Origin of the sequence: Bradyrhizobium cajani, assembly GCF_009759665.1 — a bacterium.
Taxonomy (GTDB): Bacteria; Pseudomonadota; Alphaproteobacteria; order Rhizobiales; family Xanthobacteraceae; genus Bradyrhizobium; species Bradyrhizobium cajani.
Genome location: NZ_WQNE01000002.1, coordinates 1 through 54441 on the forward strand (window position 1 = coordinate 1; position 54441 = coordinate 54441).

The following is a 54441-nucleotide window of genomic DNA, read 5'->3' on the forward strand; positions in this document are numbered from 1 at the left end:
GGCACCGCCGCCTCTACGCGCTCGGCCGAGCTCGGGCACTACTACGCCCATCCCGGCAACCGCTTCTGGCGCGCGATCCATGAGGCCGGCATCACGCCGCGGCGGTATCAGCCGGGCGAATTCGCCATGCTGCTCGAGCTCGGGATCGGCTTCACCGATCTCTCCAAGTCGGGCGCCGGGATGGATCGCCAGATCGCGGCGGAGACGATCGACGTTGCGGGGTTCAGGGCGAAGATCGAAAAGTACCGGCCGCGGACGATTGCGTTCACGAGCAAGAAGGCGGCGAGCTTGTTTTACGGCAGGCCGTCGCGCGGGATTGCGCTGGGGCGGCAGCCGCGCGGTGGAAGTCTGCCGGAGATATTCGTGCTGTCTTCGCCGTCCGGTGCTGCGTCCGGGCATTGGACGCTGGAGCCGTGGCGCGAGCTTGCGGCGTGGATTGGGCGTGAGGTGGGATGAGGACGGTCCACATACTCAGCCGTCGTCCCGGCGGAGGCCGGGACCCATAACCACAGGGAGAGGTTTGGCGCAGACTCGTCGTTCGGTACTTCGACCGGCCGCAACCGATAGATCACGCGGTATGGGTCCCGGCCTTCGCCGGGACGACACCGTGGGTTCGGCTACCTACGCCACCCCTCACCCCGCATACGCCTTGTCCAGATCCGCGATCACGATCTTCCGCATCCCCAGCATGGCCTGCATGACGCGGTTCGCCCTGGTGCGGTCGGGGTCGCCGAGGTAGCGGCCGAGCGCTGACGGGATCACCTGCCAGGACAGGCCGAACTTGTCCTTGAGCCAGCCGCAGCGGGATTCCTCGCCGCCGTCGGCGGTGAGCGCTTGCCAGAAATAGTCGACCTCGCCTTGCGTTTCCACGCTGATCAAGAACGACACCGCCTCGTTGAAGCGGTATTGCGGCCCGCCATTGAGCGCGTTGAAACGCTGCCCTTCCAGCTCGAACACCGCCATGAAATCGCTGACGGTCTCGACCCTGGCGTTGGGAAACACCGATTTGTAGAACGCGACGGCTTCCGGGACGTTGTTGTCGAACCAGAGAAACGGGGTGATGGAGGTCATGAACGGAGATCCTTTTGCCTCGGACCGGACGCGCGGCCGCACGCCGCCGCGTCCCAAGGACGAGGCCGGGAACGGCATTCCGACATGTGGGGAAGGATTTTTTCCACGCGTCGCAGTTGCGTAGCCCGGATGAGCGACAGCGATATCCGGGGCCGGCGGTTGCCCCGCATGTCGCTTTCGCTCATGCGGGCTACGGGCTCCGCGCGGAAAACGAGCTACCCTGTCGGAAACCGCCCCGACCATTCGTCCTTGGGGCGCAAAGCCTGATTACCCCGGAGGCCCCAGATGCTCCCCACCATCACCGCCTTTGAACGCTCGCCCGACCGCGGCAAGGGGCAGGCGCGCGACATGCGCGTGCGCTGGGCGCTCGAGGAGGTCGGCCAGCCCTATGACGTTCGCCTCGTTTCGTTCGGGGCGATGAAGGCGCCCGCGCACCGCACGCTGCATCCGTTCGGACAGATCCCGACCTATGAGGACGGCGATCTCGCGCTGTTCGAGTCCGGCGCGATCGTGCTCCACATCGCCGAGCGTCATCCCGGGCTGCTGCCAACCGAAGCGAACGCGAGGAGCCGCGCGATCGCGTGGATGTTCGCTGCACTCAGCACGCTGGAGCCGCCGATCGTCGAGCTCGGGATGGCCATGCTGTTCGAACGCGACAAGAGCTGGTACGCGGAGCGCCTGCCCATGCTCCAGGAGCGCGTCCGTATCAGGCTCGGCGAATTGTCCCGCCGTCTCGGCGGCGCCGACTGGCTCGACGGCGCGTTCAGCGCCGGCGATCTCATGATGGTGACGGTGCTGCGCAGGCTGAACACATCGGGCCTGCTGGACGAATACCCTGATATCGCCGCCTATGTCGCCCGCGGCGAGGCGCGGCCGGCGTTCAGGCGGGCGTTCGAGGCGCAACTGGCGGTGTTTCAGGCTGCATCGCGTTCGTAGTGCGTAGCCCGGATGAGCGAAAGCGATATCCGGGGAGACTGGTCCCGCATGTCGCTGACGCTGATGCGGGCTACGAGGCCACTATTGCGCCCGCCACAACGCCCCGGCATGCTGCCGCGCCAACACGGAGGAGCCCGCCCATGCTGACGCTCTACTCCTACCCAGAATTGTTCGGCGTCGCCGACAACAACGGTTACGGCCTCAAGGTCTACGCCTTCTTCAAGCTCGCGGGCGTCGCGTTCGTGCATGAGCACGTCTTCGATGCCTCCGCCGCGCCGCGCGGGCAGCTACCCTACATCGTCGACGACGGCGAGACCATCGGCGACAGCGAGACCATCATCGCGCATGTGACCGCAAAACATCGCCTCACCATCGATGCCTTGCTCTCACCGGAGCAGCGGCGCACCAATCACCTCGTCACGCGCATGCTCGACAATCTCTACTGGGTGATGTCGTATTCGCGCTGGAAGGACGAACGCTATTATCCCGCCTTCCGCGACGCCTTCATCGCGCAGCATCCGCAGCTCACCGCCGAAGGGCTGGACAAGGCCAAGGCCTATAACGCGCAGCGCTATCATTACCAGGGCATCGGCCGCTACACGCCCGAGCAGGCCTACGCGCGGGGGCTGGCCGATCTCGAGGTGCTGGCCGACATCGTGCCCGCCGCGGGCTTCGTGCATGGCGCGGCGCCGACCAGCTGTGACGCCGGCATCTACGGCTTCATCGCCAACATCTATTTTTTTCCGATTCCGACGCCGCTGAAAGCGTTCGTCGATGCGCACGCAAATCTCGTCGCGCATTGCGAGCGAGTTCATGCGGCGGTGACGGAAGCGTAGCCCGGATGAGCGAAGCGACATCCGGGGCCACTCTCCCCGCATATCGCTTCGCTCATGCGGGCTACAAGGTGGGGCGGGACCGCCCCCTATCGCATCGTGATCGCGAGACCGCTGAGATCCGCATTCGCCATCAGGCCGACCTGCGTTCCCGTCAGCTCCAGCACGGCGCCCTTCTGGTTGGTGAGCACGATGGCGCGGGCCCCGGCGCCGACGGCCAGGCCGGCACCGGCGGCGCCGTAGACGCCGGCAACGTCCGAGGGGCGATTGATGTTGGAGACGCGGCCGCGCAGCACGGTTTTCGAGCCGCCGAAGACGAGGCCGTAGTCGAGCCCGCCGGTGGAGAGTCCATAGGAGCGGCCACGGAAGTTCAGCACGCCCGAGCCGCCGGAACCGCCGATGATCCAGCCCGCCTTGTAGATCGTCAGCGTCACGAAACCGCTGTCGGCCTGGGCCGCGGTCGAGAGGCCGGCAAGGGCGGCGACGGCGACAAGCGCGGCACGGACGGTGGATGCGAGCTTCATGGGGGTCTCCGGGGGCTATTTTTCAAGGGAGGGATCGAATCAGACGCGACAAATCTATCCGATGGATCGCGGCGGCAAAATGATGGGGGCGGAGAGGCGGGAGGCCATCCTTCGAGACGCCCGCTTCATGCGGGCTCCTCAGGATGAGGACGGAGTGCGTGGCAGCAGTTTCAACGGGCACCGACGCCAATCGAGCCTCATCCTGAGGAGACCGCTGGAAGCGGTCGTCTCGAAGGACGAGGCGTGCGCTCAGGCCGCCGCCGGGAAGCCATCTGCGATGGCCCTGCCGCACGTGAGAGACGCGAAGCAGCGCGCCCGCCGACACCATCGCCATCATGCCATTCTGCCGGTGTTTTGCCCGACGAGTCAAATTCTTTTTCTGTATTTCCGAACGCGCTGACAACGTTGCTCTTTTCTACTGTGCATGGGGTTGTTTTCGCATTTCCTGTTGGAGCGCCCCTCGCCTGCCGCTACGCTGATGGGTCTCAGCCTTACCTTGCGAGGTGATCCCATGCCGATCCAGCATTTTGCGCCCCCGCCGCACGTCAAGGCGCCGCCGCTGTCCTTTGCCACGCGTGTCGGCGATCTCCTGTTCGTCTCCGGCATTCCCGGCTTCGACGCCGACGGCGCCCTGCCCGATGGCTTCGAGCCGCAGTTCAAGAACGTCGTCATCAACATCAGGCGCGTGCTGGACGAAACCGGCGCGACGTTCCGCGACCTCGTCAAGGTCAACGTGCTCCTGACCCGCGCCTCCGACGTCGCCGCCATGAACGCGCTCTATGCCGGCGCCTTCGGCCCGCCGCCCTATCCGGCGCGCACCACCTGCGTGGTGCACGCGCTGCCCGATCCGAAGATGCTGATCGAGATCGAGGCGGTGGCGGCGCTTTCGAAATGAGCCGCGCCGAGCGGGTGTGGCTTGTCGGGCACGCGGCCGGACCAAATGCCCGGCGGCGTCTGACATGTCCGTGAACGGCGGCTCCCCGGCTTGCAAAGGACCTGCTTTTCCCGCACGAATTTTTCGGATCCCACTTCCCCCACAAGGAGATACTTCATGCGTCGCGTTCTCGCGCTCTGTGCCGCTGCCGGCATCGCCACGTCCGTCCTTGCCGCGCCGGCCTCGGCGAAGGTCGGCTATTACGTGATCCGCTGGGACAACACCGGCATCTGCCAGGTCTGGAACGAGGACCTGAAGTACAAGCCGTTCGAGTGGGGCGTGTCGACTTACAAGGTCGTCAGCAAGCCGCTCCCGACCTTCCAGGAAGCCTCCGACCTTCAGATCAAGATGCGCTCGGAGCGCCGCTGCACGCTCTGAGCGCTGCACGACGGATCGGATGTGAGGGGCGGGTGGCGCGAGCCATCCGCCCTCTTCTTTTTTGCAGAGGCGCGCCGTTCTTCCGGCCGGGATCATGCGTTTTCCCGCGCGGGCGCTTTGAACCTGATCGCTGTGCGGAACTACTCACATCTTGTTCGGGGCGCATCCCCAAAAGCGCCCCGCCACCCCTCCCCATCATTGTCGGGAGGCGCATCACATCATTCATTTTGAGGAGCTGATCATGCGTCGTATTTCCGTGCTGTGCGCTGCCGCGGGTCTTGCCGTCACTGCGTTCGTCGCCGCGAGCCCTGCGGAAGCCAGCTATCATCTGATCCGTTGGCAGGACACCGGCTTCTGCCAGATCTGGGACGACAGCATCCCGACCACGCCGTGGCCGGCCGGCTATCATCGTGCCAGCGCCACGGTGCCGACGTTCATCGACGCGCTCGCGATGAAGGATGCCGCGCTCAAGAGCGGGCAGTGCGCCTGGTAAGATTTCGATCGGCGGACGAAGAGCCGGGCAAGGACGCCAGCGTCCTTGCCCGGTTGTTTTTATAGATGATGGTGGGCACGGCGCGTCGTGCCTTTGCCGACCCCTACGACATATCGCTTGTCGCTCTCACGCGTCCTTGTGTGCGCCGGGATGGATCAGGACGTCGCGCGCGGCGGCGAGGTCGATGAAGGCCTGCGCGCTGCCGCCACGGTCGGGATGCATGCCCTTGGCCGCGCGGCGATAGGCCTGGTTGATGTCCTCGCAAGTGAGCTGCACGGCGAGCGGCAGGCCGAGCACCTTGCGCGCCCGATCCTCGCTTGAAAGCTTCTTCGGCATGGCGTTGCGGCGACCGAAGCGCGGCGCGGTGAGCTCGTGAACGACATCGAGAACCACGCCGATGCGGCGCTGCGCCGCCAGCGTGACGCCGTGATCGTCGTTGTTCACGGCCTGGCGCAGCACGGGAAGCGCCTGCTCTGCCGCGTGGCGCAGCGTGACGTCACTGCTCATCCGCACGATCTCGGCAACGAGCCGGTCGGCCTCGGCCCAGTCGGCGGATTGCGCCGACCGCAGGCGTTCGAGACCGAGTTTCCAGGATTCAAGCCGTTCCATCATGCGCGCAACGTTTAGCAATGAAGATCAGTATGCCAAGGCCGCCGTTTCCGACCCCTTAATTTCGAGTTAGCCTTTCATGAAACTTCGAAACGAAAACGGGAGGAAATTGTCATGGCATTGCTTGCAAACCACATCGCCGTCGTCACCGGCGCCGGTTCCGGCATCGGCCGGGCCATCGCGGCCGGCTACGCGCGGGAAGGCGCGCAGGTCGTGCTGCTCGACGTCAATGCCGACACGGTCGCGGAAGCCGCCCAGGAGATCCGCAAGGCCGGCGCCAAGGCCGAGAGCTTTGCGCTCGACGTGACAAGGCGTGAAGACTGCTTTGCGCTGGCGAAGCAGGTCGCCGACAAGGTCGGGCAGGTCTCGATCCTCGTCAACAATGCCGGCATCACCCGCCGCAACGCCTTCACCGCGGAAACGGAGACCGTGGCGAAGGACTGGAACGACATCATCTCGCTCAATCTCAACGGCGTCTTCAACATGACGCAGGCCTTCCTCGCACCCTTACGCGCGAGCAAGGGCCGCATCGTCAATATCGGCTCGATCCAGTCCTTCGTGCATCTGCGCACGCCGAGCTCGGCGGCCTATACCACCTCCAAGCACGGCGTGCTCGGCTTCACAAAGGCGCTCGCGGTCGAGCTCGGCAAGGATGGCGTGCGCGTCAACGCGATCGGGCCGGGCTTCATCGAAACCAACATCAACGCCCATGTGCGCGCGACCAATCCGGCGCTGGTGCAGGCCTTCGTCGACCACACCCCGCTGGCGCGCACCGGCAAGCCCGAGGACATCGTCGGCCCCGCGATCTTCCTTGCATCGGACCTGTCGGCCTACGTCACCGGAACGATCGTGATGGTGGACGGCGGCTATCGAACGGTGTGAGGACACCGCTCGCCCGCGCCAATCGCGGCGGCTTCGCGGCAATCCCAAGGTCAATTGGTGCGAACGCCCGCGGTTAACCCTTCATTAACCAAACCGGACCACCGTGGATCTACGGCTTGGGGGTCGTTTGTTCTCGATCCGCTTCCATAGAGGGGGGCGGGCGTTGGTCGGGAGGTGTGTTGATGACCACTGTTCATGTCGCTGCGTCCGGACCGGACGCACAATTTCTTGCTCCAAACCAGATCGTTCCGCTTCTGATCGGCGCGACCGTCGACGAGGTCGAGCGCGAGCTCGTGCTCCAGACGCTCGCCCGCTGCGACGGCAACCGCACGCGCGCCGCACGTGTGCTCGGCCTTTCGGTCCGCACGCTGCGCAACAAGATCAGGCTCTACGCCGCCTCCGGCGCTGACGTGCCCGCTTATCAGGACTAGCGCGAGCGAATCATTCCGGCTGCGACACCTGGGGCGATTGCGCGCTTGGTGACGGGCGACGCAGTTCGTGCCGCATCAAGCTGCCGACGAGGAACGCCATCGAGAAGACCGCGACCGCGGCCGCGATCAGCTCGATGGCGCAGAGCATGAAGGCCGTCATAACAGCCCATAACGGCTGCGGCTCCTCGGCAAAGGCGATCGGCTCGATGTCTGGCACGAGCAGGTGGGCAAGGCCGAGCGCAGCGGCCAGGACGACTGCCGACAAGCAAAGGATCTTCCACGCTGCGCGCATCGGTCGCTCCTCGCGAGGATTGTGGCCGTGCGCGATCAATGACACGCCGCCTCGCGCCATCGATTGATGTTGATCAAGCCCGGCGCAATGGGCCGGCGGAATTGCTGCTGTCGTCAAACGCCGCTAAGTAGCTTGCTTCCGCTAGAGGGAGCAGTGGCGTGGCAGACGATCAGGGACGACGGCAGGGACCCCAGGGAGCGCGCGGGCGGCAAGGCGAGCCGGGACGGCCGGGACCGCAGGGTCATCCGGGTCGGCGCGGGCCGGACGGCGCACGCGGCAAGCCGGGGCCGCAGGGCAAGCCGGGCCCGCTCGGAAAGGCGGGACCGGCAGGCAAGCCCGGGCCGCAAGGCAAGCAGGGCGAGATCGGTCCGCGCGGAGCGGCCGGCGCGCAGGGGCCTGTCGGACCACAAGGCCCGCGCGGCGAGCCCGGGCCGGCCGGTCAGCTGCCCCCGATCGAACAGGTGCTGCCGTGGCTCGAGCAGCTCTTCGACGCCTGGGACGAGCGCCGCCGCCAGCGCGAGCGTGAAGCCGCCGAGCGCGAGGCGCTGGAGGCCGCTGTGCAGGAGACTGACGAGCCTCTCGACGACGACGAGAGCGGCGGCAGCGACGGCGACGATCGCAAGAAAAAGAAGAAAAAGAAGAAGCACGACCACTAGAGCATGATCCGGAAAAGTGTGAAGCGGTTTTCCGAAAAGATCATGCTCAAACAATAACCTAAAGCGCGATGACGATTCGTCCCAATCTCATCGCGCTTTAGCAGTCGCGGCGCGCCGCACCGCGTCAAGACACGCACAACGATCAGGATGCCCTCGAAGAATCATCCTTGCGCGGCAGCATGCCCATGCGCTCGAACTGCCAGCGCATGGCGCGATACCAGAGATAACCGACCACGGTGCCGAGCAGCGACAGGATGACGAGGTTGGCGCTGCTGTAAGGCGCGCTCCACCACATCATCCACGCGGTCCACAGCAGCGTGAAGGCGATGGCACCTGCTTTCAGGTGAAGAAGGGGGCGGCTCATGATCGTGCTCCGGGCTGTCATAACCCCGGCAGACATCGTCGCAGGCTGACGCGCCCGATACCGTGAGCCAGATCACGGAACGGTCCGCTGGAGCTGCTAAAGCGCGATGAGATTGGGATGAATCGTCATCGCGCTTTAGGTTGTTGCTTGAGCATGATCTTTTCGGAAAACCGCTGCGCACTTTTCCGGATCATGCTTTAGCCAAAGCGCAATCGCGAGCGCTCCTTCGCCTTTTCGGCCTCGACCTCGCGATCCCGCGCCGGCGCGTGGGTGTGCAGCGAGGCCAGCAACCGCCGCGCGGCGTCCGACACCTCCGCCACTGCGCGCTCGAACACCTCCTCATTGGCCTGCGACGGCTTGTTGAAGCCGGACAGCTTGCGCACGAACTGGAGCGCGCTGGCGTGGATCTCGTCCTCCGTCGCCGGCGGCTCGAAGTTGAACAGCGTCTTGATGTTACGGCACATGCACTCTCTCCGGATGTTTCCCTCAAGGACGATCGGCGACGTCCAAATCCTACATCCTCCCGCGCAGTTCTGCTAAGGTCCGCGGCAACGCGGCCACCCGAATACGAGCCGCTTGGGGAGAGGAACATGAGAGCTTTCTGCACGGCGCTGTCGGCCGTCCTGCTGTCCATTTCAACCGCGGCCGTCGCCGCCGACTATCCATCACCCAAGCAAGGCGACTGGATCGCCAAAGACTTCAAGTTCCACACCGGCGAGGTGATGCCGGAACTGCGGCTGCACTACACGACAATCGGCGATCCGATCGGCCAGCCCGTGCTGGTGCTGCACGGCACCGGCGGCTCCGGCGCGAGCATGCTGTCGCCTTCCTTTGCCGGCGAGCTGTTCGGCGCGGGGCAGCCGCTCGATGCCGCCAAATACTACATCATCATTCCAGACAGCATCGGCCACGGCAAATCGTCAAAGCCGTCCGACGGGATGAAGACGAGCTTCCCGAAATACGATTACGACGACATGGTCGAGGCGCAGTATCGCCTGGTGACTGAAGGCCTCGGCGTCAAGCATCTGCGCCTCGTCATCGGCAATTCGATGGGCGGCATGCACACCTGGCTGTGGGGCGAGAAATATCCGAAGGTGATGGACGCGCTGATCCCGATGGCCTCGCAGCCCACTGAGATGGCGTCCCGCAACTGGATGCTGCGACGGATCATGCTCGACACCATCCGCAACGATCCCGACTACAATGGCGGCAACTACACCAGCCAGCCGCGCATGATGAAATACGCGATCACCGCCTACGGTATCGCCAGCATCGGCGGCACGCTGGCCTATCAATCGCAGGCGCCGACTGCGGCGAAGGCCGACAAGATCGTCGACGATCGGCTGGCGACGCCGATCACGGCGGATGCCAATGACTTCGTCTATCAGTGGGAATCCTCGCACGACTACAATGCCGGCGAGAAGCTGGAACAGATCGAGGCCGCGCTGCTGCTGATCAATTCCGCCGACGACGAGCGCAACCCGCCCGAGACCGGCATCACGGACGCGGCGATGAAGCGGGTCAAGAACGGCAAGCTGTATCTCATCCCCGCAAGCACGGAGACGCGCGGCCACGGCACCACCGGCAACGCGAAATTCTACAGCGAGCAGGTCCGGCAATTGCTGCAAACCGCGCCGCAGCGGACGAGGTAAACCGGCGGACCATTCATATCGCAGCGCATCATATGCGGCGCCCCTCGCGCCGCATATTATTTGAGCATGCATTGCGCGGACAGCTCGGGCTTAATCGGGTCGACGAGGCGAATCGAGGCGCGAGACAATCGCGTGCAGATGGCAAACGCGCGATGAGGAGGAATCGCATGCACAGGCTCGCACTGTGCGTTTGGCTGGCCGCGACGACGGCGCTGACGAGCGCTGCGTTCGCGTTCGACAACGGGCAATATGATCACGTCTCGCCCGACATCCGCGCCTGGTTCAAGAGCGTGATCGCGCCGAACGGCGTGCCCTGCTGTGACATCTCCGACGGCCATCGCACCGACTACGACGTGCGCGGCGGAACCTATTGGGTGCCGATCGAGGGACAATGGATGGAGGTGCCCGAGCGCGCCATCATCCGCGACCGCGGCAATCCGGTCGGCCAGGCCGTGGTGTGGTACGTCCACCATCGCGGCGCCATCATCATCAGCTGCTTCGTGCCGGCGGATGCGGTCTAGCGCATCGTGACGGATTTCGTTGGCTGGAGGCACCTGATCGGATAGCTTCAGGCCAATCTGATGCGGAGGCACGCCGTTGACCGATCTTTGCGCCGAAGACCTCGCCACCATCTATGCCAAGCCGAGCCCGCGCGTGATCGCGAAAGCGCGACCGGCGATCGATGCGCATGCGAAGAAGTTCATCGAAATGTCGCCGTTCTGCGTGCTCGCGACGTCGGGCGCTGACGGCAGCGTCGACGCCTCGCCGCGCGGCGGCAGCATCGGCTTCGTCCATGTCGCCGGCCCCAACCAGTTGTTGATGCCCGACCGCTCGGGCAACAACCGGATCGACAGTTTCCGGAACGTCGTCGAAGGCTCGGGCTTCGTGCATCTGTTGTTCTTCGTGCCCGGCATCGACGAGACGCTGCGCGTCGGCGGGCGCGGCACGCTGTCGGCCGATCCGGATCTGCTCGCCGCGATGGTGGAATTCGGCAAGCCGCCGCGCGCGGTGCTGAACGTCGCGGTCAGCGAAGTCTATTTCCACTGCGGCAAGGCGCTGATGCGCTCGAAGCTATGGTCGTCGGAGAAGGTGCAACGCTCGGTGATGCCGAGCATCACCGAAATCATCCACGAGCAGACCAGCCTCGGTGAGCCGGACAGTCAGGCGGTCGTGGAAGAGCGCTACAAGGAGCAATTGTAGGCGGCGTTCGTTCCGCAAACAGACCGTCATGCCCGGGCTTGACCCGGGCATCCACGCCTTCGTCGTGCGGCAACACGTGGATGCCCGGGACAAGCCCGGCCATGACGAATGGAGAGAGCGGAGCCTTAAGCCTAATGCCCCTCGCCCTCGAGCCCGCCGACATGCTTCTGGGTGTAGAGCTCGAGGCCGATACGGCCGATCAGGTCGAGCTGGGTTTCGAGGAAGTCGATGTGATGCTCCTCATCACTCATCAGCTTCTCGAACAGGTCGCGCGTGACGTAGTCCTTGGCGCTGTGGCAGTAGGTCGCCGCTTCCTGATAGAGCGCGCGCGCGCTCATCTCGGCGGCGAGATCGCACTCGATGATCTCCTTGACGTTCTGGCCGATGCGCAGGGGATCGAGCACCTGCATGTTCGGAAAGCCGTCGAAGAACAGGATGCGCTCGGTGAGCTTGTCGGCGTGCTCCATCTCCTCGATCGATTCCTTGCGCCAGACCTTGGCCATGTCCAGGAGGCCCCAATTGTCGAGGAAGCGGTAATGCAGCCAGTACTGGTTGATCGCAGTCAGCTCGTGACGCAGCGCCTTGTTGAGATAGTCGATGACTTTCGGGTCGCCCTGCATGGTTCACTCCAGCTCTTGCAGACCAAATCGGCCCTAAACCGATTTAGAATGCTTCTAAATGAGTTTGCGAACGGGGGCAACCGGCTACGGCGACGCGGCCGGGGAAAAGCTCAGCCGAACGTGCGGAAGATTTCAGCAGGCCGCCAAGGCGAACTGGGCGGGTTGGGCCATCTCGTCATTGGCCGCAACGGTGTGGCTGTGCGGGCAGCCGGCACAGCAGGACTTGGCGCAGGGGCCAAGCGCTTCGTCGATGATGGTCTTGATCGTCCGGGCACAGCGGCCGCATTCGGCGCTGCAGCCGAGGCATCCATAGACCTGCTTGGCATGGCGCACGGCGTCGTCGGACTCGGCGACGGCAGCGCGGATATCGTCATCGCTCAGCACGTTACAGGAACAAACGATCATGGAAGCGGCAGGCCCTTCGGTGATGCGCCATCATCGATATTTAACGGCCCGTCCGGATGCAAAGGGAAAAACCGGTATTTGAAGCTATTCCAAACTGGCCCGGAAACAGCCTAGAACGGCTCTAAAACAAGCCGTTGCGCTGGATCAAGATTGCGGCGAACCTAGTCGCCACCACCGCCTCCTCCGCCACCATCGCCGCCGCCTCCGCAGTCCCCGCCACTGCTGCCGCTATCGCTGCTGGAACAGCTGCTGCCGTCAGTTGAGCTTCCCGAACTGTCGCTCGAAAACCAGCTTCCCAGCGAGAAGCCGTCGCTCGTCCCCGAATAGCTGTCGCCGCCACTACCGCCGTCGCTGCCGGCCGCTGCGCGGGAGCGGCGCCGGCCGCGGTTCTGGAGATGGGTGAACCAGCCATAGCCGATCGCGAAAATGACCCCGGCAGCGATCAAGGTGTTCATCATCGCGTTGCCCATCGTTCGCCTTCCCAGTGAAGCCACGGTCCATATTAATTGGTCGCCCCCGGCAAAGGTGCCGTTCATTGATCATTCAAACGAAGTATGGAACCTTACGCCCCAAAGAGTTCCCGCGTGTTTGTGTGAAAGGTTGAAGCCAATGAAGAAGTCGCTCCTGGCGGTCGCTGCCGTCGCCACCCTGGCCCTGACGGCCGGCACACCGGCCCATGCGCAGCGCGGAGTCGCGGCCGGCGTTGCGGCCGGGATCATCGGCGGCGCCATTGTCGGCGGCGCGCTGGCCTCTCCGTATTATTACGGACCGGGACCCGGCTATGGGTATTACGAACGGGGCTACTATCCGCCCCGCTACTACGCGCCGGGACCGGGCTACGTCGCCGACGACTATTATGGCGATGGCTGTGTCTGGCAGAAGCAGCGCTTCTGGGACGGCTATGCCTGGCGCGTCCGCCGCGTCAGAGTCTGCGGCTAAAGTCGCCCTGAACCGGTTCTCTGCGGATGCGCCGTTCATCTCAGGGCCTGAAAAAGACCGCTTTTTCTCGTCACAGCTCCGTGTGCGTTTACCGTGGATTGACCATTTGCGCGCTTCCTAGCCCAACGGCCAATTTCATCAGAGTGTGCGTGAACCTTTGAAACCCGGATGCTCCTAACAAGGGACGTCCATCTCCCAGGAGAGCCAAGAGCATGAAGAAGACTTTAGTTGCCGCCCTCACGGTTGCGACGGTCGCCGGTTCGCTGGTGACCGCCACTCCGCCCGCGAAAGCTGGCGACAACATTGGCGCCGGTATCGCAGCGGGCCTGATCGGCGGCGCCATCGTCGGCGGCGCCATCGCGTCGAGCCGTCCGGCCTATGGCGGTCCCGTTTACGTCGCCGAGCCGGGCCCGCCGCCCCCGCCCTGCTACTGGCAGCGCCAGCGCTATTGGGACGGTTACGGCTGGGTCGTCCGCCCGGTTCGCGTCTGCTACTGATCTGATCGCAGGGCGCGTCCGCGCCGCGATCGAAGCCCGGCCGAGACCATCGGCCGGGCTTTTTTCTTTTGATCTCGTGCAAGAGCGCGATGCGGATGCCTTGGACTACCTTTTGAGCATGATCTTGTCGGAAAACCGCTTCGCACTTTTCCGGATCATGCTCATCGCGCCGCCTGGATCGAGCGCAGCACCTCCTCGCTCGGCCAGCAATCGACCTTTAGCCCGGCCGACTTCTGATAGGCGCCGAGCGCAGCGCGCGTCTGCATGCCGGCCTTGCCGTCGATCTTGTCCTTGTAGAGCCCGACGCGCGTCAGCCCGCGCTGCATCGTCTCGACGTCACTGGTGCGCAACTGCTTGGACGCCGACCAGGGCGTGGCGAACGGCTGCGGGCTGGTCATGCGGTCGCTGAGATGGCCGACGAACAGCACGTAGAGGTCGGAGAAATTGTATTCCTTGATGACGAAGTAGTTCTTCGTGGTCAGGAACGCCGGGCCATAAATGCCCTCCGGCTGGAGCAGCGATGCCGGCTGCGCCTGCTCGGCGGCACTGAGCCTTTGTCCACGTACCGGCACAAAGCCCTCGCGCAGCCACTGGCCGATCGGCTTCGTCACCTCGGGCACGCCGGTGGTGCAATCCACCTTGGCCGGCGCCTGCACCTCATAGGCCCAACGCAGGCCGCTCTGCCAGCCCTTGTTGACGAGCTGCTGCGCCGCCGAGGCCAGCGCATCCGGCACCGAATGCCAGATGTCGATGCGGCCGTCGCCGTCGAAATCGACGCCATGCTTGTAATATTCGGACGGCAGGAACTGCGTGAGGCCGGTCGCACCGGCCCAGGACGAGCGCATGTCCTTGCGCGTCACCACGCCCTCGCCGAGGAGCTTCAGCGAGAGGATGAACTCGCCCCGATAGGTGTCCTTGCGACGGCCGACATAGGCCTGCGTCGCCAGCACGCGGACGAGATCGTAAGGCAGCGTGTAGCGGCCATAATCGGTCTCGCGGCCCCAGATCGCGAGCATGACGGTCGCCGGTACACCGGAGCTCTTCTCGATCTCGCTCAGCGCCGGCCGATACTTTTGCAGCAGCCGCTGCCCTTCGCCCGCAAGCCGCGCGATCGAGGCCTCCCTGACGTAGTCCGCCGGCACCTGCACGAACTCGGCCTGCGACGGCGCGCCGGTCGCGGGCCGTCCCGGCAGAATCAGGTCGGGCAGCTTGTAGTCGGGCTCGAGCCCGCGCGTCTGCTCGTCGAACGTCTTGCGCGACACACCGGCAGCCTGCGCCTCCGGCCAGAGCGAAGCGATGAACTGCGTGAAGGCGGCATCGGCGGCGCGGGCGGGCGACCAGCCGCAGGTGACCGCGATCACCGCAGCGATGAGTGCCCGCCGCATCATGCCGAAATCACCGCGTCAGCTTCTTGTACTTCACGCGGTGCGGGATGATGCTGTCCTGGCCGAGCCGGCGCATCTTGTCCTTCTCGTAGTCCTGGAAGTTGCCCTCGAACCATTCGACGTGGCTGTCGCCCTCGAAGGCGAGGATGTGGGTCGCGATGCGGTCGAGGAACCAGCGATCATGGCTGATGATGACGGCGCAGCCGGCGAAATCCTCCAGCGCCTCTTCGAGCGCACGCAGCGTATCGACGTCGAGATCGTTGGTCGGCTCGTCGAGCAGCAGCACGTTGGCGCCGGACTTCAGCATCTTGGCGAGATGCACGCGGTTGCGTTCACCGCCTGAGAGCGCACCGACCTTCTTCTGCTGGTCGGCGCCCTTGAAGTTGAACGACGAGCAATAGCCGCGCGAGTTCACTTCCTTCTTGCCGAGCAGGATCAGCTCGTTGCCGCCGGAGATCTCCTCCCACACGGTCTTCTTGCCGTCGAGCGCATCACGCGACTGGTCGACATAGCCGAGATGCACGGTTTCGCCGACCGTGATCGTGCCCTTGTCCGGCGTTTCCTGCTTGGTGATCATCTTGAACAGCGTGGTCTTGCCGGCGCCGTTGGCACCGATCACACCGACGATGCCGCCGGGCGGCAGCTTGAAGGTGAGATCGTCGATCAGAAGGCGATCGCCATAGCCTTTGCTGAGGGTTTCGAAATCGACCACGTTGGCGCCGAGGCGCTCGGCGACGGGAATGATGATCTGTGCAGTCTGGGTCTGCTTCTCGCTGGCCTGCTTGAGCAGTTCCTCATAGCGCTGGTAGCGCGCCTTGGACTTGGCCTGGCGCGCCTTCGGCGAGGACGCCACCCATTCCTGCTCGCGGGCCAGCGTCTTCTGGTGCGCGGCGTCCTCACGCCCCTCCTGCTCCAGGCGCTTCTGCTTCTGCACCAGCCAGGACGAGTAGTTGCCCTCGTAGGGAATACCGCGGCCGCGATCGAGCTCGAGGATCCAGCCCGTGACGTTGTCGAGGAAGTAGCGGTCGTGGGTGACGATCAGGATCGCGCCGGGATAGTTGCGCAGGTGTCCTTCCAGCCACGACACCGACTCGGCGTCGAGATGGTTGGTCGGCTCGTCCAGCAGCAAGAGCTCGGGCTGGTCGAGCAGCAAGCGGCACAGCGCGACGCGGCGCCGCTCGCCGCCCGAGAGCTTCGTCACATCGGCATCGTCGGGCGGGCAGCGCAGCGCGTCCATGGCCTGATCGACCTTGCTGTCGAGATCCCAGAGGCCCTGGGCCTCGATCTCGTCCTGGAGCTTGGTCATCTCGTCGGCGGTCTCGTCGGAATAGTTGACCGCAAGCTCGTTGTAGCGGTCGAGGATCGCCTTCTGCTTGGCGACGCCCTGCATCACGTTCTCACGCACGGACAGCGCGGGGTCGAGATGGGGCTCCTGCTCGAGATAGCCGACGCGGGCACCCTCGGCGACCCAGGCCTCGCCGGTGTATTCCTTGTCGAGGCCGGCCATGATCTTGAGCAGGGTCGACTTGCCCGAGCCGTTGACGCCGAGCACGCCGATCTTGGCGTCCGGGTAGAAGCTCAAATGGATGTTATCGAGCACCTTCCGGGTCGGGTAGCTCTTGGTCAGGCCCTGCATGAAATAGATGAACTGGCGCGCCATCGGTCCCGAATACCTTCGATTTGAGGAGATTTGCTTGCCGCCGATGTAGCGATCCCGCCCCCAAAGGGCAACGTTTTCCGTCCGTTCACCACGGATGAATACGGGACGGTCACCATCCTGACGCCAATCCGGACAATTGAAACCATTTTTTAATAAAGCAGGCCAAAGCTCGCCTCGGCGCTGAAAAAAGTGTCACCCGCGCAGAACGAGCGGGGAGAACAGCGAGGCCGCATCATGGCTCTGATCGAGACCAATTCTCTTCCTGTTCCGGCAGAAGGCGGACACGTCTCCGGGTTCGTCTCGGACATCAAGAGCTTCTGGAAGCGCTTCTTCGTCACCGCCTTCAACCCGTACCGGCCCGAGCTGCACTACATGCGCGGCCCCGGCCCGGCCTGGCGCGCCAAGCACGGCATGGATGCGCCGTTCCGCCTGAAGCAACGCGACCTCTGAACCGTCTCTCCTATCGGATTTTTGAAGATGCGAACGGCTTGCGCGCCGGCGTGATTGCGCGCAACCATGGCCCGGTTCCGACGAGGGCGCCCTCGCCTGGCGTCGTCACCTCTCGCCATGGATGAATGCTGATGACGCGGCTGCGCTGTGCAATTCTCGACGACTATTTCAACATCGCCCTCGACGTCGCCGACTGGCCGAAACTGTCGGACCGCATCGACGTCACCGTGTTCAGCCATCCCTTCGCCTCCGAGCAGGCCGCGGCCGCCGCGCTGGCCGACTTCGATATCGTCTGCGCGATGCGCGAGCGGACCGCGTTTCCCAAGAGCCTGTTCGACAAGCTGCCGAAGCTGAAGCTGCTCCTGACCTCCGGCATGCGCAACGCCTCGATCGACATGGAGGCCGCCAAGGCGCGCGGCATCGCCGTTGGCGGCACGCAATATTCGCGCGATCCGACCGCCCCGCTGGCCATGGGCCTGATCCTCGAGCTGACCCGCGGCATCGGCCGCGAGAATGCGCGCATGCATGCGGGCGAGCCGTGGCAGACCTTTGCCGGCGTCGAGATCGAGGGGCTGACGCTCGGCATCGTCGGGCTCGGCAAGCTCGGCAGCAAGATGGCGGGCATCGCCAAAGCATTCGGCATGAACGTGATCGCCTGGAGCCCGAACCTCACGCCGGAGAAGTGCAAGGACGCCGGCGTCGGCTATGCCACCAAGGAGGAGCTGTTCGCCAGGGCCGACATCGTCACCATCCACGTGGTGCTGAGCGAGCGCTCGCGTGGGCTGGTGGGCCGCGCCGATCTCGCGCGGATGAAGCCGACCGCCTTCCTCGTCAACACAGCACGCGGGCCGATCGTGGACGAGCAGGCGCTGCTGGAGACCTTGCAGAAAAGGAAGATCGCAGGCGCCGGCATCGACGTCTATTCGGTCGAGCCGCTGCCGGTCGACCATCCCTTCCGCAAGCTCGACAATCTCGTGCTGACGCCGCATCTCGGCTACGCGACCGAGGACGGCTTGCGCATCCATTACGGCCAGATGGTCGAGGCGATCGACGCCTTCACCAGGGGCAGCGAGCTGCCGCGCAAGCTGGCCTGAGGGAGCCGCCTCACGCCGCAGAGCGGTGGGCTCCTGACATCTTTGCGAGTTCGGCGAATCCCTGGCGCCACGACGGGTGCGCCGGCTGCCATCCGAGCTCGCGCCTCGCCTTGGCATTGGACGCGCCGCGCACTTGCGTCATCATCGCCACCATGTGTTCGCCGGCGAGCAGCCTGCCGAGCCAGGCCGGAACATGAAACGGCGGCCCGGCACCCAGCAGCTCCGCCAGCGCCGGCAGCCACTCCCGGACTGGCGCCGGATCGTCGTCGACGATGTTATAGACGCTGCCCGGAAGGCCGCGCTCGATCGCCGCCACCGTGGCGGAGGCAGCATCCTCGGTGTTGATGAACGACCAGACGCCGCCACCGTCGCCGATGAGCGGCACCCGTCGGCGCCAGAGCTGATCGAGCATCGCGGGCGACAAGGTGCCGGTCTCGGCGCCATAAAAGAACCCGTAGCGCAGGACGATCCCCTCCGGGGCTGCCGACGCCTTGACCGTCCGCTCGAGATACTGGATCGCCTCGAGCGTGCGGCGCAGCTCCTCAGGCGGATGCGGATCGAGCTCATCCGTCTCGGTCTTGTCCGCTCCTCCGGAGCGGCTGAACGTCCAGCCACAGAAGCTTTGCGCAACGAAGCGCCGCGCGCCGGCTTCGCGCGCGGCCGCCAGCAGGATGTCGGTGCCGCGCGTGCGCAGCTCGTTGGTCCTGGCAAATGCGCGATCAAAATGCCGAAGGTCGGTCGCTGTCGCGAGGTCGGTCATCTCGTGGATCACCACCTCGGGACGTGCCGACATCACGGCTGCGCGCAGACCTGTCGCATCCAAACCATCGGCGACGATCGGTTCCGCGCCCATCCGCCTGAGGATATCGGCTTTCGCTGGATTTCGCGTGGAACCGACAACTTCGTGCCCTTTGCCGACCAACATGGGAACGAGGTGACGTCCCACGGCACCGGTCGCGCCCGCAACAAAGATCCGCATCGCGCGCTCCTCGAATTCGTTGCAACCACCCCGGCAGGTAGTCGACGCAGGCGAGGATTCAACGGGGCGAATGCAGACTCGCCGGACAGGCAGGGACCAAACGAAAGCGGCGCGTGGGCCGAAGCACACGCGCCGCTCGTCAGTCGGATAATTGTCGGCCGGTTCAGCGCACGGTGACCGGCGCGGGCAGCGGCGGCACCACGGTCGGCTGGGTGCCCGGCACCGGACCCGCCTGGGCGGACATTGGAGCCGGCGCGGCGGCACCGGTCGTCGGCGCGGCGGAAGCGGTCGCCGTTCCCGGCGCAGGGCCACCCGGCAACACCACCACACGGGTGCCGACCTTGACGCGATCGAACAGGTCGGAGACGTCCTCGTTCAGCATGCCGATGCAGCCCGACGAGACGAACTTGCCGATCGTCGAGGGCTGGTTGGTGCCGTGGATGCGGTAGACGGTCGAGCCGAGATACATCGCGCGGGCGCCGAGCGGATTGCCGGGGCCGCCGGCCATGAAGCGCGGCAGATAGGGCTGACGCTCGATCATCTCGGTCGGCGGATGCCAATCCGGCCATTCGGCCTTGCGGGTGATCTTCTGCACGCCGGTCCAGGTGAAGCCGTCGCGGCCGACGCGGACGCCGTAGCGGATCGCGCGGCCATTGCCGAGCACGTAATAGAGGTAGGTGTTCGGGGTATCGACCACGAGGGTGCCGGCGGGCTCCTTGGTCTGGAACGAGACCTCCTGGCGGCGCAGGTTCTGCGGCAACTGCGCCGGGGCAGCGTCGGGCTGCTCCTCGGGCGGCAGCGAAGCAATCGTCATCGGCCGGCCATCGGCGCCGACGGGCGGCTGGCCGGACTGGACCGTTCCGGTCGCGGGGGGACCACCGACCGCCTCCGGCGGACGCAAGCCGTCATTGGCGGGCGCCTGGGCCGGACGGTCGGCATAGATCACCGGCGGCGGGCCGGCGGGCCGGCCATAGCGGGGATCGTCGGGCGACATCACGGGACCCTGCGGCGCAGCCGAATAAACGGGGCTGCCAGCGGGACGCCCGTAGCGGGGATCATCCGGCGACATCACCGGGCCCTGCGGCGGGGCGGCCGAATAGACCGGGGGAGCGCCGGCCGGGCGGCCATAGCGCGGATCGTCGGCCGGGCCGGGCGGCGGCAACGCAGCTTGCGGCATCGCGTCGTCGTCATCTTCCAGCGCGTCGAAATTCGGCGTGCGGTCGCCGGGCCGATATTCAGCCGGGGCGCCATAGCCCGGCGCCTGCTGGACCGGATAGCTCTGAGCGTGTGCGAGCGAGGTTCCCGCCGCAGCGACTGTCGCGGCAGCGCATATCGTCAGAAAATGTTTGATCATCATCGCTCTTTTATAGACCCCGGGCCCGTCCGGACCGTTAACGGCCAGATGACCGAAGATAGCGGCACATTCAAGACATATCGGGCCTATTTGCGCCGGATTTGCCGATTTGTGATCCGCAAGACTACCGTTGCTCCGTTGCATCACGGGTTGGAAATCGCATGGCGCCGTCAATTGCCGGACTTATCGGCCCGAATTTGGCGGAACGGCGTGGAAGCGTTGGGCTATGGTCGAATCAGCCTGATTCGCCACCGCTTTGAGCTCCGATTCCCGCGTGGCGAACGCGGCAACAGTACCGTCACCGCGTTCAGATGGCTCTTGGGCCCTGGCTACCAGGCCGGGGCGGAAATTCGTAACCCGTCCGATGCTTCCCGGCTTTCGCTTCCTGTTTGCCGCGATCCTGCTGTCAGCCTCCATCCTGGTGTTCGGCCTAGGGGCCGCCGCGCTGCTGCGGGCGACCCACGAGCAGTATGTCACCAACCCGTCCTGGCGGAACGGCCCGCAGGAAAAGGTGTTCGCGCAGGCTCCCGAGCCGGCTCAGCCGGTGCTCGCGGTTTTGCGCGCCGAGCCGGAGGCGGTCGCCGCGCCCGCACCGTCGCTGCGCGACCAGGTGCCGACCATCGGATTGCCGGCGAACGAGCCCGAGCAGGTGGCCGCGCTCTCGACCGAAACCGACCTGCAGCCACAGGACGCCACGCCCCCGGCTGAAGCCTCGGCCACTGAGCCGGCGGCAACCGAGACGACCACGGCAGCCGCAGCGCCAGCGCCCACCGACACGCTCACCCCGGCCGACACCACGGCCTCGATCGTCGAGGCGAAGCCCGTTGCGACCACCAGCGAGCCGGCGCCGGTTGATCCCAGTGCCGCCCTCGCCTCCTCGGCGCTCGATGCCGCCGCGGCCAAGCTGGCCGCGCTGAACGATCCCGCGACCACGGCCACGAAGGATCCGCCGGCGAAGGCCAAGACGGACATCAAGGCTGAGATCAAGACGGACACCAAGGCTGACGGCAGCGCCTCGGACAGCAAGGCGACGAAGCGCAAGGCCATGGCGAAGAAGCGGCACCGCGTGGCGCGACGTCCGCCGCCTCAGCAGTTGCAGCAGCAGCTCGATCCATTCGGGCAACAGCAGCAGATGCTCACCGCCACGACGCGCACGCGTTGATCCTACTTCGCCTCGCCCCGCTTGCCGCAGGGCAATCGCATATGGGCATTTTGCGCGACCTGAGCGCGCGCCTCGTCCTTCGAGACGACCGCTTCGCGGTCTCCTCAGGATGAGGCTAAGCAGCATCGGTGCTCGTTGAAACGACAGCCGCGCACTCAATCCTCATCCTGAGGGCCCGCCAACGGCGGGCGTCTCGAAGGATGGCCACAGGCGAAATCGCTCCCATATGCGATTGCTCTGCCCGCAGGCGGGAGAGGGAGCGCACCGTCACCGTGGCGAAGGGCTTACGCCGGCCCGGTCGCGATCGGCGGGCCTTTTTCCTGGCCCCATTCCGACCATGAGCCGTCATAGAGCGCGGTGTCGGTGATGCCGAGGCGATAGAGTGCGAGCGTCAGCACGCCGGCCGACACGCCCGAGCCGCAGCTCGTCACGATCGGCGCATCGAGCTTGACGCCGGCGCCGGTGAAGGCAGCGCGCAGATCATCGAGCGGCTTCATGGTGCCGGTCGCCGCATCGAACAAGAGATTGTAGGGCACGTTGCGCGCGCCGGGGATGTGGCCGGAACGGATGCCCGGCCGCGGCTCCGGCGCGCGGCCCTCGAAGCGGTCGGCGGCGCGTGCGTCGATCACCTGCTCGGCCCGGCTTTCGACATTGGCGATCAGCTGCTGCATGCTGCGCACGCGCTTTGGATCGTAGCTCGCCTTGAACGTTGCAGGCTTCGGCTTCGCTTCGCCGGTCTCGACCGGTCGCCCTTCGGCGCGCCACTTCTTCAGGCCGCCATTGAGGATGCGCACATTGCTGTGGCCGTAGGACAGGAACATCCACCATGCGCGCGGCGCGGCGACCCAGCCGCCGGCGTCATAGATCACGACGGTGTCGGCATTGGAGATGCCGAGATTGCCGACGTCGCGGCCGAACTGCTCGGCGCTCGGAAACATGTGCGGCAGCGGATTGGAATGGTCCGACACCGCATCGACGTCGAAGAACACGGCGCCGGGCAGATGCGCGGCGAGATAATCGTCCTTCGGCAGCGGCAGCACGCCGGGGAGCTTGAAGCTGGCGTCGAGGATCTTGACGTTGGCGTCATTGATGTGGGCGGCGAGCCATTCGGTGGAGACGAGGGGGTCGGTGGCGGAGGTCATGCGATTTCTTTCTTGTCATTCCGGGGCACACGTAGCGCGGGCGAGATTGAGGGGGCGCGCGTCAAACTTCACTGTCATCGCCCGGCTTGACCGGGCGATCCAGTACTCCGAGGCGGTTGTGATTCAACCGAGAGGCCGCGGCGTACTGGATTCCCCGCCTTCGCGGGGAATGACACCGGAGATTGGCGCGACAGTGAAGCCCCTTACCCCTTCTTCTTCGGCTCCCACTGCTCCGTCGGTCCACCGGCATCGCGCCAGGCGGCGTAGCCGCCGGCGATGTGGGCGACGGGCTTGAGGCCCATGTCCTGCGCGGTCTTGGCCGCGAGCGCGGAGCGCAGGCCGCCGGCGCAGTGGAAGACGAACTTCTTGTCCTCCTGGAAGATCGGTTTTGCGTAGGGGCTCTGCGGATCGATCCAGAATTCGAGCATGCCGCGCGTGCAGGCGAACGCGCCGGGGATGCGGCCGTCACGCTCGATCTCGCGGGGGTCGCGGATGTCGACGATGACGACGTCGCCATTCTTGGAGATCTCGATGGCCTCCTTGGCGTTGAGCGTCTCGATCTCGGCATTGGCCTCGTCGATCAGCGCCTTGATGCCGCGGGTGATGGTCTGGGGCATATGGTTCTCCCTTCTCGTTGTCATTCCGGGGCACGCGCAGCGCGAGCTATGATGCGCAATTGCGCATCTGAGAATCCATTTGTCTAGACGCGCTGCCGCCCGATGGATTCCGGGTTCGCGCTATGCGCGCCCCGGAATGACAACAAAGCTAGTGCGTCAATTCCTTCATCGCACCTTCCAGCCCCTCGATCGTGATCGGGTACATGCGGTTGGCGAAGATGCGTTTGATGATCGTGGTCGATTCCGAATAGTCCCAGTGCTTCTGCTGCACCGGGTTCAGCCACACCGTGTGCGGATAGGTGCGGATGATGCGGTCGAGCCAGACCGAGCCGGGCTCCTCGTTGACGTGCTCGACCGAGCCGCCCGGCACCATGATCTCGTAAGGCGACATCGAGGCGTCGCCGACGAACACGACCTTGTAGTCGTGCGGATATTTGTGCAGCACGTCCCAGGTCGGCGTGCGGTCGGTGAAGCGGCGCTTGTTCTGCTTCCACACGCCTTCATAGAGGCAGTTGTGGAAGTAGAAATACTCCATGTGCTTGAACTCGCTCTTCGCCGCCGAGAACAGCTCCTCGACCTGCTCGATATGCGCGTCCATCGAGCCGCCGATGTCGAAGAACACCAGCAGCTTCACCGCATTGCGCCGCTCCGGGCGCATGTGGACGTCGAGATAGCCGTGATTGGCGGTCTCGCGGATCGTGGTGTCGAGATCGAGCTCATCCGGCGCGCCGGTGCGCGCGAACTTGCGCAGGCGCCGCAGCGCCACCTTGATGTTGCGGATGCCGAGCTCGACATTGCCGTCGAGATCCTTGAACTCACGCTTGTCCCACACCTTCACGGCGCGGTTGTTGCGGTTCTTCTCCTGGCCGATGCGGACGCCTTCGGGATTGTAGCCGTGGGCGCCGAACGGCGAGGTGCCGGCGGTGCCGATCCACTTGCTGCCGCCCTGATGCCGGCCCTTCTGCTCCTCGAGGCGCTTCTTCAGCGTCTCCATGAGCTTGTCCCAGCCCATGGCCTCGATCTGCTTCTTCTCTTCTTCCGTCAGGTATTTTTCGGCGAGCTTCTTCAGCCATTCCTCGGGGATCTCCGCCGTCTCCATGGCGTCGAGCAGGCTCTCGAGCCCCTTGAACACCGTGCCGAAGACGCGATCGAACTTGTCGAGGTTGCGCTCGTCCTTCACCAGCGAGGCGCGCGACAGATAGTAGAAATTCTCGACCGTGTAGTCCGCGAGGTCGGCGTCGAGCGCCTCCATCAGCGTGAGGTATTCGCGCAGCGTCACGGGGACCTGCGCGTCGCGCAGAGAGGTGAAGAATTGCAGGAACATGGGTGACAGATTGCCCGTCGGGGGACGAACGTCAAGGGGCGGAGGCCACTGCTCTGCGCTGGACCGGGAGGCTTTTTGCTCTAGAATTGATGGCCTCAAGGGGTTGTATTGGGGACGTTTGCAATGGGAATTCTCGCAGCGCTCATCATCGGAGCGATCGCCGGCTGGCTCGCGGGCAAGATTGTCCATGGGGCGGGATTTGGGCTGATCGGCAACATCGTCGTCGGCATCATCGGCGCATTGGTGGCGAGCTGGGTGCTGCCCCAGCTGCACATCGCGCTCGCCACCGGCACGCTCGGCGCCATCGTGGACGCCACGATCGGCGCGGTGATTGTGCTGGTCATCCTTTCGCTGATAAAACGGGTCTGAAAGCCTGACCGAACCAGGAACGGCCGCCGCGAGCGGCCGTTCCCTTGTCGCGACCGGGGCGAAAGCCTCGCGCCGACGATACCTCAAGGACCCGCAATGAAATTTACCGGCACCAAGGACTATGTTGCGACCGACGATCTCAAGGTCGCCGTCAATGCCTCGATCGTGCTGGAGCGTCCGCTCCTGGTGAAGGGCGAGCCCGGCACCGGCAAGACGGTGCTGGCGGAGGAAGTGGCGAAGGCGCTGAACGCGCCGCTGCTGACCTGGCACATCAAGTCCACCACCAAGGCGCAGCAGGGCCTCTACGAATACGACGCGGTGTCGCGCCTGCGCGACAGCCAGCTCGGCGATGCGCGCGTGTCCGACATCAGGAACTACATCAAGCGCGGCAAGCTGTGGGAGGCCTTCACCAGCGAGCAGCGCCCTGTGCTCTTGATCGACGAGATCGACAAGGCCGACATCGAATTCCCGAACGACCTCCTGCTCGAGCTCGACCGCATGGAATTCCATGTCTACGAGACCGGCGAGACGATCAAGGCCAAGCAGCGCCCGATCATGATGATCACCTCCAACAACGAGAAGGAGCTGCCGGACGCCTTCCTGCGCCGCTGCTTCTTCCACTACATCAAGTTCCCCGACGCCGACACGATGGTCCGCATCGTCGACGTCCACTTTCCCGGCATCAAGAAGCGCCTCGTCGAGGAAGCCTTGCGCATCTTCTTCGAGGTGCGCGAGGTGCCCGGCCTGAAGAAGAAGCCGTCGACGTCGGAGCTTCTGGACTGGCTCAAGCTGCTGCTCAACGAGGACATGAGCGCCGAGCAGCTGCGCGAGCGCGACCCGCGAAAACTGATCCCCCCGCTGCACGGCGCGCTGCTCAAGAACGAGCAGGACGTGCACCTGTTCGAGCGGCTGGCGTTTTTGAGCCGAAGGGAAGTGTAAGGGCGCACTGCAAGCTCCGTCATCCTGAGGTGCGAGTGGCGCGATGCACAGCATCGCGCCGGGAGCCTCGAAGGATGAACGGCCGAGATGCAGCCGGGCCGTCGCCCTTCGAGGGCCGCTGAAGAAGCGGCCGCCTCAAGGTGACGGGGAAAGATAGGTGCTCGCTGTCTCAACAGCGTCATTGCGAGCGCAGCGAAGCAATCCAGAGTCTTTTCGCGGAGGAATTCTGGATTGCTTCGCTGCGCTCGCAATGACGGAGCAAGGAGCGTCGGCGTCGCTTTCTGACTCACATTTTGTCTTGGAGACATGGCTTCGCATCCTCGCGGCGCATCTCGCCCGAGCGGAGCGCAGCGCAGCGAAATCCAGGGAGTGGCGTGCCGACTGATCCAATCATGCCGGATCACGCTGCGCTCCATCCGGCTACGGGGCTGCCCCCATCCCGGCCGCGCGGCATTGGAGCAGTTCAATTCGATCGCGCGAAGATCAGTACTTCGCGACGAGTGGGCCACCCCAACGGTAGTTCAGGCGTACCAGGCCGATGTCGACGTCCTGGCCAATACGGGCGCTTCCTGCAAAGGTGCCCGCCGGACCGCCCACGATTCCGGTTGAGAAGAAGTCCACGTCCCGATGGCCCATGAACAGGTGGTCGTATTCGACACCGACAGACCAGTTCGGAGCGAAACCAAATTCAAGGCCCGCCCCTACGGTGCCGCCCCAGCGGGTTTCGCGGCCATCATTGAGCGTCGACCCCGTCGCAAAATCGAAAACCCGGTATTTGTCGCGGACGACCGCAGCGCCGCCCTTCACGTAGAGCAGCACGTTATTCCAGGCATAGCCAACCTGGCCCGTGAACAGGCCGAACGCATCGATCTTGGTTTCATCCTGGACGCCGTCGAAGGCGAGGTTGGCGTTGGAGCCCTTGAAATCGGCCCAGTTGCCCTGTGCCTCGACGCCGAACACCCAGTTCGCCGTCTGCCAGCGATAGCCGATCTGGCCGCCGACCGTGCCCCCAGTCGCGTTGTGGCACCCCATGGGAACGGGCGGAGCGACGACCGCGCCACCGAGATTGACCGCGTCCCAGCACTTGTGGGCGGAGCCTCCGCCACCATTGATGCCGATGTAGACGCCGCTCCAATCATAGATCGGGGCGACCATCGGAGGCGGCGCCTTGGTGTAAGGGCGAGCCGCCAGATCAGCAGCGGAGGCAGGTGCAGCGAGCCCGATGAGGGCAGCGGCCCCCAGCAATATCTTCTTCATTGTGTCGACCCCGAATCAATCTACTGCGGAGCCCCCACATGCAACCTATCATTGTTTTCTGAATAATATGTCACCTGAGCGCCACACTCCGCTGAAACCAGAGAGTTCTTCAGCCTGACGTTTATTACAGGGAGCGGCACGGGTCGGGGGAAACCCGTGGGGTGGGTTCAGCGTCAGCGTAGCTCACCACTGCAAAGAGGTGAGTTACGCTTCCGCCCCACTCTTCGAGCTACGGCGGGCAAGTCGCGGCTAACGCACCCTACTCGTCCTCACGCCACCGCCGCATCCGGAATGCGCGCGGCTTCCATCGGCTGCTTGCCGCGGATCAGATCCGAGGCGCGGTCGGCGATCATCATGGTGGAGGCGTTGAGGTTTGCCGAGATCATGCGCGGCATGACCGAGGCGTCGATGACGCGCAGGCCTTCGAGGCCGTGGACGCGGAGCTGGTCGTCGACCACCGCCCAGGTGCTATCCGCCGGGCCCATGCGGCAGGTGCAGCCGGGGTGGAAGGTGGTGGTGCCGCGCTCGGTGGCGGCGTGCAGGAATTCGTCGTCGGTGTTGACGTTGGGGCCGGGGAAATCCTCGTAGGCGTAATAGGGCGACAGCGGCGCGGACTTCAAAAGGCGGCGCGCGAGCTTCATGCCGCCGACGATGACACGGCGGTCGAGCTCGGCGTCGAGATAGTTGGTCTGGATGATCGGCGGTGCGAAGGGATCGCTTGAGCGGATGTGGACATAGCCACGGCTCTCCGGGCGCTGCTGCCAGGAGGCAACGGTCATGCCGGGCTCGTCCTCGAGCTGGCCCTGCACGCCTTCCTTGTAGCTCGCCGGGGTGAAGGTGAGTTGCAGGTCGGAGCTCTCCGCGCTTTCGCCGGAGTGCCAGAAGCAATAGACCATGGTCGGCGACAGCGAGAGCAGGCCGCGGCGCGCGGTCGCCCATTTCAGCGCCTCGATCCACAACGAGAAGCCGCGGCGAAGCTCGTTGATGGTCTTGATGTCCTTGACGCGCGCCACGGTACGCGGGGCGTAGTGGTCCTGAAGACCCTCGCCGACCGGCAACGCGTGACGCACCGTGATGCCGTGCTGCTGCAACAGGTCTGGCGAGCCGACGCCCGAGAGCTGCAAGAGCTGCGGCGAATTATAGGTGCCGCCGGACAGAATCACTTCCTTGTTGGCACGCACCTCCACCGGCGTACCGCCACGGCCGCCCTTGGTGTAGCGCACGCCGACGGCGCGCTTGCCCTCGAAAATGATCTCGGTCGCGTGCGCATGCGTGTGCACATGCACGTTCGGCCGCTTCATCGCCGGCTTGAGGAAGGCGGTCGAACCGGAGACGCGCAGGCCGTTGTTGATGGTGCGCTGGCAGTAGGAGACGCCTTCCTGAGTCTTGCCGTTGTAATCGGGGTTGCGGGGAATGCCGAGCGAGACCGCGCCTTCCATGAAGGCCTCGCAGAGCGGATCGCGCCAGTCCATCGTCGTCACGATGAGGTTGCCCTCGCGGCCACGATAGGTGTCCTCACCCTCGCCGACCCGCTTCTCCAGCCGCCGGAAGTAGGGCAGCACGTCGGCATAGCCCCAGCCGCGATTGCCCATCTGCGCCCAGGTGTCGAAATCCATGCGCTGGCCGCGATTGTAGATGTGGCCGTTGATCGAGGACGAGCCGCCGAGCGTCTTGCCGCGCGGCGCATAGATGCTGCGCCCACCGGTCCAGGGCCCCGGCTCCTGCTGATAGGCCCAGTTGATGCTCTTCATGTGGAAGGTCTTGATGAAGCCCGCCGGCAGATGGATGTAGGGATGCCAATCACTGGGCCCGGCCTCGAGCACGCAGACGCTGGTGTTGGGATCTTCGCTCAGCCGGCTGGCGAGCACGCAACCGGCGGAGCCCGCGCCGACGATCACATAATCAAATCTGTCCATGTTGCCTCGGCCGCCCTCAGCGCGGCTTGTCGTTGAGTTGAAATTCGAGATGCGCCTGCACCGTCGGCCATTCGGCGGCGGTGATGCTGTAGACCACGGTGTCGCGCAGCGTGCCGTTCGGCGCGACCTGGTGGCTGCGCAAAATGCCGTCCTGCTTGGCCCCGAGGCGCTCGATGGCGCGGCGGCTCTGGTGATTGAAGAAATGCGTGCGGAATTCGACCGCGATGCAGTTCAGCGTCTCGAAGGCATGCCGGAGCAGCAGCAGCTTGCACTGCGTGTTGAGTGGGCCGCGCTGCGCGCTCTTGCCATACCAGGTCGAGCCGATCTCGACGCGGCGGTTGGCGGCATCGATGTTCATGTAGGTCGTCATGCCGACGATGTTGCCGCCGGCATCGAACACCGTGAACGGCAGCATCGAGCCTGCGGCTTGCAAGGCCAGGCGGCGGTCGATCTCCTTGCCCATGTTCTCCGGCAGCGGGATTGCGGTGTACCAGAGCTTCGACAGCTCGCCGTCCTTCACGGCCTCCACCAGCCCCTCGCGATGCTGAGGCGACAGCGGCTCGAGACGGGCGTGCTGTCCGCGCAGGGTGATGGGATCGGGCCAGGGCATTGAAGGTCTCTCCTTACGTCATTCCGGGATGGTCCGAAGGACCAGACCCGGAATCTCGAGATTCCGGGTTCGATGCTTCGCATCGCCCCGGAATGACGATCGCGCAAGCGCAATCGTCACTTGTTCAAAAAGTTCAACGGCAAACCGCCGCGCGGCCAGTCCATGGCGATCAGCTCGCCCTTGCCGGACAGCGTGATGTAGGCGGTCTTCAGTTCTGGGCCGCCGAAGGCGATGTTGGTGGTGACGCGGTCGCCGGTCGGCACCTGCTCGACCAGGGTGCCGTCGGGCGCGATCACCGAGATGCAGCCGGAGACGAGCGTGGCGACGCAGACATTGCCGTTCGCCTCCACCGCGAGCGAATCGAACATCTGGTAGCCGCCAAGCCCGCAGATCGGGTTGCCCCGCTCGCCGCGATAGATCACCTCGCGCGGCTTGAGCGTGCCGGGCGCGGAGAGTTCATAGGCCCACAGCCGTCCCGTCGGGGTCTCCGCGATGTAGACCGTGTTCTCGTCCGGTGAAAGGCCGATGCCGTTCGCCGGCAGCACGCCGTGCACGATCTCGACGATCTCCTTCATGCCGGGCTTGAGATAGTACATGCCGCCGACGTCCATCTCCCGCGCGCGGCGCTTGCCGAGATCGGAGAACCAGAGGCCGCCGTGCCTGTCGAAGACGAGGTCGTTCGGCCCGCGCAGATCGTGCTCGCCGCATTTGGTCACGACGGTCTCGACCTTGCCGGATTGCAGATCGACGCGCTGGATCGAGCCGCCCAGATAACCGTCCGGCTGCGGGCCCGGCATGATCATCTTGCCGGTCGGAATCCAGGAGAAGCCGCCATTGTTGCAGATGTAGATCTTGCCGTCGGGTCCGAGGGCGGCGCCATTCGGCCCGCCCGGAATTTTGGCGACGACCTCCTTGCGGCCATCGGGATGAACGCGGGTCAGGCGCTGGCCGCGGATTTCCACCAGCACCACCGAGCCGTCCGGCATCACAACCGGCCCTTCGGGAAATTCGAGGTCGGTGGCGATAACGCGGACGTTGGACATTTTGGGACCCTCCCGGCTGCTTGTTATGGCTTGCACGGGATGTCCGGCGCGGGCCCCGCAGGCAAGATTGCCAGCGGTTATGACAAAGTCGCCTCCGCTTGCCAAGCAAGCGGGATGGTATGCCAGCCTTGCGCGCTACTCCTTCACCGGCACCCAGATCTCGAAGCCGCCATTGCCGGTAGAGGGATCAAAGTTCTGATCGTAGCGCTCGAAGTTCGGCGCATCCGCGGCTTTCAGGCCGGAGGCCGGCAACCACTGATTCCAGATCGTGTTGACGGTGCGGCGGATCGAGGCGACGTGCTCGGTGTGGGTGAACACCGCGTAGCGCTGCTCCGGGATGCGGATGCGACCGAGGCGCCGCGGCAGGTCGGAGAAATCGGCGACCTCGACGCCGGCGATGTAGTCGAAATTGCCGGCATCGTCACCGTTGCAGCAGACGCCGTAAGCGACTTGAGATTTTCCCTGGCCGACGCGCGCGGGAATGTCGGCGACTTCCTGGTGGAAGCGCTGCCACAGCCCCGGAATGGCGGCGCCGTTGTCGCAGGAGACGCGCTCGGCGGGACCGGCGACGAGGAAGGCCTTTGCGGTTTCGAAACGCGGGGGCTTGAGGTTGTCGAGCATGGTGGAATCCATGAGGATCGGTTCCTGTAGCCTGAGATGACCAGTGCATGTCGCGGCCCGGACCGCTTCGGGCGTGGTGCCGAACTGGTCGCGGAACGCGCGGGTGAATGCTTCGTGCGAGCCGTAATCCGCCTCCAGCGCCAGCGACAGAATATCCGGCGCGCCCTTCGCCAGACTGCGCGCCGCCTCCGTCAGCCGCCGCGCGCGCACGTAGCGCATCACCGGAAGTCCGGTAGCCGCGGCGAACGCGCGCACGAGGTGGAACCGCGACACGCCCGAGATCGCGGCGATCTCGTCGAGCGTCATCGGCTCGGCCAGATGGCTCTCGATATACCAAAGCGCGCGCTGGGCTGGGTTCATGACGGTTCGAGCTCTCGTTCGAAGCCTGGCGATGATGCGCCGATGACCGCCGCTTCGCTTGATCGGCATTGCTGTCCTCGCATGAGGATAGTCCGGGAATAGCCGCTGGCAACGCCCTCGCCTTCGTGGCTACACTCGCCGAAACCGCTCACGAGAAGGCAGGAGGAACCGCGTCATGAAGATCACCGATGTGCGGGCACACCATATCCGCATCCCCTATGATGCCGGTGTTGCGAGCTTCCGCCAGGGCGCCTCCGCGATCACCGCGCTCGACATGGTGCTGGTCGAGGTCACGACCGATGCCGGGCTGACCGGCTGGGGCGATGCCTTCGCCTATGTCTGCCCGCGCACCACGCGCAGCGCCGTCGAGGAGATGATCGCGCCGCAGGCCCGCGGACTTCAGGTTCCCGGCGCGGACGGCATTCCAGCGGTCATGGAGCAGATCCAGCGCAATCTGCATCTGTTCGGCCGATACGGCATCACCATGTTCGCGATCTCCGGGCTCGACATCGCGCTGTGGGATCTTGCCGCGAAGGTCGAAGGCGTGCCGGTGCATCGCCTGCTCGGCGAGGTCAGGCGCATGGCCATCCCCGCCTATGCGAGCCTGCTGCGGATCGGCTCGCCCGACAACATCGCCGCCGAATGCAAGAAGGCGCTCGCGCTCGGCTACGGCGCGATCAAGCTGCACGAGACCACGGCGCCGGCGGTGTTTGCCGCGCGCGGGGCGATCGGCCCCGGCATTCCGCTGATGGTCGACATGAACTGCCCGCTGACCGGCGAGCAGGCGATCGCGTTCGCGAAGACATGTCAGGATGCGCAGCCGATGTTCCTGGAGGAGCCGGTCTGGCCGCCGGAGGATTTTGCCGCGCTCGCCGACGTCCGCAGCAACGGCGGGCTGAATGTCGCCGCCGGCGAGAATGCCTGCACGGAATATCAATTCCGCCAGATGATGAACGCAGGCGCGGTGAGCCACGCCCAGCCGTCGGTGATCAAGGTCGGCGGCATCACGGAGTTTCTGAAGGTCGCGGCGCTCGCCGATCGGCTCGGCGTCAAGATCGTGCCGCACTCCCCCTATTTCGGCCCCGGCCTGCTGGCGACGCTGCATCTGCTGGCGCTGCGCGACGACGGGCTGGTCGAGATGTTCTACCTGAAGCGCGACGCATGCCTCTGGGGCGGCCGTGCCGATGTCGACGCCACCGGCCATGTCGCGGTGCCAACGGGCGAAGGGCTCGGCTATGAGCCGGATCGCGGCGTGATGGAGCGATACCGCGTCACGTGACCGCTGCGCCTATTTCGTATCCTTCGGCGGCGGTGCGTCCTGCTTCTTCTTCAGATCGTCAGCCATCTTCGCCTGCGCGGCCTGGAGATCGCCGAGCGCCTTCTGCAAGCCGGCCACGCCGGTCCTCAGCGCGTCGATCTGACGATTGGCGGCGTCCAGCTTCTGCTGATGATCGAGCGTGAGCTTGGTGATGGTCTTCTGAAGGAAATCGATATTGCTCTGAAGACAGCTCGTGCGCCGCTCCATCGTCTTCTCGACAGTGCAGATCTCGATGCCGGGCACGTCCTGCGCGTGGACCGGCGCAATCGCCAGTGTGGCGAGCAGCAACATCGCGAAACAAACGCCGGCGCTTCGAAGCGGCATGCAGGTTCCTCGTCGATTGATCACGGCAATGTGCGCTGTTTGGGCGGAGCCGCGTGAAGCTACCACACTCGTACCGCATTCTGGCGTTGAGCTTGCGCCGTTCCCTGGACGGGGAACGATGATCTGCACGCGAGGGGAAAGTGGGCGCTCCTTCCGCGGCTTTGTTTAGGGGAGATTTTTGGAATGGCAACGCGCGAAAGACGACTGGCAGAATTCGATGGCGCCGGAGAACCACCGCCTGGCCTGCCACTCGAAGTGCTGTGCGAGGATCACAGCGGAACGTATCAGCTGCCATTCGCCTGCCGCTACGTCGAGGGACGCTGGCAAAACCACGAAGCCGGCATTGCGGTTGAAGCGACCGTCATTGGCTGGCGCCTGCCGCGGGTGAAGCACTCGGGCGTGGCCTGAAGGCAGCTTCTGTTCCAAAATGCAACGGGGCCGCGCTCCGCCTTAACCTTCGGAACGCGGCCCGAACGAATCGCGTCCGAATCAGCCGTGAGGCCTCGTACGCACCTGTTCACGGCTAGATGTCGGTGCGAGCCTGCTATCGCGCACAATATCTGTGCGGCACGCGGTTCGGCGTCCGCCCGTCGGGGTCGCCAAAGGTTAATTGCGGCAATGGCATAGAGGTCGGCCAGGACACGGACGACCTTCGCCCCCGAAACAGGCAGGGCAACGCGGGGCCTGCCTAATATTCGACCTCGAGCTCCTCGATCTCGGCCGGCTCGTCCTTCGCCGCCGCGATCCATTCCTGCATCTCGGGCATGGCCATGATGGTATCGGCGTAGGTCTTCAGGCGGGGCTCGAGCTTGACGTCGTAGGTCACGAAGCGCGTCACCACGGGGGCGTACATTGCATCCGCCATGGTGCGCCGCTCGCCGAACAGGAAGGGGCCGCCGGATTTCTCCAGGCAGTCGCGCCAGATGAACCAGACGCGATCGATGTCGGCCTGCGCGCGCGACCAGATCTTGAAGCCGGGGAAATGTCCCTTGAGGTTGACCGGCAGCGAGGCGCGCAGCGTGGTGAAGCCGGAATGGATTTCGCCGCAGATCGAGCGGCAATGGGCGCGCTGGATGCGGTCAGTCGGCAACAGCCCGGCGTCCGGCATCACCTCGTTGAGATATTCGGCGATCGCCAGCGTATCCCAGACCACGGCACCGTCGTGGCGCAGGCACGGCACCAGGATCGAGGACGACAGCAGCAGGATCTCCGCGCGCGCGGAAGGATCGTCCGGTGCGGTCACGATCTCCTCGAAATCGAGCCCGGAAAATTTCGTCAGCAGCCAGCCACGCAGCGACCAGGACGAGTAGTTCTTGCTGCTGATGGTCAGTGTCGCCTTCGCCATGTGGCCCTTCCCTCGCGCCCACTACCGACACCCCGCCCGGCCTGCGGGCGTGCCCGTCACCCGTGCTTCCCGCGAGATTAGCAGCAAGCGACGTGCCAATCTTGCGCGCGTTCGACTCCCGTCTGGCTTCGATATTGCATGGCCGTGCGAGACGGGTGGGCATTTCAGTATGATGTCAATGTATTATCAGGCCTTTCAGAACCATATGGACCTGACGGCGCCGTGGCGGGCGGGCGCTTCGTCCGCGCTCAAATTCCTCCACTTGGTGCCGCAGGGCGTCTCGCACCAGGTCGTCGGCCGGCTGTCGGCGGCGCTGGAGCTGATCTCGCGTTCCACCCTCACTTACGACCGCCCAGCCTATGGCATCGACAGCGTCATGGTGGGCAACCGCGAGGTCGCCGTTCGTGAGGAGATCGCCTACGCGACGCCGTTCGGCTCGCTGCTGCACTTTCGGAAAGACAATGCGGGCGAGCAACCGCGCATGCTGCTGGTGGCGCCGATGTCCGGCCACTTCGCCACGCTTCTGCGCGGCACCGTGAAGACACTGCTCCAGGACCACGACGTCTACATCACCGACTGGCACAATCCGCGCGACATTCCCCGCAGCGAGGGCCGCTTCGGCCTGGACGACTACACCGAGCACCTCATCGACTTCCTCGGCCAGCTCGGCCCGCGCCCGCACATGGTCGCGATCTGCCAGCCGTCGGTGTCGGCGCTCGCGGCCGCCGCGATCATGTGCGAAGGCAATCATCCCTCGCGGCCGGCGACGTTGACGCTGATGGCCGGCCCGATCGACACGCGGATCCAGCCGACCAGGGTCAACGAGTTCGCCAAGAGCAGGCCGATCGACTGGTTCGAGAAGAACCTGATCAACTACGTGCCGGTGCAGTGCCGCGGCGCGCTGCGGAAGGTGTATCCCGGTTTCGTGCAGCTCACCGCGTTCGTCTCGATGAATCTCGAACGCCACATCAAGCAGCATCTCGACCTCGCCAACCACATCGCCAAGGGCGAGAAGGACAAGGCCGCGACGATCAAGACCTTCTACGACGAATATTTCGCGGTGATGGACCTGCCCGCGGAGTTCTACATCGAGACCGTGCGCGACGTGTTCCAGGAGCATCTCTTGCCGCAGGGCAAGCTGATGCATCGCGGCCGCCCCGTGAACACCAAAGCCATCAGCCGCATGGGGCTGATGACGGTCGAGGGCGAGAAGGACGACATCTGCTCGATCGGCCAGACCCTCGCGGCGCAGGACCTCTGCACCGGCGTGCGCGCCTATCGCCGCGTCCACCACATGCAGGCCGGCGTCGGCCATTACGGCGTGTTCTCGGGCAAGCGCTGGAACAACGAGATCTATCCGCTGCTGCGCGATTTCGTGCACGTCAATTCGTGACCTCCCGAACGTCGCGCTGGAGAAGCGGCACGTGACTACCCCACTCTCCTGAGCAGCTCCTTCGCTTCTTCGAATTCGGGAAGATTTCGCTCGGCACCGAATTCAGTGAGGAGAGGCGCGAGCAAATCAGATACCGCGCCTGCCCGGCCATTTTTCTTTCGCAGGCGTGCAAGTCCAAGGGCGCTGCGCAGCTCGAACGTCTTCGTCTGCTGGTGTCGCGCGATTTCCAGGCCCCTGTTGAGAGTCTCTTCAGCCCTCGAATCGTCCGAAGGGGCACGACGCAACAGGAGTTCCCCCTGGGCACGATGCAGTTCGGCATCGAGCCAATGCTGGCCGGATTGCCCAGCCCATGCGATCAATTCACTCAGGATTTCCAATCCGGTCTCGAGCTGGCCCGCCTCTGCATCCGCCACGGCGACATGCATCCCCCAAAACGGTTCACAGAGGTAACAGTCATTCTCATGCAACAAGGTCCAGCCGCGACGCATTTCCATCAGTCCGTCCATTTGGACCCCGGCACGCCACCTGGCGAGGCCATTCAGATAGGTGCCGGCGGCCACATACAGCGGCATCGTATGGTCGCGCGCGAGGCCGAGCGCCAGGATGGTCTCCGTCTGCTGCAACATGCCCCCGCATAACCCGTCGAACACGGCGCGATGAACGAGCGCGTTCGCCTGGGAAAGCGCCCGTTTTTCTCCCGAGGTACTCACCGCTTCGGCGGCGAGCCGGCGCGCGCGCGCAGTCTCACCGAGCGGCCAAAGCACCAGGGCAAGAAATCTCATGATCACGAACGGGAGGTCCAGCGCGGATGCCCGGAACGTTGCGGGATCCGGCTCGGCACCGTAGATCGCGAGTGCCTGCTCAAGATGCGTTCTCGCGTTCAAGTAATCGCCACCAAACCAGCAGGTCACCCCGCCCGTCCAATGTGCGACGACGGCGGCCACCGGTGAGAGCGGTTGCCGGTCAGCGGCGCCCATGATGGCATCCGCGAGCTCGCGCATCGGAGCGAGCTCGCCGTGCGTCAGGCAGGCGTTGAAGAGGCCCGAATGGACCGGCGCAAGTTCGACCGGATCATTGATGTCGGCCGCAAGCTGTCGGGCGCGCGTCCAGGCGGCCACCGTTTCGGGGGCACTGTGTCCGAGGCTGCCGCGCAGCGCGCGGCCATATGCGATTTGAAGATGAAGCCGGCTCATCGTTCGGCCGGGCTGATCGAGCAGCTCATCGGCCATGGCAACCGCCTTGCCGAAATGAGCGATCGCCTCGGAATAGGCCGAGCGTTTCAGTGCCTGCTGGCCCGCCTTGCGCCACCAGTCGAGGGCGACCTCTTTCAGCCCGGCCTCGGTGAAGTGATGCGCCAGAATTTCCGGCTCAGTCTCGGCGACGGCCGCAAACTTTTCGCGCAGGACATCGCCGATGCGCGTGTGAAGCACCTGCCGCTTGCTCTTAAGCAGGCTCTCATAGGCCGCTTCCTGAACCAGAGCGTGCTTGAAGCTATAGTTTGCTTCGGGCGGTGTCCCACGACACAACAGCAGTCCGGCCTCTTCGAGCTGCCCGAGCGCAGCGCTCAGCGTCCGGTCATCGCGTCCCGCCACATATCTCAGCAGCGCATATGAGAAGTCGCGGCCGATGGCGGCCCCTATCTGCGCCACCTCCTTGACCGGGGCCAGCCGGTCGAGCCGCGCCATCAGCGAATCCTGCAGTGTCGCGGGAATCGCGAGCGGCGGCAGCGGACTATCGAGGCGATAGCGCCCGGAATCTTCGACGAGCAGCCCGGACTCCAGCACCATTTTGGTCAGTTCCTCGACGAATAGCGGGACGCCGTCCGTCTTGTCGATGATCTGCTGCATCATCTGGCGCGGCAGCTGGCGACCAACGGTCACCTGCTCGACCAGCGCGCGCGTGTCCTGCCGGTCGAGCCGGTCAAGCCGCAACAGGCTGACGTTGGCAAGCCCCAACCAGGATGGCTCAAACTCCGGCCGGGATGTCAGGAGCACGAGAATTGGCAGTCCCCTGATCCGGTCGATCCCGAGATCGAACAGTTCAAGTGTCGTGGCGTCGGCCCAATGCATATCTTCGCAGACAATCAGCAGGGGCTGCTCTCGCGCCAGCCCCTCGAGCTGATCGAGCAGGGCGGCGAATGTCTGTCGCCGCTGCTGCGCCGGACTCAAACCGAGCGGCGGACAATGGTCGCCGGCTGGAATCGAAAGGAGAGCCGCAATGAGCGGCGTCGCTTGGGCGACCTGCTGTGTTCCGAGAGCCAGCATCGCCTCGAGCTTCTCGAACTTTTGCCCCGGCGTGTCGTGCGAGCAGATGCCGGCGGCGCGCTCGAGCTGCGCGACAAAGGGATGAAGCGCACTGTTCGTATGGTAGGGCGAACACTGATACCGCACCCGGCGGTGCGTCCCCAGAGCAGGGCTTTCCGACAGCGTTGCGACCATGCGCGACTTGCCGATACCCGCCTCGCCGGAAATCAACACCATCTGGCCTCGCCCCTGCCATGCCAGCTGCTGGCGCGACAGCACGAATTCAATCTCGTCCTTGCGGCCAACAAAACCGATCGAGCGTGCCGCGCGGACCGCCTCGAAGCGACTCTCCGATGCGATTGCCCCCTCGACCGCCCAGACCGCGATGGGTTCGGAGATCCCCTTGACCTCGCGGCGGCCGAGATTGCGAAAAGTGAAAAGGTCGCCCAGCAACCGGCGCGTCGAGGAGGCAACGACGACCACTCCGGGTTCGGCGAGGCTCTGGAGCCGGGCCGCAAGGTTGAGCGTGTCGCCGACGGTTGCGTGCTCCTCCAAAGCATTTCCACTGATGAGGTCGCCGACCACCACGAGCCCGGTCGCGATTGCGATCCGCAGTTCAAAGCTTTCGTCGGTGCCTGTCTTAAGCCGCCTGATCGCGGAGATACTGTCGAGGCCCGCTCGCACTGCGCGCTCCGCGTCATCTTCGTGGGCGCGCGGATAGCCGAAATAGACGAGTATTCCGTCACCGACGAATCTGGCTATGCTGCCGTCATATGCAGCAACCACGCTCGCGCAAGCGGCGCGGTAGGCCCGGATCACCTCCCACATTTCCTCGGGATCGAGACGCGCCGAGAGCGCGGTCGAGCCGACCAGATCGCAAAACATGACGGTGAGGTGGCGCCGCTCGGCATCGTGAGGAGGAGCCGGCGACGCGATCAACGCGGCTGGATCCAGTTCGGCAATGGCCCGCAGCATCTTACGGCGATGGCCGAGCAGGACGCCGAGCTTATCGAAATCCTCGTCCATCAATTCGGGAAGGACGCCAAGGTCGATCCCATTTTGAGCAAAACGCTCCGCGTATTGCCCAAGCTCTAGCTTCTCGAGCCATTCCGCGATCTGCATTGGCTCCACCGGTCGTGTGGTTGGCGGTTAGCAGAATTGGACCACGGCGTGTAAACGATATCCCAACATGACCACGATGGCACGTCTTGTTTGGTCCGCGATGATTTCGGTTGCTCAATACCTACAGCGATTCCAAGCGGAAATGTCGCTCGGTGCGAACGGCCCGTTGCCAAAAGCTCCAGCGCGCATGACCCTGGACGACAACAAGTTGCGATGAACCGTCAGCCACTCGTTTTCGGACTGAAGACGAATCCAAAACTGCGGATTGTGCTCGCGTCACTGCGCCATGCGGACGTGTTTCGGCGAGCACCGCTCGCTTCATTCCTTGTCCACGGGTACCTGGCAGTTGCGAGCGATCGTTCCCGCAGCAACCTGAAGCGAAGAACCAACCACCCAACAGCCGGCAACAAAGCCTATCAGCCCATTGGGCAGGTTCTGATCAAGGACAAGGATACTGACAGACAGAGTTGCAGCCATCGCAGCGACGAACGTCCCGGCCGCACTCATGAGCTCAGCCGCATCGAGACCATTCCATTCCTCCGAGACGCCCAAGATCGACTTTCGAGCAACACTGCGAGACAAATCAATTCCGACATAGTAGCTCACAGCTCCGTAGAGCACCGTGAGCAGCACGATCCAGCCGCTTTCAAACAGCCCTCTCTGACGCACTAACGTCGCGCCTACATAGAGGCCGCAGGAGGCCCCAACGGCCGCGAGCCCAATTCTTTCAAGAAGATGGGCCGATTTGATCAGGCTGGAACGAGCGATCCGGAAATTGCCGGTGCGCTTCGTTACGGAAATTGCGGTGGAGACTGCATTATTGATCTTCATTGGAGGACTCCTCCTAAACAAAGTCTACCGGTCGACCCCGAATAGAGGCTGCGTCGCTGGCGCGACTTCCCGCTGTCCAAAATTCCAATTTCTGAAGGATCTGTTGATGGCGCTGGCCCGCTCGTGAGCAAGACGAGAGCCAATCCAAAACTGCGAGCACTCTGCTTCGCAGGTACTGCATCTCACCCGTCTCTGCGCGTTAGCTGCGGGTGGGGGCAATTTCTTGCTGGGAGTGGTAACTCGAAAAGAGACCGAGGGACTATGAGACGGTTCACATACCGCAGTTCCATGTCACTTCGGCAGTCACAACATCCGGAGGACGATTCTGCGTTGCCGCGATACGCGAGCGCAGCGGGGAGTTGCCGCGTCAGGCCGACCACTCCTCGCCCCAGACCTGCACGACGTGGCCGGGCGATACCTCGCGATATTGGCGGGCCGGCGGCTGGTAGTCCGGCGCGCGCACGGGACTTCTGATCTCGTCGTTCGACGCTTCGCGACGCGTGCCGCGCCGTGATGGATCAGGCACCGGCACGGCGGCCATCAGCTTCTTCGTGTAGGGATGCTGCGGATTGCCGAACAGTGCCGCGCGCGGGCCGATCTCGACGATCTCGCCGAGATACATCACCGCGACGCGGTGACTCATGCGCTCGACGACCGCGATGTCGTGGGAAATGAAGAGGTAGGCAAGGCCCATGCTGGCCTGAAGGTCGAGCATCAGATTGACGACCTGGGCCTTGACCGAGACGTCGAGCGCCGAGACGGCTTCGTCCGCGACGATGAGCTTCGGCCCAAGCGCGAGCGCGCGGGCGATGCAGATGCGCTGGCGCTGCCCGCCGGAGAATTCATGCGGAAAGCGCGCGGCCATGTCGGCGGCAAGACCGACGCGCACGAGCAGATCGGCGACCTCGTCGCGCGCCTGCGTCGCCGACGCGAGTCCGTTGGCGAGCAAGGGTGCTGCGATCGCCGTTCCCACCGACATGCGCGGATTGAGGCTCGCGAACGGATCCTGGAACACGATCTGCATCTGCTTGCGGAAATCGCGCAAGCTGCGGCCATTCATGGCGAGGACGTCCTGGCCGTCGATCAGGACGGTGCCGCTGTCCGGCTCGAGCAACCTCAGGATCGAGCGGCCCGAGGTCGACTTGCCGCAACCGGACTCGCCAACCAGCGCTAGCGTCTCGCCCGCGCGCAAGGTGAAGGAGACATTCTCGACGGCGTGGACGCGGCCCGAGACCTTGCCGAACAGGCCTGAGCGGATCGGAAAGCGCGTGGTGAGGCCGGCGACTTCGAGCAGCGGACGCTCGGCGGCCGAGACCGTGTCGGGCGTCTCCGCGGGCTCATCCGAGGCGCCCGTTGCCTTGTCGACGATCGGAAAGCGCATCGGCCGCGCGCGCCCGTCCATCGAGCCGAGGCGCGGCACGGCGGCAAGCAGTGCGCGGGTGTAGGGATGCGCGGGGGCTGCGAAGATGCGCGCGGTCGCGTCCGTCTCCACCGCCTGCCCGCCATACATCACCACGGTGCGGTCTGCGATCTCGGCGACCACGCCCATGTCGTGGGTGATGAAGAGGATCGACATCCCCTCCTCCTGCTGAAGCTCCTTCAACAGCTCCAGGATCTGGGCCTGGATCGTGACGTCGAGTGCGGTGGTCGGCTCGTCCGCGATCAGGAGCTTCGGCTTGCAGGCCAGCGCCATCGCGATCATCACGCGCTGGCGCATGCCGCCGGAGAAGCGATGCGGATGCTCGTGGAAGCGCGATCTCGCCGCGGGAATGCGGACGCGATCGAGCAGGCGGATGGTCTCGGCCTCCGCCGCCGCACGGGACAGGCCGCGGTGCTGGATCAGCGCCTCCGCGATCTGGAAGCCGATGGTGAGCACCGGATTGAGGCTCGTCATCGGTTCCTGGAAGATCATGGCGACGTCGTTGCCACGGATATCCTTCATGCTTGCTTCAGGCAGCGCCAGCAGATCTCGGCCCGCGAGCGTGACACGCCCCTCGATGCGGCCAATCTCTTTCGGAACGAGCCGCATGATCGACAGCGCGGTAACGCTCTTGCCCGAGCCTGACTCGCCGACGATTGCCACGGTTTCGCGAGGCGCGATCTCGAACGACACATTGCGAACGACGGGGATCCATTGCCGCTCGAGCATGAACGACGTGGTGAGGCCCGAGACCGACAGCACCGGGGCAGCCGCGATTTGGTCGGACCTGATTGCGCGGGTGCTCATGCGGAGCTCCTAACGCCTGCTGCGGAGAAAGTGCGCCCCCTCCCCCGCGTGCGGGGGAGGGTTGGGGAGAGGGTGTCTCCGCAATGAAGAACCCCCAAGAGGAAAGAGCCCTCACCCGCGCCTTTGGCGCGACCTCTCCCGCAAGCGGGAGAGGTGAAGCACGCCCGTGGCTGCACCGATATTCCCATCGCCATCACACCCTCAATAGCCACGCGTACGGTCGACGCGCCCCGGCAGCTCTTCGCCGCGACGGTGGCGTGCAATGACGTCGAGCACGAAATCGACGGCCGTGTCCGGCGTCGTCATGCTGGCATTGTGCGGCGTCAGCAGGATGCGCGGGTGGCTCCAGAACGGATGGCCGGCCGGAAGCGGCTCGGGATCGGTGACGTCGAGCACCGCACCCGAGAGCGCGCCGCTGTCGAGGGCCGCGAGAAAATCGGCTTCGACGAGATGCGGGCCACGCCCCACATTGACGAGCCCGGCGCCCCGCGGCAGTCGCGCGAACAGGTCGGCATTGAGAATGCCGCGGGTCTCGTCGGTCAGCGGCAGCAGGCAGACAAGAACGTCGGTCTGCGACAGGAAATCCGGCAGCGACTCCACACCCGAATAGCAGGTGACGCCCGCGATCGCGCGCGGCGAACGGTTCCAGCCGAGCAGCGGAAAGCCGAACGCCTTGAGGCGTTCGACCACGGCCTGGCCGAGCTGGCCGAGCCCCATCACACCGACACGCCGCCGCTTCGCCGGCGTGATCCGGATCTCGCGCCAGACCTGCTCCCTCTGCTGGGCGATGAAGTGCAGGAGATCGCGATGCAGCGCGAGCACAGCCGTGGTGACATATTCGACCATGGTCTCGGCGATGCCGGGCTCCAGCATGCGAACGAGCGGAATGTGCGCCGGGAGTTTGGTCGCGTCGAACTGATCGACGCCGGCGCCGACCGAGAAGACCAGCTCGAGATTCGGGAACGCCGTCGCGATGTCATCGGGCGGCACCCACGCCACCAGATAGCGCACCTCGGCGGGATCACCGATGTCGGGCCAGAGCCGGAACGGCACGTCAGGCGCGCGCTCCGCGAAGAAGCGGGCCCACTCCGCGCCGCGCACCATGTTGGCCTTGTACAGAACCGTCATACGGCCAAGGCTCTCAGAACGGGCTGACCGGCGCCAGGCGCCGGCCGTCGATCATGCGCTTGTGGCTGTAGGCGACCGGGTCGACCAGCGGCGTCGAGCCGGTGACGATGTCGGCGGCGAGCTTGCCGGCCGCGGGGCCGATGCCGAAACCATGGCCGGAGAAGCCGGTGGCGAGGAAGAAGCCCGGCAGCGCATCGACCGGCGAGATCACCGGGATCGTGTCCGGTGTGCAGTCGATCGTGCCACCCCAGGCTTCCGCGATCTCGATATCCTTCAATTCCGGGTTCGACTTGATCAGCGACGCGAGCGCCGCATTGACCAGCGACATGTCGGGCGCCGGATCGCGCACGCGCTCGGCCTCGAACGGCGACGGCTTGTCGAAGCTCCAGCTGGTGCCGCGCATGATCTGATCGAAGAACGACTTGCCGAACGACAGCTTCAATCCGTTCTTGCGATGCTGGTAGGTCGGCCAGAAGGTGCGGGCGTAACGAAACAGGTCGGGCGACAGCTCGACTGTGCCGCGATTGCGCAGCGCCAGCGTGAAACCGCCGTCGAGGCGGCGGCGGATACAGTAGAAGTCGGTGCCGAGCGCGCCCGAGGTGATCTCCGGCCCCGGCGTGGTCCGGCATGCGGTGGCATTGACGAGGCCGATCGGCAGCTCGATGCCGTGGCGGCGGCAGAACAGCGACGACCATGCGCCGCCCGACAGCAGCACCGATTGCGTGCGAATGGTGCCCTTCTCGGTGACGACGGCGCTGACCCTTCCGCCTTGCGTCTCCAGCCCGCGCGCGGCGCAGCCCTGATGGATGGTGACGCCGTGTTTTCGCGCGGCCGTGGCGAGCGCCGGCACCGCCATCGAGGGCTCGGCACGGCCGTCGCTCGGCGTGTGCAGGCCGCCGACCCATTGGTCGGCATTGCCGGGCATGCGCTCGGCAATCTCCGCAGGCGTCAGGATGGAAGAGTGCACCTGCTGCTCGCGTGCGATCGCCGCCCATCGCTCCCAGCCGGTGAGCTCGTCCTTGCTCTTGGTCAGGAACAGCACACCGGTGCGGCGGAAGCCGGCATCGACACCTGCGTCGTTCTGCATGTCCTCCCACAGCCGCAGCGCCTCGCGGGCGAGCGGGATCTCCTCGCGGGCGCGGCCCTGCTGGCGGCACCAGCCCCAATTGCGGCTCGACTGCTCGCCGCCGACATGCCCCTTCTCGACCAGCGCGACGGAAAGGCCCTTCTTCGCCAGATGATACGCCGCCGACACGCCGATCACACCGCCGCCGATGACGACGACGTCCGCCTGCGCCGGGAGGCGTTCATCGCTATTTATACGGTTGAGCGGCGGGGACATGGGGCACTCCAGATATTCAGTTCGATCGAAGCGGGTTTTCTCGTCACGGGATGTTCATCCGCGGATCGAGCGCATCGCGCAGGCCGTCACCGAGGAAGTTGAAGCTCGTCACCGCCAGCGTGATGGCGACGCCCGGCGCGATCGCAAGCCACGGCGCGCTGGCGAGATAGATCTGCGCATTGTTGAGCATGTTGCCCAGGCTCGCGGCCGGCGGCTGGATGCCGTAGCCGAGATAGCTGAGATAGGATTCCAGCAGGATCGCCTTGGCGACGTTCAGCGTCGCCGCCACCACAATCGGCGCGATCGCATTGGGCACGAGCTCGCGGAACATGATCCGCAGGTTCGACGAGCCGAAGGCGAGCGCGGCGACCGCAAACTCGCGCTCGCGCAGCGAGCGCACCTGGGCCTCGACCACGCGGGCCACCCACATCCAGGCAGTCGCCGCGATCAGCACGGTGGTGGTGACGAGACCAGGCTCGGTGAGCGCCGCCAGCGCGATCAGCAGAAAGATCGTCGGAAAGCACAGCACGGCATCGACGAGCCGCATCAGCACCGCACCGACCACGCCGCCATAGAAGCCGGCGAAGGCGCCGACCACGATGCCGACCGCCATCGCGATCACCATCGCGACGATGCCGATCGAAAGCGAGACACGCGCGCCCATCATCAGCCGCGCCAGCACGTCGCGGCCGAGTTCGTCCGTGCCGAGAATGTGCGCGCCGGACAGCGGCGGCGCGAACCGCTTCATGACGTCGATATAGGTGTCGTCGAACGGCAGGAGATAGGGACCGAACGCCGAGCCGAGGACGAGAACCAGGATGATCACCGCGCCCGCGAGTGCGAGGCGATGGCGGCGGAAGCGCCGCCAGGCGGCCTGGCCGGGCGCGAGCTGGACGGTGGAGAGAGCCGCAGTTGCCATTCCTAGCCCACCCGGATGCGCGGATCGACGACGGCATAGAAGATGTCGGCGAGCAGCGAGCCGATCAGCACCATGGTCGCCGAGAACATCAAAATGCCCATCACCACCGGATAGTCGCGATAGCCGATGGAATCGAGGAACAGGCGCCCCATGCCGGGCCAGGTGAACACGGTCTCGGCCACCAGCGCGCCGCCGAGCAGCGTCGGAAGCTGAAGGCCGGCCACCGTGATCATCGGCAGCAACGCGTTGCGCAAGGCGTGCACGGTGAGGATGCGCCATTCCGGCATGCCCTTGGCGCGCGCCGTGCGGATGTAATCCTGGTTGATGACCTCGAGCATCGAGGAGCGCATGAAGCGCCCCCACATCGCGGTCTCAACCAGCGCCAGCACCAGCGCCGGCGCGATCAAATGATGCAGCAGGTCGAGCAAGGAGCCGTCGCCGACGGTGTGCCGGTTGCCGGCCGGCAGCCAGCCGAGCTTCACCGAGAACACGTAGATGGTGACGAGCCCGAACCAGAAGGTCGGGATCGACAGCGCGATCATGGCGCCGACGGTCGCGAGCGTGTCGAACAGCGAATAGCGGCGCAACGCCCCTAATATGCCGATCCAGCAGCCGAGCAGGACCGCAATGATGGTCGCCGTGGCCATCAGCTCCAGCGTGGCGCCGAGATGCGAGGAGATCACCGACAGCACTGCCTCGCCGTCGCGATAGGACTTGCCCCAATCGCCCTTCAGCATGCGGCCGAACCAGTCGAGATACTGGATCGGCAGCGGGCGATCGAGCCCGAGCTGCTTGGTGACGCGGTCGAGGTCCTCCTGCGTCATCTGCGCGGAGGCTGCGAATTGCGAGAGCGGACCGCCGGGCGCCAGATGCAGGATGGCGAAGCCGATCGCCGAGACGATCACAAGCAGCATGATCGCCTGCGCCAGGCGGTTGACGACGTAACGGGCCATCTCAGACGATCCCGCACACCGGCCGCATCAGGCCCAGTACCATTCGCGGACGTTCCAGCAATTGATCGACGTGTTGATGTTGGGGCGGAAGCCCTGGAGCCCTTCCTTCACGCCTTCGGCGATGAAGCCCTGGAACATCGGCAGGATCGCGAGATCGCTCCGGATCAGCTTTTGCAGATCGCCATAGGTGGTCTTGCGCTGCCCCAGGTCGAACTGCTTTGCGCCTTCGGCGAGGAGACGGTCGGCATCCGGGCTCTTGTACTGATAGGTGTTGTAGCCGCGGCCGCCCTTGGCAGGAATGGCGCCGGAGCCGAAGCGCGGCGTCACGTCGGGATCGCTGCCGAGCATGAAGTTCACCGACACCAGCACCGAGTTGAATTTCGACTGCTGCCAGAAATCGCCCCAGATCACCGCCGCCGGCATGTTGTTGACGCGCATCGCAGCGCCGATCGCGCGCCAGTCCTGGATCAGCAGCTGCTGGGTCTGCTCGCGCACCGCGTTGCCCGACGTCGTCGAGTTGGTGAATTCGAGCTTGACGCCGCCCTTCTCGCGAATGCCTCCGGAGCCGCGAACCCATCCCGCCGCATCGAGCAGCGCGTTGGCCTTGGCGGGATCATATTTGTGCTGCGGCAGGCCCTTCTGGAACGACCACGCCTGCTGCGGCACGAAGCTCTCGGTCTGTGTCGGCAGGCCGTAATAGAGCGCGTCGATGATCGCCTGCTTGTTGATGGCGAGGTAGAGCGCCTCGCGCACCGCGCGGTCGGCGAAGGGACCGAACTCCAGGTTGGGCGCGATATGCTCCACCGAGGACGTCGCGGAGACGAAGATCTTGCGGCCCTTCAACGTCTTCGCCTCCTGCACGAAGTTCGGCAGGATGCCTTGCAGGCCGGTGTAGTCGACCTGGCCGGTGCGGAACTGGGTGTAGAGCACGGTGAGGTCGGGAATGTATTTGAAGACCACGCGTTCGACGTACGGCCCCTTGCCGTGATAGCCGGTGTGCGCATTGAGCAGGATGTGGTCGCCGGGCACGCGCTCGCCCCAGCGGAACGGCCCGGTGCCGACGGGCGCGTTGTGGAACGGCGAGGCGTTCGGATCAGGAACCTTCTCCAGGATGTGCTTGGGCACGATGAAGGTCAGCGATCCCAGGATCGACATGTAGGGCGAATAGGGCGCTTCCATTCGCCAGTGGATCTCGTCCGCCGCCACGACCTTGATGTCCTTGACGAGGCTATGGCCGACGCGGCTGCGCGCGCGGAAATCGGAATTGTTGATCAGCTCGAGCGAGAACTTGACGTCGTCGGCCGTGAACGGCGTGCCGTCGTGCCACTTCACGTCGCTGCGCAGCTTGATCTTCCAGGTCAGGCCGTCGGCCGACAGCCCGCCATTCTCGATGGTCGGGACTTCGCGGGCGAGATCGGGAACGAAATTGCCCTCGGGATCGATGTACCAGAGCAGCGAGAACACCTGCCACCAGATGCCCTGATCGACCTCGATGCCGGGCATCAGCGGGTGGAAGACGGTCGGCTCCTGCGACAGTGCCGCGATCACCTGGCCGCGCGGCTTGTCCGGCGGATTGGTCGGGCGTTCGGTCTGGGCGAAGGCGTTGCCTGCAAGGGTCCATCCCGCCGCGGCGCCGGCGCCGAGCTGAAAGAACTGACGACGATTCGGAATACCGAGATACACTGCCCCAACGCCGAACTTGCCGGTGTCGCCTGCCATGATCCACTCTCCGTTGTCGCACACGGCACCTCTCCCGCGCCCCCGTAACCCCGGCAAAGGGACAGGAGTGGGCTTTAGTGCTTCTAAATTTTTCAGCCAAAATTTCATCATGACTAAATACAGCTGTCAATCACCTTGCTAGGATGCGCAATCTTTTCACTCTGACTGAAGCTCCGGACGATGCGGTCCGGCGGCGAGACGATGCATGGGAGTGCGACATGAACGGTCGCGGCGATACCAACGGCACGAAGGACGCTCCAACGATCGAGACCGACGATGCGGTCGACCAGCGCCTCGGCGAAACCGTGCGGCTGCTGCGTCAGCGCGCCGGCCTCTCGATCCAGGACGTCGCCAACAAGACCGGCCTCTCCACCGGAATGATCAGCCAGCTCGAACGCGCGCGCGCCATGCCGTCGATCCGCACGCTGCGCCTGCTCAGCATCGCGCTCGACGTTCCCATCTCGTATTTCTTCGAGACCAGCGATCCCGCCGACGTGCAGCGCTACATCGTGCGCAAGAACAACCGCCGCCTGCTGCGGCTCACCGCCAGCGGCGTGGTCAAGGAAGCGCTCACGCCTGATGGCAAAGGCCAGCTCGAGCTCTACGAGCTCACGCTCAATCCCGGCGCCTCCTCCGGCACCGACTTCCTGCAGCACACCGGCGAGAAGGCCGGCTACATCCTGTCGGGCAGCCTGCGGCTGTGGCTGGACAACCAGGCCCATCGGCTCGAGGCCGGCGACAGCTTCCGCTTTCCGAGCATCGTGCCGCACATGTTCGACAATCCGACCCAGCAGGTGGCGCGCGCCATCTGGGTGACGACGCTGCACCAGACCGTTTCGCCGGCAGGTTGAATCCCTCGAGATTTGTTTCCGGCGTCGCCCGCCGGGCCGCAGTACGGAAATTGACCCTCGACGGAGACGCAGGGAGCTTGTAGCTCACATGATGCCGGTCCCCTCAACGGGGCAGCCGGGGCGGTCGGCGGCTGGCGTCTTTGGTGTGAGACCATGAAACTCAGGGGGCTTCTGACACTCGCGATGACCGCGCAGGCCGTCGTGACCGCCGCGGCCCTCATCGCCTCCTACGCCGTGTCCGGCAGCGCCGCGCCGTACCGGTTTGGCCTGCCCCAGTTGATCGCTTTGCTGGCGAGCGGTGTCGTTGCCGTACTGCTCGCGCGCCTGTGCACACGCACGATCGACGCCGGGCAAGCCGCCGATCAGGCCAGGGCCAGCACCGCCCCCGCGCAGATGACGCAAGCCGTCATCAAGACCGCGCTCGACGCCTTCATCCAGACCGACCAGACCGGCAGCGTTCTGGAGTGGAGCTTTCAGGCCGAGGCCCTGACCGGGTGGACCAGGCAGGAGGCCGTCGGCACCGATGTCGTCGACCTCGTCGTTGCCGAGCCGCTTCGCGCCGGCTTCAGGCAACGCATGATGCGGCTCGTGCCGGAATTGTCGGATACGCCGGCCGGCGCGCGCTTCGAAGTGACCTTGATCCACAGGAACGGCGATCGGATCCTGACCGAGGCGTCCAGCACGGCGCTGCGGCTGGGAGAGCGCACCATAGTCAACACCTTTGTCAGGGACATCACCCAGAAGCGCGCCGCCGAGGAGCAGTTGATCCAGGCCCAGAAGATGGAGGCGGTCGGCCAGCTCACCGGCGGCATCGCGCACGAATTCAACAACATGCTCACCGTGATCACGGGCACGATCGAGATCCTCGCCGACGCCGTGAAGGACAACCCGCCACTCGCGACCATCACCAAGCTGATCAGCGAGGCGGCCGATCGCGGCGCCGCGCTGACGTCCAGCCTGCTCTCCTTTGCGCGCAAGCAGGCGCTCCAGCCGGCCGAGATCGACGTCAACGAGCTCATCGAGGAGCTGACAAAGCTGCTGCTGGCAACCTTCGACAAGAAGATCGGGATCGTGACCAGGTTCGACGGCAACGTCTGGCTCGCCTACGCCGACCGCGGCCAACTGAGCTCGGCGCTGCTCAACCTCGCGATCAACGCCCGCGATGCGATGCTGGACGGCGGCAAGCTCACGCTGACGACGCGCAACGTCGTGTTCGGTGTGCGCGAGGCTTTGGCGGTGGGTGCCGGCTACGCCGGCGACTATGTCGAGATCGAGATCGCCGATTCCGGCACGGGCATCCCGCCTCCCCTTCTGGCGCGGATCTTCGATCCGTTCTTCTCGACCAAAGAGATCGGCAAGGGCACGGGGCTCGGGCTCAGCATGGTGTTCGGCTTCGTCAAGCAATCCGGCGGCGGCATCAAGGTCGCTTCCGAGGAAGGCCGCGGCACGACTTTCACGATCTACCTGCCGAAGGCCGAGACCAGCACGCTGCGTCCGACCGGCTATGACGATCGCAAGATCGTCGGAGGTCAGGAAATCATCCTTTGCGTCGAGGACGACCGCGATGTCCGCCAATACGTCACGGTCCAGCTCGAGAGCCTCGGCTACAAGGTCGTCCCTGCCGCCAACGCGACTGAGGCGCTGGACATCGCGGCCGAAGGCACCGCGTTCGACCTGCTCTTCACCGACATCGTCATGGCCGGCGGCATGAATGGGCGCGAGCTCGCCGAGCAGATTGTGGCCGCGCGGCCGTCCCTGCGGGTCCTGTTCACCTCGGGATACGCCTACGACTCGCTCCATGCGCAGGGCCGCGCCACGATGGGTGCGCCGTTGCTGCGAAAGCCCTACCGCAAGGCCGAGCTCGCGCGCATGCTGCGCCGCTGCCTCGACACCGCGGTCGATTCCGTCGGCGACCCGATCCCGACGCCGTATTCGGTGCAGGCCGATGTCGAGCGCTTCTTGCGCAAGCAGGCATCCGAAGATGACGGTGCAACGCGATTGCGAAAATAGGCTTGGCCGATTTCCGCTAGCTCATCTTGCGGCGCAGCGTCGCCGACGGCGTCTCGCCGAATTTTTCCCGATAGGCGCCGGCCATGCGGCCGAGATGAGTGAAGCCGAGGTCGAAGGCGATGTCGGTGATGGAGACGTCGGGAGCGGCGTGCGAGAGTCCGGCGTGAAGCCGCGCCAGACGGATATCGAGCAGCATCTGCGAAATCGACACGCCGAAATGCCGGCGGAAGCCGAGCTGGAGCGCGCGGATGCCGATGCCGGACACGCAGGCGAGCTGCGCGAGGTCTAGCGGCTCGCAGGCCTTGGCTTCAAGGCAATCGCGCGCGCTGCGCAGCGCTCGCGGCAGGCGTTCGGCCTGCCCTGAGAACGTCCTGATCGCATCTGACAGGCCATGCCGCTGGCCATTGAGGAGATGATCGAGCAGCGTCTCCCGCCAGTCGGCCATGGCGACCGGCGAAAGCCTGCGCGAAGGGCCGACACGTTCGGCGAGCATCATCAGCTCGTCGAGCCCTGTCCGGAGGCTGCGCGTTGCCGGCGAGCCCAGATCGATCGCGGGGTCGAACTCGACCGGGCCCGCCGCCCGACCGGACAGCGCCGCGGCGCGCTGCTCGACCATGCGGCGGTCCAGCAGCAGGATCGCCTGCGCGCAGTCGGTCCACACCATCCGGGTCGGGATCGTCGGCGACAACAGCGAGGCGGTTCGCCCGGGCGCCGTCTCGAGTTCGCGAATGCCGGCGCGAATTTGGGCTGTTCCCGCAAGCGGGATCTGCACCAGGAAGAAGCGATCGAGGCAGCCGGGATCGATCGTGACCGGCCCGCCATAGGCGACATAGTTGATCGAAAAGCCGTCGAAGGCCGCGCAATTATGCCGGGCGGAGAAGCCGGTCGCGCGCGGCCGTGCCGGCTTGAGATCGTGGGGGCAGAAGATGCGCCCGATCTGCTCGGCAGCCTCCTCGACGTCGTCCGTGGTGACGCGAGCGTAGTCCGTGAGCCTTTCCGCTCCGGACGCTCTTGCGCTCATCTCCAGCTCGGCTGCGGACATCGTCGACCACGCTTCGCGTCCCGGAATTACTTTAAGCCTATAATAGTTCCCCGGACGCGAAAAGGGCCGGGTCGCAAAATCGTCGTGCTGCATGGCAACAGCGGCGCCCGGATTCGTTTAGCGGATAGACAGCCGGCCCACAGCTGGCCGAAGCTCGGTCCCCGCCGGAATCCATGAGGAGGCGAGCATGACTGCACTCGAAAAGGGCATTACCGCAAACGGCACGGGCTATGGCGGCAAGACCTGGAATATTCTGGGTCAGGTCTATTTCCCCAAAGCCGTCACCGATTCCACCTTCGCGTTCGAGACCAACAGCGATCCCGGCCAGTTCGTGCCGGTGCACATCCATCCGACCCAGGACGAGTTCATCCTGGTGCAGGAAGGCACGCTCGACCTCAAGCTCGACGGCCAATGGGTCAAGGCCCACGCCGGCGATCTCGTGCGCATGCCGCGCGGCATTCCGCACGGCTATTTCAACAAATCCGACAAGCCGTGCCGCGCGCTGTTCTGGGTCTCGCCAATGCAGAAACTGGAGGCGCTGTTCAACCAGCTCCACAATCTGACCGACCCTGCCGAGGTGGTGCGCATCTCGGCGCTGCATGAGGTCGACTTCCTGCCGCCCGAAGCCAACGACTAAAGCGCCATCATCGCGCTTTAGGTTGTTGTTTGAGCATGATCTTTCCGGAAACCCGCTACGCACCTTTCCGGATCATGCTCGAGGCAGCCGGCCTCCTCGTCCGCTTCAACTGCTGCCCCGCCGGCCGCGCCTTGCGGCCGAACGTGGCCGCTTGTGTCCAAACATCCTGATTGCGAGCAAATCCATGGTCAGCCCCAAGCATGTCTGCGTGATCGGCGCCGGCGTCTCCGGCCTTGCCGCTGCGAAAGCGTTCTCCACCCGCGGCCACCGCGTCACCATCGTCGAGCGCAGCACCGATCTCGGCGGCGTCTGGGAGCCTGCGCGCTCCTATCCGGAGGTGCAGACGCAGAGCCCGAAGGAGCTCTACCGCTACACCGATCGCGCCATGCCGGACGCCTATCCGGAATGGCCGACCGGGCCGCAGGTCCATGCCTATCTCTCCGATTATGCGAAGAGCTTCGGCCTCGACCGCATGCTGCGCCTCAACACCGGGGTTGTCGGCATGGAACGCCGCGCTGACGGCAGGCCGGGCTGGACGCTCGCGCTGAGCGGCAAGGACGGCGTGACAGCGAACGAGAATTTCGATTTCGTCGCAGTCTGCACCGGGCAGTTCAACGAGCCGCGGGAGCTGCATTGCCCGGGCGAAGAGGGCTTTCTGGCGCAAGGCGGACAGGTCCTGCATTCGTCGAAATACAACGACGCTTCGCTGGCGAAAGGGCGTCGCGTCGTCGTGCTCGGCGGATCGAAATCGGCCACCGACATTGCGGTCAACGCGGTAAGATCGGGCGCGCGCGAGGTGACGATCGTGATGCGCGAGCCGGTCTGGCGCATCCCCTATTTCATCGGCGGTCTCGTGAACTTCAAGCGCATCCTCTACATCCGCGCGCAGGAGGAGATGTTTCCGGGCTGGGGCATCGGCACGATGGCGCGGCTCGCGCACCGCCTCGCCGCACCGCTGGTCTGGGCCAACTGGCGCGGGCTGGAGAGCCTGTTGAAGGCGCAGCTCAAGCTGAAGCAATGCAAGATGGTGCCGAAGGAA

The 54441-nt window shown here is 65.0% G+C and carries 60 protein-coding genes (1 of these 60 only partly in view); 28 read left to right on the forward strand and 32 right to left on the reverse strand.

All coding sequences use genetic code 11. From position 1 onward, the window contains the following. Nucleotides 1–456 (forward strand): mismatch-specific DNA-glycosylase (locus tag GPL20_RS02685; RefSeq protein WP_157327489.1); only part of this gene is annotated, 456 nt, incomplete at its 5' end. A 177-nt stretch (nt 457–633) separates the two neighbouring features. Here the strand turns inward: GPL20_RS02685 and GPL20_RS02690 are convergent. Next, nucleotides 634–1071 carry a VOC family protein gene (locus tag GPL20_RS02690; RefSeq protein WP_157327491.1) on the reverse strand — a complete coding sequence of 146 codons (438 nt, stop codon included), beginning with the start codon at nt 1069–1071 and terminating at the stop codon, nt 634–636. Between the two features lie 285 nt (nt 1072–1356). Here GPL20_RS02690 and GPL20_RS02695 point away from each other — a divergent pair, with 285 nt between their 5' ends. Beyond that, nucleotides 1357–2007 carry a glutathione S-transferase family protein gene (locus tag GPL20_RS02695; protein WP_157327493.1) on the forward strand — a complete coding sequence of 217 codons (651 nt, stop codon included), beginning with the start codon at nt 1357–1359 and terminating at the stop codon, nt 2005–2007. A gap of 140 nt (nt 2008–2147) precedes the next feature. Beyond that, nucleotides 2148–2843, forward strand: a complete 696-nt coding sequence (locus GPL20_RS02700) for a glutathione S-transferase family protein (RefSeq protein ID WP_157327494.1) — start codon at nt 2148–2150, stop codon at nt 2841–2843. An 86-nt stretch (nt 2844–2929) separates the two neighbouring features. Here GPL20_RS02700 and GPL20_RS02705 read toward each other — a convergent pair whose 3' ends face one another. Further along, on the reverse strand, nt 2930–3364 hold the full coding sequence (locus GPL20_RS02705) for a hypothetical protein (RefSeq protein WP_157327496.1): 435 nt from the start codon (nt 3362–3364) through the stop codon (nt 2930–2932). Between GPL20_RS02705 and GPL20_RS02710 the strand changes: the two genes are divergently transcribed. The 4 genes from GPL20_RS02710 (at nt 3363) to GPL20_RS02725 (ending at nt 5169) form a co-directional block, all read left to right on the forward strand. Next, entirely contained in the window at nt 3363–3764 is a 402-nt protein-coding gene (locus GPL20_RS02710) for a hypothetical protein (RefSeq protein ID WP_157327498.1), read from the forward strand. The two genes, GPL20_RS02705 and GPL20_RS02710, sit on opposite strands and share 2 nt — an antisense overlap. A 111-nt stretch (nt 3765–3875) precedes the next feature. Further along, nucleotides 3876–4259, forward strand: coding sequence for a RidA family protein (locus tag GPL20_RS02715; protein WP_157327500.1), 384 nt, complete (start codon nt 3876–3878; stop codon nt 4257–4259). 156 nt (nt 4260–4415) lie between these two features. Beyond that, a complete protein-coding gene (locus GPL20_RS02720) occupies nt 4416–4676 on the forward strand; it encodes a hypothetical protein (protein WP_157327502.1) in 261 nt (86 codons plus the stop codon). Between the two features lie 241 nt (nt 4677–4917). Further along, entirely contained in the window at nt 4918–5169 is a 252-nt protein-coding gene (locus GPL20_RS02725; protein WP_157327505.1) for a hypothetical protein, read from the forward strand. A gap of 126 nt (nt 5170–5295) precedes the next feature. On the opposite strand, the gene GPL20_RS02730 is transcribed toward GPL20_RS02725, so the two are convergent. Further along, nucleotides 5296–5781 (reverse strand): J domain-containing protein, encoded by a 486-nt coding sequence (locus tag GPL20_RS02730; RefSeq protein WP_157327507.1) that lies wholly within the window; start codon nt 5779–5781, stop codon nt 5296–5298. Nucleotides 5782–5892: 111 nt separating this feature from the next. On the opposite strand from GPL20_RS02730, the gene GPL20_RS02735 reads away from it, so the two are divergent. Together GPL20_RS02735 and GPL20_RS02740 are read left to right on the forward strand one after the other, a co-directional pair. After that, nucleotides 5893–6660: an SDR family NAD(P)-dependent oxidoreductase gene (locus tag GPL20_RS02735; RefSeq protein ID WP_157327510.1), complete on the forward strand. Its 768-nt coding sequence runs from the start codon at nt 5893–5895 to the stop codon at nt 6658–6660. 182 nt (nt 6661–6842) lie between these two features. Further along, nucleotides 6843–7091 carry a helix-turn-helix domain-containing protein gene (locus tag GPL20_RS02740; RefSeq protein ID WP_157327512.1) on the forward strand — a complete coding sequence of 83 codons (249 nt, stop codon included), beginning with the start codon at nt 6843–6845 and terminating at the stop codon, nt 7089–7091. Nucleotides 7092–7101: 10 nt separating this feature from the next. Here GPL20_RS02740 and GPL20_RS02745 read toward each other — a convergent pair whose 3' ends face one another. After that, nucleotides 7102–7428 carry a hypothetical protein gene (locus tag GPL20_RS02745; RefSeq protein ID WP_254126167.1) on the reverse strand — a complete coding sequence of 109 codons (327 nt, stop codon included), beginning with the start codon at nt 7426–7428 and terminating at the stop codon, nt 7102–7104. 113 nt (nt 7429–7541) lie between these two features. On the opposite strand from GPL20_RS02745, the gene GPL20_RS02750 reads away from it, so the two are divergent. Further along, entirely contained in the window at nt 7542–8039 is a 498-nt protein-coding gene (locus GPL20_RS02750; RefSeq protein ID WP_254126165.1) for a collagen-like domain-containing protein, read from the forward strand. Between the two features lie 142 nt (nt 8040–8181). Here GPL20_RS02750 and GPL20_RS02755 read toward each other — a convergent pair whose 3' ends face one another. Both GPL20_RS02755 and GPL20_RS02760 read right to left on the reverse strand, forming a co-directional pair. Continuing rightward, complete coding sequence (locus GPL20_RS02755; protein ID WP_157327516.1) at nt 8182–8403, reverse strand: hypothetical protein; 222 nt, start codon at nt 8401–8403, stop codon at nt 8182–8184. Between the two features lie 197 nt (nt 8404–8600). Further along, nucleotides 8601–8867 carry a DUF2277 domain-containing protein gene (locus GPL20_RS02760; RefSeq protein WP_157327518.1) on the reverse strand — a complete coding sequence of 89 codons (267 nt, stop codon included), beginning with the start codon at nt 8865–8867 and terminating at the stop codon, nt 8601–8603. Between the two features lie 126 nt (nt 8868–8993). On the opposite strand from GPL20_RS02760, the gene GPL20_RS02765 reads away from it, so the two are divergent. From GPL20_RS02765 to GPL20_RS02775, 3 genes are all read left to right on the forward strand, one after another. Next, a complete protein-coding gene (locus GPL20_RS02765) occupies nt 8994–10055 on the forward strand; it encodes an alpha/beta fold hydrolase (protein WP_157327521.1) in 1062 nt (353 codons plus the stop codon). A 167-nt stretch (nt 10056–10222) separates the two neighbouring features. After that, nucleotides 10223–10576, forward strand: a complete 354-nt coding sequence (locus GPL20_RS02770) for a hypothetical protein (protein ID WP_157327523.1) — start codon at nt 10223–10225, stop codon at nt 10574–10576. A gap of 76 nt (nt 10577–10652) precedes the next feature. Further along, nucleotides 10653–11255, forward strand: coding sequence for a pyridoxamine 5'-phosphate oxidase family protein (locus GPL20_RS02775; protein WP_157327525.1), 603 nt, complete (start codon nt 10653–10655; stop codon nt 11253–11255). Nucleotides 11256–11386: 131 nt separating this feature from the next. Here the strand turns inward: GPL20_RS02775 and bfr are convergent, their stop codons facing one another. From bfr to GPL20_RS02790, 3 genes are all read right to left on the reverse strand, one after another. Beyond that, on the reverse strand, nt 11387–11875 hold the full coding sequence (gene bfr / locus GPL20_RS02780; RefSeq protein WP_157327527.1) for a bacterioferritin: 489 nt from the start codon (nt 11873–11875) through the stop codon (nt 11387–11389). Between the two features lie 132 nt (nt 11876–12007). Continuing rightward, nucleotides 12008–12280 (reverse strand): (2Fe-2S)-binding protein, encoded by a 273-nt coding sequence (locus GPL20_RS02785; RefSeq protein WP_157327529.1) that lies wholly within the window; start codon nt 12278–12280, stop codon nt 12008–12010. Between the two features lie 161 nt (nt 12281–12441). Beyond that, nucleotides 12442–12750: a hypothetical protein gene (locus GPL20_RS02790; protein WP_157328173.1), complete on the reverse strand. Its 309-nt coding sequence runs from the start codon at nt 12748–12750 to the stop codon at nt 12442–12444. A 139-nt stretch (nt 12751–12889) separates the two neighbouring features. Here GPL20_RS02790 and GPL20_RS02795 point away from each other — a divergent pair, with 139 nt between their 5' ends. Beyond that, a complete protein-coding gene (locus GPL20_RS02795) occupies nt 12890–13219 on the forward strand; it encodes a hypothetical protein (RefSeq protein ID WP_157327531.1) in 330 nt (109 codons plus the stop codon). A 212-nt stretch (nt 13220–13431) separates the two neighbouring features. Further along, nucleotides 13432–13716, forward strand: a complete 285-nt coding sequence (locus GPL20_RS02800) for a hypothetical protein (protein WP_028179902.1) — start codon at nt 13432–13434, stop codon at nt 13714–13716. Nucleotides 13717–13877: 161 nt separating this feature from the next. On the opposite strand, the gene GPL20_RS02805 is transcribed toward GPL20_RS02800, so the two are convergent. Both GPL20_RS02805 and ettA read right to left on the reverse strand, forming a co-directional pair. Continuing rightward, nucleotides 13878–15104 carry a lytic murein transglycosylase gene (locus tag GPL20_RS02805; RefSeq protein WP_157327533.1) on the reverse strand — a complete coding sequence of 409 codons (1227 nt, stop codon included), beginning with the start codon at nt 15102–15104 and terminating at the stop codon, nt 13878–13880. A 7-nt stretch (nt 15105–15111) separates the two neighbouring features. After that, nucleotides 15112–16761 carry an energy-dependent translational throttle protein EttA gene (gene ettA, locus GPL20_RS02810; protein WP_157327535.1) on the reverse strand — a complete coding sequence of 550 codons (1650 nt, stop codon included), beginning with the start codon at nt 16759–16761 and terminating at the stop codon, nt 15112–15114. A 234-nt stretch (nt 16762–16995) separates the two neighbouring features. Here ettA and GPL20_RS02815 point away from each other — a divergent pair, with 234 nt between their 5' ends. Further along, nucleotides 16996–17211 carry a hypothetical protein gene (locus GPL20_RS02815; RefSeq protein WP_157327537.1) on the forward strand — a complete coding sequence of 72 codons (216 nt, stop codon included), beginning with the start codon at nt 16996–16998 and terminating at the stop codon, nt 17209–17211. A gap of 131 nt (nt 17212–17342) precedes the next feature. Next, complete coding sequence (locus GPL20_RS02820) at nt 17343–18305, forward strand: D-2-hydroxyacid dehydrogenase family protein (protein ID WP_157327539.1); 963 nt, start codon at nt 17343–17345, stop codon at nt 18303–18305. 10 nt (nt 18306–18315) lie between these two features. Here GPL20_RS02820 and GPL20_RS02825 read toward each other — a convergent pair whose 3' ends face one another. Continuing rightward, nucleotides 18316–19413: an NAD-dependent epimerase/dehydratase family protein gene (locus tag GPL20_RS02825; protein ID WP_254126163.1), complete on the reverse strand. Its 1098-nt coding sequence runs from the start codon at nt 19411–19413 to the stop codon at nt 18316–18318. A 34-nt stretch (nt 19414–19447) separates the two neighbouring features. Beyond that, nucleotides 19448–20638 (reverse strand): L,D-transpeptidase, encoded by a 1191-nt coding sequence (locus GPL20_RS02830; protein WP_167532863.1) that lies wholly within the window; start codon nt 20636–20638, stop codon nt 19448–19450. A gap of 364 nt (nt 20639–21002) precedes the next feature. On the opposite strand from GPL20_RS02830, the gene GPL20_RS02835 reads away from it, so the two are divergent. Further along, nucleotides 21003–21800, forward strand: coding sequence for a hypothetical protein (locus GPL20_RS02835; RefSeq protein ID WP_157327545.1), 798 nt, complete (start codon nt 21003–21005; stop codon nt 21798–21800). A gap of 284 nt (nt 21801–22084) precedes the next feature. On the opposite strand, the gene sseA is transcribed toward GPL20_RS02835, so the two are convergent. The 3 genes from sseA to GPL20_RS02850 all read right to left on the reverse strand — a co-directional run bounded on the left by sseA (nt 22085) and on the right by GPL20_RS02850 (nt 24883). After that, complete coding sequence (sseA, locus tag GPL20_RS02840) at nt 22085–22942, reverse strand: 3-mercaptopyruvate sulfurtransferase (protein ID WP_157327547.1); 858 nt, start codon at nt 22940–22942, stop codon at nt 22085–22087. Between the two features lie 203 nt (nt 22943–23145). Continuing rightward, nucleotides 23146–23559, reverse strand: a complete 414-nt coding sequence (locus GPL20_RS02845) for a rhodanese-like domain-containing protein (protein ID WP_157327549.1) — start codon at nt 23557–23559, stop codon at nt 23146–23148. Nucleotides 23560–23707: 148 nt separating this feature from the next. Further along, nucleotides 23708–24883: a vWA domain-containing protein gene (locus GPL20_RS02850; RefSeq protein WP_157327551.1), complete on the reverse strand. Its 1176-nt coding sequence runs from the start codon at nt 24881–24883 to the stop codon at nt 23708–23710. A 123-nt stretch (nt 24884–25006) separates the two neighbouring features. On the opposite strand from GPL20_RS02850, the gene GPL20_RS02855 reads away from it, so the two are divergent. Together GPL20_RS02855 and GPL20_RS02860 are read left to right on the forward strand one after the other, a co-directional pair. Next, on the forward strand, nt 25007–25252 hold the full coding sequence (locus GPL20_RS02855; RefSeq protein WP_018641029.1) for a GlsB/YeaQ/YmgE family stress response membrane protein: 246 nt from the start codon (nt 25007–25009) through the stop codon (nt 25250–25252). Between the two features lie 96 nt (nt 25253–25348). Then, on the forward strand, nt 25349–26191 hold the full coding sequence (locus GPL20_RS02860; protein WP_157327553.1) for an AAA family ATPase: 843 nt from the start codon (nt 25349–25351) through the stop codon (nt 26189–26191). 483 nt (nt 26192–26674) lie between these two features. On the opposite strand, the gene GPL20_RS02865 is transcribed toward GPL20_RS02860, so the two are convergent. The 5 genes from GPL20_RS02865 to GPL20_RS02890 form a co-directional block, all read right to left on the reverse strand. Beyond that, nucleotides 26675–27448: an outer membrane protein gene (locus GPL20_RS02865; protein ID WP_167532864.1), complete on the reverse strand. Its 774-nt coding sequence runs from the start codon at nt 27446–27448 to the stop codon at nt 26675–26677. Between the two features lie 269 nt (nt 27449–27717). Then, nucleotides 27718–29364 carry a GMC family oxidoreductase gene (locus tag GPL20_RS02870; protein ID WP_157327555.1) on the reverse strand — a complete coding sequence of 549 codons (1647 nt, stop codon included), beginning with the start codon at nt 29362–29364 and terminating at the stop codon, nt 27718–27720. Nucleotides 29365–29380: 16 nt separating this feature from the next. Continuing rightward, on the reverse strand, nt 29381–29974 hold the full coding sequence (locus tag GPL20_RS02875) for a GNAT family N-acetyltransferase (protein WP_157327557.1): 594 nt from the start codon (nt 29972–29974) through the stop codon (nt 29381–29383). Nucleotides 29975–30090: 116 nt separating this feature from the next. Then, nucleotides 30091–31017 (reverse strand): SMP-30/gluconolactonase/LRE family protein, encoded by a 927-nt coding sequence (locus tag GPL20_RS02885; protein ID WP_157327561.1) that lies wholly within the window; start codon nt 31015–31017, stop codon nt 30091–30093. A 135-nt stretch (nt 31018–31152) separates the two neighbouring features. Then, nucleotides 31153–31998, reverse strand: coding sequence for an AraC family transcriptional regulator (locus GPL20_RS02890; RefSeq protein WP_157327563.1), 846 nt, complete (start codon nt 31996–31998; stop codon nt 31153–31155). Nucleotides 31999–32173: 175 nt separating this feature from the next. On the opposite strand from GPL20_RS02890, the gene GPL20_RS02895 reads away from it, so the two are divergent. After that, nucleotides 32174–33277, forward strand: a complete 1104-nt coding sequence (locus GPL20_RS02895; RefSeq protein WP_157327565.1) for a mandelate racemase/muconate lactonizing enzyme family protein — start codon at nt 32174–32176, stop codon at nt 33275–33277. Nucleotides 33278–33286: 9 nt separating this feature from the next. On the opposite strand, the gene GPL20_RS02900 is transcribed toward GPL20_RS02895, so the two are convergent. Further along, nucleotides 33287–33640, reverse strand: a complete 354-nt coding sequence (locus GPL20_RS02900; protein ID WP_157327567.1) for a coiled-coil domain-containing protein — start codon at nt 33638–33640, stop codon at nt 33287–33289. A 183-nt stretch (nt 33641–33823) separates the two neighbouring features. On the opposite strand from GPL20_RS02900, the gene GPL20_RS02905 reads away from it, so the two are divergent. Continuing rightward, entirely contained in the window at nt 33824–34048 is a 225-nt protein-coding gene (locus GPL20_RS02905; protein ID WP_157327569.1) for a hypothetical protein, read from the forward strand. Nucleotides 34049–34328: 280 nt separating this feature from the next. On the opposite strand, the gene GPL20_RS02910 is transcribed toward GPL20_RS02905, so the two are convergent. After that, complete coding sequence (locus GPL20_RS02910; protein ID WP_157327571.1) at nt 34329–34985, reverse strand: glutathione S-transferase family protein; 657 nt, start codon at nt 34983–34985, stop codon at nt 34329–34331. 169 nt (nt 34986–35154) lie between these two features. Between GPL20_RS02910 and GPL20_RS02915 the strand changes: the two genes are divergently transcribed. Beyond that, entirely contained in the window at nt 35155–36378 is a 1224-nt protein-coding gene (locus tag GPL20_RS02915; RefSeq protein ID WP_157327573.1) for a polyhydroxyalkanoate depolymerase, read from the forward strand. 35 nt (nt 36379–36413) lie between these two features. Here GPL20_RS02915 and GPL20_RS02920 read toward each other — a convergent pair whose 3' ends face one another. Continuing rightward, on the reverse strand, nt 36414–39743 hold the full coding sequence (locus GPL20_RS02920; protein ID WP_157327575.1) for an adenylate/guanylate cyclase domain-containing protein: 3330 nt from the start codon (nt 39741–39743) through the stop codon (nt 36414–36416). A gap of 67 nt (nt 39744–39810) precedes the next feature. Here GPL20_RS02920 and GPL20_RS38650 point away from each other — a divergent pair, with 67 nt between their 5' ends. Continuing rightward, a complete protein-coding gene (locus tag GPL20_RS38650) occupies nt 39811–39960 on the forward strand; it encodes a hypothetical protein (RefSeq protein ID WP_167532865.1) in 150 nt (49 codons plus the stop codon). 101 nt (nt 39961–40061) lie between these two features. Here the strand turns inward: GPL20_RS38650 and GPL20_RS02925 are convergent, their stop codons facing one another. The 7 genes from GPL20_RS02925 to GPL20_RS02955 all read right to left on the reverse strand — a co-directional run bounded on the left by GPL20_RS02925 (nt 40062) and on the right by GPL20_RS02955 (nt 48862). Further along, nucleotides 40062–40574 (reverse strand): hypothetical protein, encoded by a 513-nt coding sequence (locus tag GPL20_RS02925; protein ID WP_157327577.1) that lies wholly within the window; start codon nt 40572–40574, stop codon nt 40062–40064. A gap of 367 nt (nt 40575–40941) precedes the next feature. Further along, nucleotides 40942–42801 (reverse strand): ABC transporter ATP-binding protein, encoded by a 1860-nt coding sequence (locus GPL20_RS02930; protein ID WP_157327579.1) that lies wholly within the window; start codon nt 42799–42801, stop codon nt 40942–40944. Nucleotides 42802–43002: 201 nt separating this feature from the next. Then, on the reverse strand, nt 43003–43929 hold the full coding sequence (locus GPL20_RS02935; protein WP_157327581.1) for a 2-hydroxyacid dehydrogenase: 927 nt from the start codon (nt 43927–43929) through the stop codon (nt 43003–43005). Nucleotides 43930–43942: 13 nt separating this feature from the next. After that, the gene (locus GPL20_RS02940; RefSeq protein WP_157327583.1) at nt 43943–45271 is read right to left on the reverse strand and encodes an NAD(P)/FAD-dependent oxidoreductase; all 1329 of its coding nucleotides are present in this window, start codon (nt 45269–45271) and stop codon (nt 43943–43945) included. 43 nt (nt 45272–45314) lie between these two features. Next, nucleotides 45315–46190 (reverse strand): ABC transporter permease, encoded by an 876-nt coding sequence (locus GPL20_RS02945; RefSeq protein ID WP_157327585.1) that lies wholly within the window; start codon nt 46188–46190, stop codon nt 45315–45317. Nucleotides 46191–46192: 2 nt separating this feature from the next. Next, on the reverse strand, nt 46193–47143 hold the full coding sequence (locus GPL20_RS02950; protein ID WP_157327587.1) for an ABC transporter permease: 951 nt from the start codon (nt 47141–47143) through the stop codon (nt 46193–46195). Nucleotides 47144–47170: 27 nt separating this feature from the next. Further along, the gene (locus GPL20_RS02955; protein WP_157327588.1) at nt 47171–48862 is read right to left on the reverse strand and encodes a peptide ABC transporter substrate-binding protein; all 1692 of its coding nucleotides are present in this window, start codon (nt 48860–48862) and stop codon (nt 47171–47173) included. A gap of 218 nt (nt 48863–49080) precedes the next feature. On the opposite strand from GPL20_RS02955, the gene GPL20_RS02960 reads away from it, so the two are divergent. Then, on the forward strand, nt 49081–49713 hold the full coding sequence (locus GPL20_RS02960) for a cupin domain-containing protein (protein ID WP_157327590.1): 633 nt from the start codon (nt 49081–49083) through the stop codon (nt 49711–49713). 153 nt (nt 49714–49866) lie between these two features. Next, on the forward strand, nt 49867–51723 hold the full coding sequence (locus GPL20_RS02965; protein ID WP_157327592.1) for an ATP-binding protein: 1857 nt from the start codon (nt 49867–49869) through the stop codon (nt 51721–51723). A gap of 16 nt (nt 51724–51739) precedes the next feature. On the opposite strand, the gene GPL20_RS02970 is transcribed toward GPL20_RS02965, so the two are convergent. Next, nucleotides 51740–52765, reverse strand: a complete 1026-nt coding sequence (locus tag GPL20_RS02970) for an AraC family transcriptional regulator (protein ID WP_157327594.1) — start codon at nt 52763–52765, stop codon at nt 51740–51742. 187 nt (nt 52766–52952) lie between these two features. On the opposite strand from GPL20_RS02970, the gene GPL20_RS02975 reads away from it, so the two are divergent. Both GPL20_RS02975 and GPL20_RS02980 read left to right on the forward strand, forming a co-directional pair. Beyond that, entirely contained in the window at nt 52953–53402 is a 450-nt protein-coding gene (locus tag GPL20_RS02975; protein WP_157327596.1) for a cupin domain-containing protein, read from the forward strand. Nucleotides 53403–53586: 184 nt separating this feature from the next. After that, nucleotides 53587–54441, forward strand: partial view of a flavin-containing monooxygenase gene (locus GPL20_RS02980; protein ID WP_157327598.1) — the 5' portion only. It continues 639 nt past the right edge of the window; 855 of the gene's 1494 nt are visible here — the first part of the coding sequence; it begins with the start codon at nt 53587–53589; the stop codon falls past the right edge of the window.

Coding starts and splice junctions, on each gene's coding strand:
- GPL20_RS02765 (WP_157327521.1), top strand. CDS start 8,994: ATGAGAGCTTTCTGCACGGCGCTGTCGGCCGTCCTGCTGTCCATTTCA.
- GPL20_RS02770 (WP_157327523.1), top strand. CDS start 10,223: ATGCACAGGCTCGCACTGTGCGTTTGGCTGGCCGCGACGACGGCGCTG.
- GPL20_RS02945 (WP_157327585.1), bottom strand. CDS start 46,190: ATGGCAACTGCGGCTCTCTCCACCGTCCAGCTCGCGCCCGGCCAGGCC.
- GPL20_RS02800 (WP_028179902.1), top strand. CDS start 13,432: ATGAAGAAGACTTTAGTTGCCGCCCTCACGGTTGCGACGGTCGCCGGT.
- GPL20_RS02805 (WP_157327533.1), bottom strand. CDS start 15,104: ATGATGCGGCGGGCACTCATCGCTGCGGTGATCGCGGTCACCTGCGGC.
- GPL20_RS02760 (WP_157327518.1), bottom strand. CDS start 8,867: ATGTGCCGTAACATCAAGACGCTGTTCAACTTCGAGCCGCCGGCGACG.
- GPL20_RS02720 (WP_157327502.1), top strand. CDS start 4,416: ATGCGTCGCGTTCTCGCGCTCTGTGCCGCTGCCGGCATCGCCACGTCC.
- GPL20_RS02815 (WP_157327537.1), top strand. CDS start 16,996: ATGGCTCTGATCGAGACCAATTCTCTTCCTGTTCCGGCAGAAGGCGGA.
- GPL20_RS02950 (WP_157327587.1), bottom strand. CDS start 47,143: ATGGCCCGTTACGTCGTCAACCGCCTGGCGCAGGCGATCATGCTGCTT.
- GPL20_RS02925 (WP_157327577.1), bottom strand. CDS start 40,574: ATGAAGATCAATAATGCAGTCTCCACCGCAATTTCCGTAACGAAGCGC.
- GPL20_RS02835 (WP_157327545.1), top strand. CDS start 21,003: ATGCTTCCCGGCTTTCGCTTCCTGTTTGCCGCGATCCTGCTGTCAGCC.
- GPL20_RS02735 (WP_157327510.1), top strand. CDS start 5,893: ATGGCATTGCTTGCAAACCACATCGCCGTCGTCACCGGCGCCGGTTCC.
- GPL20_RS02940 (WP_157327583.1), bottom strand. CDS start 45,271: ATGTCCCCGCCGCTCAACCGTATAAATAGCGATGAACGCCTCCCGGCG.
- GPL20_RS02740 (WP_157327512.1), top strand. CDS start 6,843: ATGACCACTGTTCATGTCGCTGCGTCCGGACCGGACGCACAATTTCTT.
- GPL20_RS02725 (WP_157327505.1), top strand. CDS start 4,918: ATGCGTCGTATTTCCGTGCTGTGCGCTGCCGCGGGTCTTGCCGTCACT.
- GPL20_RS02715 (WP_157327500.1), top strand. CDS start 3,876: ATGCCGATCCAGCATTTTGCGCCCCCGCCGCACGTCAAGGCGCCGCCG.
- GPL20_RS02910 (WP_157327571.1), bottom strand. CDS start 34,985: ATGGCGAAGGCGACACTGACCATCAGCAGCAAGAACTACTCGTCCTGG.
- GPL20_RS02865 (WP_167532864.1), bottom strand. CDS start 27,448: ATGAAGAAGATATTGCTGGGGGCCGCTGCCCTCATCGGGCTCGCTGCA.
- GPL20_RS02870 (WP_157327555.1), bottom strand. CDS start 29,364: ATGGACAGATTTGATTATGTGATCGTCGGCGCGGGCTCCGCCGGTTGC.
- bfr (WP_157327527.1), bottom strand. CDS start 11,875: ATGCAGGGCGACCCGAAAGTCATCGACTATCTCAACAAGGCGCTGCGT.
- GPL20_RS02935 (WP_157327581.1), bottom strand. CDS start 43,929: ATGACGGTTCTGTACAAGGCCAACATGGTGCGCGGCGCGGAGTGGGCC.
- GPL20_RS02690 (WP_157327491.1), bottom strand. CDS start 1,071: ATGACCTCCATCACCCCGTTTCTCTGGTTCGACAACAACGTCCCGGAA.
- GPL20_RS02855 (WP_018641029.1), top strand. CDS start 25,007: ATGGGAATTCTCGCAGCGCTCATCATCGGAGCGATCGCCGGCTGGCTC.
- GPL20_RS02965 (WP_157327592.1), top strand. CDS start 49,867: ATGAAACTCAGGGGGCTTCTGACACTCGCGATGACCGCGCAGGCCGTC.
- GPL20_RS02895 (WP_157327565.1), top strand. CDS start 32,174: ATGAAGATCACCGATGTGCGGGCACACCATATCCGCATCCCCTATGAT.
- GPL20_RS02975 (WP_157327596.1), top strand. CDS start 52,953: ATGACTGCACTCGAAAAGGGCATTACCGCAAACGGCACGGGCTATGGC.
- GPL20_RS02705 (WP_157327496.1), bottom strand. CDS start 3,364: ATGAAGCTCGCATCCACCGTCCGTGCCGCGCTTGTCGCCGTCGCCGCC.
- GPL20_RS02915 (WP_157327573.1), top strand. CDS start 35,155: ATGATGTCAATGTATTATCAGGCCTTTCAGAACCATATGGACCTGACG.
- GPL20_RS02890 (WP_157327563.1), bottom strand. CDS start 31,998: ATGAACCCAGCCCAGCGCGCGCTTTGGTATATCGAGAGCCATCTGGCC.
- GPL20_RS02920 (WP_157327575.1), bottom strand. CDS start 39,743: ATGCAGATCGCGGAATGGCTCGAGAAGCTAGAGCTTGGGCAATACGCG.
- ettA (WP_157327535.1), bottom strand. CDS start 16,761: ATGGCGCGCCAGTTCATCTATTTCATGCAGGGCCTGACCAAGAGCTAC.
- GPL20_RS02845 (WP_157327549.1), bottom strand. CDS start 23,559: ATGCCCCAGACCATCACCCGCGGCATCAAGGCGCTGATCGACGAGGCC.
- GPL20_RS02955 (WP_157327588.1), bottom strand. CDS start 48,862: ATGGCAGGCGACACCGGCAAGTTCGGCGTTGGGGCAGTGTATCTCGGT.
- GPL20_RS02905 (WP_157327569.1), top strand. CDS start 33,824: ATGGCAACGCGCGAAAGACGACTGGCAGAATTCGATGGCGCCGGAGAA.
- GPL20_RS02755 (WP_157327516.1), bottom strand. CDS start 8,403: ATGAGCCGCCCCCTTCTTCACCTGAAAGCAGGTGCCATCGCCTTCACG.
- GPL20_RS02790 (WP_157328173.1), bottom strand. CDS start 12,750: ATGGGCAACGCGATGATGAACACCTTGATCGCTGCCGGGGTCATTTTC.
- GPL20_RS02850 (WP_157327551.1), bottom strand. CDS start 24,883: ATGTTCCTGCAATTCTTCACCTCTCTGCGCGACGCGCAGGTCCCCGTG.
- GPL20_RS02785 (WP_157327529.1), bottom strand. CDS start 12,280: ATGATCGTTTGTTCCTGTAACGTGCTGAGCGATGACGATATCCGCGCT.
- GPL20_RS02710 (WP_157327498.1), top strand. CDS start 3,363: ATGGGGGTCTCCGGGGGCTATTTTTCAAGGGAGGGATCGAATCAGACG.
- GPL20_RS02875 (WP_157327557.1), bottom strand. CDS start 29,974: ATGCCCTGGCCCGATCCCATCACCCTGCGCGGACAGCACGCCCGTCTC.
- GPL20_RS02970 (WP_157327594.1), bottom strand. CDS start 52,765: ATGTCCGCAGCCGAGCTGGAGATGAGCGCAAGAGCGTCCGGAGCGGAA.
- GPL20_RS02860 (WP_157327553.1), top strand. CDS start 25,349: ATGAAATTTACCGGCACCAAGGACTATGTTGCGACCGACGATCTCAAG.
- sseA (WP_157327547.1), bottom strand. CDS start 22,942: ATGACCTCCGCCACCGACCCCCTCGTCTCCACCGAATGGCTCGCCGCC.
- GPL20_RS02830 (WP_167532863.1), bottom strand. CDS start 20,638: ATGATCAAACATTTTCTGACGATATGCGCTGCCGCGACAGTCGCTGCG.
- GPL20_RS02695 (WP_157327493.1), top strand. CDS start 1,357: ATGCTCCCCACCATCACCGCCTTTGAACGCTCGCCCGACCGCGGCAAG.
- GPL20_RS02885 (WP_157327561.1), bottom strand. CDS start 31,017: ATGTCCAACGTCCGCGTTATCGCCACCGACCTCGAATTTCCCGAAGGG.
- GPL20_RS38650 (WP_167532865.1), top strand. CDS start 39,811: ATGACCACGATGGCACGTCTTGTTTGGTCCGCGATGATTTCGGTTGCT.
- GPL20_RS02930 (WP_157327579.1), bottom strand. CDS start 42,801: ATGAGCACCCGCGCAATCAGGTCCGACCAAATCGCGGCTGCCCCGGTG.
- GPL20_RS02960 (WP_157327590.1), top strand. CDS start 49,081: ATGAACGGTCGCGGCGATACCAACGGCACGAAGGACGCTCCAACGATC.
- GPL20_RS02730 (WP_157327507.1), bottom strand. CDS start 5,781: ATGATGGAACGGCTTGAATCCTGGAAACTCGGTCTCGAACGCCTGCGG.
- GPL20_RS02700 (WP_157327494.1), top strand. CDS start 2,148: ATGCTGACGCTCTACTCCTACCCAGAATTGTTCGGCGTCGCCGACAAC.
- GPL20_RS02900 (WP_157327567.1), bottom strand. CDS start 33,640: ATGCCGCTTCGAAGCGCCGGCGTTTGTTTCGCGATGTTGCTGCTCGCC.
- GPL20_RS02820 (WP_157327539.1), top strand. CDS start 17,343: ATGACGCGGCTGCGCTGTGCAATTCTCGACGACTATTTCAACATCGCC.
- GPL20_RS02795 (WP_157327531.1), top strand. CDS start 12,890: ATGAAGAAGTCGCTCCTGGCGGTCGCTGCCGTCGCCACCCTGGCCCTG.